Source organism: Polaribacter sp. (genome assembly GCF_036480315.1).
Taxonomy (GTDB): domain Bacteria; phylum Bacteroidota; class Bacteroidia; order Flavobacteriales; family Flavobacteriaceae; genus Polaribacter.
Map to the genome: position 1 here is coordinate 1 of NZ_JAZGGG010000012.1, position 43712 is coordinate 43712.

Sequence of the window (43712 nt, forward strand, 5' to 3'; positions counted from 1 at the left end):
ATACCTCTAAAATTTTCTCGTAATTTGCTCTAAAGCTGTTCATCTATTTAAATGTTTGAAATTCAATTAAATATACGATTCTCTTAATCAATGAACAGCTTTTTTATAATGCACAACAGGTTAATTATTAAATAAAAATAAAAAGCATCAAGAAAGCTAGTTCTTGATGCCGTTTAAATGTTTATGATAAAAATTAAGATAACCTAATAAGCTCTTTTATCATTTCCTTCAAAATAATTAATAAAAGCTTCGTTTACTACTCTATGACCACCATCGGTTGGATAATTTCCTGTAAAATACCAATCACCTAAATTATCTGGGCACGCAATGTGTAAATTATCTACGGTTTGATAAATAACCTCAACATCTGCTTTAATATCCTTTGTTTTTAGCATCTGTGCAATTTTAGCAGAAATGGCTTCATTAGTAAATGGAGCGTAAATTTCTTTTACAAAATTTATAATTTCTTCATCTTTATTACCTTGTTGTGCTTTCGATTTTTGATAAACACTTTCTATAACACCTTCTTGGTTTGTATCTTTTAACAACTCTATAGCGGCATTAAAAGCAATAAAACCATCAATTTTTGCCATATCAATTCCATAACAATCTGGATAACGAATTTGTGGTGCAGAAGAAACAACTACTATTTTTTTAGGACTTAATCTGTCTAAAATCTTAATAATACTTTTCTTTAAAGTAGTTCCACGTACAATACTATCATCAATAATTACTAAATTATCAGTAGGTTTTACAACTCCGTATGTAATATCATAAACGTGTTCTACTAAATCATCTCTACTACTGTCGTCAGCAATAAAAGTTCTTAATTTTGCATCTTTAATTGCAATTTTCTCAAAACGAGGTCTTTCAGATAAAATTTCTGTAACTCTTTTTGCTGACAATTTTGTTCCTCCAGCTAATATTTTTTCTGTTTTTTGTTTATTTAATACATCTTCGGCAGCTTCAGTCATCCCATAAAAAGAAGTTTCTGCTGTGTTAGGAATGTAAGAAAATACACTATTAGAAATATCACTATTGATTGATTTTAAAACCTGTGGAAAAACTAGCTTTCCAAGATTTTTTCTTTCTTCATAAATTGATGCGTCACTTCCTCTAGAAAAGTAAATTCTTTCAAAAGAACAAGATAATTTCTCTCTTGGTTTTAGAACTTGTTTAATTGAAGTTTTACCGCTTTTTTTAATAATTAATGCATGTCCTCTTTCTAATTCTTGAACATCTTCAATCTTTACATTAAATACTGTTTGAATAACTGGTCTTTCAGAAGCAACAACTACAACTTCTTCATCTTCATAAAAATAAGTTGGTCTAATTCCGTTTGGATCTCTTAAAACAAAAGCATCTCCATGACCAACTAAACCAGCCATTGCATAACCACCATCCCAATTTTTTGAAGATCTTTTTAATACTTTTTTTAGACTTAAATTTTCTTCTATATATGGTGATGCATCTTTTTTACTAAATCCTTTTTTCTTCGCTTTTTGATATAATTTTGCCACTTCATCTTCTAAAAAATGACCAATTTTTTCCATAACAGTTACTGTGTCTGTAAACTCTTTTGGATGCTGCCCTAATTCTATCAATTCTTCTAACAATTGTTTAGAATTCGTCATGTTAAAATTACCTGCAACTATTAAATTTTGATGTTTCCAGTTACTTTGACGTAAAAAAGGATGTACACTTTCTATACTATTCTTACCAAAAGTTCCATAACGAACATGGCCTAAAAATAAATTACCAACATAAGGCATGTTTTCTTCTTGCCACGTAACATCATCTTTTTTCTCTGGGTTTTCTTCTAAAACACCATTTAAACGATTATTAATTTGTGCAAAAATATCTTGTATTGGTTGAGATTGATTAGAACGAACTCTGCTAATATATCTTGTACCAGGCGCTACATTAAACTTTACACTTGCAAAACCTGCACCATCTTGACCACGATTGTGCTGCTTTTCCATTAATAAATACATTTTATTAATACCGTAAAAAGCTGTACCATATTTGTCTTTGTAAAACTGTAATGGTTTTTTTAATCTAACTAATGCAATACCGCATTCGTGTTTAATTGCGTCACTCATTTAATGGGTAGTTTTGTTGTGTTTTATGTATAAAAAAATCCGCGTTGTTAGACGCGGATTTTTATTTATTTTAACTCTATATCGAATTGTGTTAATTCTTTAAATGCTTGCAAGCGAGTTTTGACTTCATCGCTTGTTAGTTCTTGCATTCTTTCAGTTCCAAATTTCTCTACACAAAAGGAAGCTAAATTAGAACCGTATATAATTGCATTCTTCATGTTCTCAAAAGAAACATCTTCAGTTTTTGCTAAATATCCGCAGAAACCTCCTGCAAAAGTATCTCCTGCTCCTGTAGGATCAAAAACTTCTGCTAATGGTAAAGCAGGTGCGTAGAACATTTTTCCATCATTAAATAATAGAGCTCCATGTTCTCCTTTTTTAATAACCACATATTTAGGACCCATTGTATGAATCTTTTTTGCAGCATTAACCAAAGAGTATTCTCCACTTAACTGTCTTGCTTCTTCATCGTTAATAGTAATTACATCTACTCTTTTTAAAACAGTATGTAAATCTTCTAAAGCAATGTCCATCCAAAAATTCATAGTATCTAAAACTACTAATTTTGGTCTTTCTGTCATTTGATCTAAAACTGATGCTTGTGTTAATGGGTGTAAATTACCTAACATTACAATACCTGCATCTTTAAAAGCTTCTGGTACAACTGGTGTAAAAGTTTCTAAAACATTTAGCTCTGTAATTAAAGTATCACGAGAGTTCATATCGTTATGATATTTTCCACTCCAGAAAAATGTTTTACCATTTTCATCAATTTCAACTCCATCAGTATTAATTCCTTTAGAGTTCATCATATCTAAATATGATTGAGGGAAATCTCCTCCAACTACAGAAACAACGCCTGTTTGTACTCCAAATTGAGATGCTGACAAGCCAATATAACTTCCTGAACCTCCTAAAATTTTATCTGTTTTCCCAAAAGGTGTTTCAATTGCATCAAATGCAACGGTACCAACTGCTAATAATTTACTCATTTCTTATTTTTTATCAGTAATTTTGCACGGTAATTGCGCAAACGTTTTACAAAGTGCAAAAATAAGTTTTAAAAATGACTATCAAAGAAATACAAGAAGAAATTATTGACGAGTTTTCTATGTTCGATGATTGGATGGAACGGTATGAATACATTATTGATTTAGGGAAATCTCTACCAATCATTAATGAAAAGCATAAATTGGATGAAAATTTAATAAAAGGATGTCAATCTAAAGTTTGGTTATATTCAGAATTAGATGCAGATAAATTAAGGTTTACTGCAGATAGTGATGCTATTTTAACAAAAGGGATTGTGGCATTGTTATTGCGCGTTTATTCTGGGCAAAAACCAAGAGATATTTTAACTACTGAAACCACTTTTATTGATGAAATTGGTTTAAAAGAGCATTTATCACCAACAAGAGCAAACGGTTTAGTGTCTATGGTGAAACAAATAAAAATGTACGCTATAGCACAACAAACAAAATTATAAAAATAAGAAATTACACAATGACAGATAAAGAATTAGAAGAAATAGGAGACAAAATTGTAAATGTTTTAAAAACAATTTACGATCCAGAAATACCTGTAGACATTTACGAATTAGGTTTAATTTACGATGTTTTTGTTTCTGATGAAAACAATGCAAAAATATTAATGACCTTAACATCACCAAACTGCCCAGTAGCAGAAAGTTTACCAGTTGATATTGAAGAAAAAGTAAAATCTTTAAAGGAAATAAACAGTTGCGAAGTAGAAATTACATTCGACCCAACTTGGACTTCAGAAATGATGAGTGAAGAAGCTAAATTAGAATTAGGAATGTTGTAAAACAGTATTCAGTATTCAGTTTTCAAAACTAAAAAACTCTAACGACTGTCATTTCGACGAAAGGAGAAGTCTCAACTTTGAAACTTTGAAACTTTGAAACTTTGAAACTTTGAAACTAAATAGTAAAAAATGGAAAAAGAAATAATAAACAGAGTATCAAATAGTAAATTAAAAACCTTTGACCTAGAGGAAATTTATCCTGAAGGAAAAAGAATTTTGTTTGATATTAAAGATTGGCTTTTTGAGGAAATTATTCTAAAAGAAAAAGATTTTAGAAAATCTGTTAAAAACCATAATTGGTCTCAATACAAAGGCTCATTTGTAGCTGTTAACTGCTCTGTAGATGCAATTATTCCTTCTTGGGCATTTATGTTGGTTGCGGCAGAATTAATTCCGCATGCAAACAAAGTTGTTATTGGTAATTTAGAGCTTTTAGAAACTGTTATTTATCAAGAATTATTAAATTTTATAGACTTTAGAGATTTTACAGATAGCCCAGTTATTCTTAAAGGTTGTGCAGAAAAACCAATTCCGAATTCTGCCTATGCTTTTTTAATTACTAAATTACAACCAATTGCAAAGTCTATTATGTTTGGTGAAGCTTGTTCTACAGTTCCTTTATATAAATCTAAAAAATAATTTTATTTTTACTGCTTGTTTTTTTACTTCATGAAAAAAATATTATTCTTATTATTTTTACTTTCTTCAACATTTTTCTTTTCACAAGAGAAAAAAAAAGACAGTATTCCTAAATGGAAAGTTCATGGTAGGTTTAAGTTTCTTTTCAATCAAGCTAATTTTTCTAATTGGGTTTCAGGTGGACAAGATAATATTGCTGGAAATTTAAATATTAATTACGATTTTAATTACAAAAAAGGAAAATGGAACTGGGATAATAAACTTATTACAACATACGGTTTAAGCCATTTAAGTGGAAAAGGATATAGAAAAACAAACGATAGAATAGAATACAATTCACTTTTAGGCTTGAAATCAGAAGGTTTTTGGTTTTTTTCGTTTTTCACAAACTTTAAAACACAATATACACGTGGTTACGACTACAAACCAACACCTAAATTACCCGTCTCTGATTTCTTCTCACCAGCTTATTTAAGTTTTGGCCCAGGTTTTTTATGGAAAAAAACGGATGATTTCCGTTTCAATATTGCTCCAGCTACCGTAAGATATACTTTTGTAAGTAATGAATTTTCAGGTAAATTTGGTGTAGAAAACGGTCGTAATACTGCTTTTAGTTTAGGTTTTAACTTCTCTGGTTATTATAAGTTTGAAGCAATGGATAATATAGATATTGAAAATATTCTAGCAGTTTATTCAGATTATTTAAATAACCCGCAGAATGTAGACATAGAGTATCAAATGAACATGTTCTTTAAGGTGAATAAGTTTATTAATATGAATATTACACTACATACAATTATAGATTCAAATGCTTCAAAAAGAGTTCAGTTTAGAGAAGAGTTTGGTTTAGGAGTTCGTTATTCTTTTCACAATAAAGTGACTTATTAAAAAAATATTGTCTAATTAGAAAAAGTGTGTTTTTGCACGCTTAAAAATAAAAACAAAATGAAAAAATTATCAATCTTATTTTTATTTGCATTTATTGGCTTTACAACTAATGGTCAAACTGCAGATGAATTAAAAACTGCACAAGCTCCTAAAAAAGCAGAAATCACAAAATTACTAGGAGAAGTAGATGCTTTACAAGCAAAAATTGACGCACTACCAGGTTGGAGAAAAGGTGCTTTTGGTACTATTGGAGGAAGTCTTTCTGGTTTTAATAACTGGTATTCTAGAACTTCGCCAACAGCTTCTGCAGGAAACATTGGTATTACTGTAAATGGTTTCGCTAATTTAATTGAAAAAGATTTTTTCTGGAGAAACTCTGCAGCCGTAAACTTAGGTTGGGTAAAATTAAATGAAAAAGGGGTTTCTGGAGACGAAGGTTTTGACACTGCAACAGATGTTTTTACTATTAGTTCTTTATATGGTAAAAGATTAAATAAAAAATGGGCACTTTCTGCATTAGGTGAATACAGAACAACCATTATAGACAACTTTAACAACCCAGGTTTTTTAGATATCGGTATTGGTATGACTTGGACACCAACTGACAGACTGGTTGTTGTAATACACCCAGCCAATTACAATGTAGTTTTTAGTTCTGGTCAAAATATTTACAGCTCTTCTCCTGGAGCAAAAGTTGTAGCAGACTATAATGCGAAATACAAGAAGTTAAGCGTAAAATCTAATTTATCTATGTTTCAAAGTTATAAATCTTCTGATTTATCTAACTGGACTTGGACAAACTCTTTAGGTTATACTTTATGGAAAGGAATTGGAGTTGGTTTTGAACTAGGTTTACGTAAAAATAAACAAGAAGCTGCTAACTCACAAAATGTACTTTTAGCAAGTGCAGACAACAAATTACAATCTTACTTTTTATTTGGTATGAACTACTCTTTCTAAATAAAACCACAATATTACACTGAAACCTCAAAAAGAAATTTTTGAGGTTTTTTATTTTTGTAACTTTGCACTTCAAACTAAATTATTTATGACATTATTAATAATTTTCGCAACCATTTCTATCTTTTTTTCATTCTTGTGCTCTATACTAGAAGCAGTTTTATTAAGTATTACTCCTACTTTTATCAATTTAAAAAAGAGGGAAGGAAATGAATACGCCACAGAATTAGAAATCTTAAAAAAAGACGTAGACAAACCTTTAATTGCTATTTTAACAATTAATACCATTGCGCATACCGTTGGCGCAATTTTGGTTGGTGTACAAGCAAAAGTTGCTTATGCAGAAATATATGGTACAGAAGTTAAAACAATCTTTGGTATTAAAATTACTGAAGATGTAATGGTTGGTATTGTTTCTACAGTAATGACCATTTTAATATTAGTAGCTTCAGAAATTATACCAAAAACAATTGGCGCAACCTATTGGAAACAACTTGCAAACTTTACCACTAAAGCCTTAAAAATTATGATTTTTCCTTTGAAATGGACAGGGTTTTTATGGGTTTTACAATTAACAACAAAGTTAATTGGTGGAAAAGGACACGGAAGTGTTTTAAGTAGAGAAGGGTTTTTAGTGATGACAGAAATGGCTGAAAAAGATGGTGTTTTTAAAGAAAATGAAAGTAAAGTAATTAAAAACCTATTAGGTTTTAAAAATATAAAAGTAAATGATGTAATGACGCCAAGATCTGTTTTAGAAATTGCTGATGAAACACAAACAATTACTTCTTTTTACAGCGAACATAAAAAATTACGTTTTTCTAGAATCCCAGTATTTTCTGAAAATCCAGATAATATTACTGGTTATTTTCTAAAGGATAATTTATTAGAAGCGATGATTAACGGCAACGGAGAACAAACTTTAGCATCTATAAAAAGAGAGATTATTGTTACAGAGAGAGGTTTAACAATTCCTGATTTGTTTGATAAATTGATAAAAGAAAAAGAACATATTGCATTAGTTGTTGATGAATATGGTTCTGTTAGCGGAATTGTATCACAAGAAGATGTAATTGAAACTTTACTTGGTTTAGAAATTATGGATGAAAGTGATTCTGTTGCAGATTTACAAGCGCATGCAAGAAAGTCTTGGGAGAAGCGTGCAAAAAGAATGGGAACTATTGAAGGTAAAAAAAAATAGAGACAACCTTTTAAGTTATCTCTATTTAATTACCTTTTATTAAAAAAATATTTAGTTTTTTTTCTTCTGTTTTTTTAGTTCACCTTCATGATCTAAAATAATTTCTTCATCTCTGTATTTACAACAAGGATGTACAGAACTATAAGCTTCACTAGTTGCCTCTAGCTTCTTGTCATCAAAACTCATAACATCATGCCCAACTGCTAAGATGTTTTTTTGAATAGCAACAACATCTGTTTTACGTTCATCTAAAATTAGATTTAATTGATGTGATTTTACATTCCAAATTGCAAACTTTACACCTTTAGTTTTTAAAGCCGCAGTTTCTATTCGTTTTTTACACATACCACAAATACCATCTACTTGAAAAGCAATTTTGGCATTTTTTTTCTTTTTCACTTCTTGTGATTGTGCTGAAAAGCCAACCAAAAACAAGCTTAATATAAATACTATTTTCTTCATTTTTATTATTTTTTAATTAATTCTAAATCTTAATCCTGTATAAAATGCACGTCCAAAAATTGGCGAATACACAATTGTAGTATCAAAGTTTGAGCCAAAAGGATTATCGCTTGCTAAAATAGGGCTTTTTTGTTGAACATTTGTAATGTTCTCTGCACCCGCATAAATTTCAAAGCTATCTGAAAATACTTTAGTGACTTGAGAATTTAATAGTTGATAATTGTTAGAGTATTCTGGTAATTGATATTGAACAGGATTACTTGCTGTATTTGGCAAACGTTGTTTACCAATATTATTAAATGTTACATCAAACTTCCATTGCGCACCATTTTCCTGCAATACCGTTTCATAAGAAAGGTTTGCAAAAAATCTATTTTTAGGCTGAATTGGTTTCTGTAAATTTCCATTTTTATAATCTGTAGAAACATCAAAATATTTATAAGCTGTTCTTAAGTTTAAGTTTTCAAACAACTCATAACTTATTTCAACTTGAAAAATATTAGCAATACTTTTTCCATTTAAATTATAAAAAGAAATTTCTTGCGCATTCTCCCAATCTACTACAACTTGATTCTGAAAGTCTGTTCTATAAAAATCAAAAGTAATATCACCTTTTTTATCAAATAGATTAAATTTTTGAAGATAAGAAACACCATAATTCCATGCGATTTCTGGATTTAATCCATAAATATTTCCACCTACATCATCAATTTTAATTTGCCTAGAACTTGCAAATAATTGTTGGTTTTCTGCAAAAATGTTAGCACTTCTTTTTCCTCTACCAGCAGAAGCTCTAAAAACACCTTTCTCCCAAGGAACATATCTTAAATGCAATCTAGGCGTTAAAAACGTACCTAATAAATTATGTGTATCTACTCGTAAACCTGCAGTTAAACTAAAGTCTTCTAAATTAGAGAAAGCGTATTCAAAAAAAACACCGAAGGAATTTTCATTTCTTCCAAAATCGGTAGTATTTACCATTTCGTTATAATTGTCATAAGTATAGTTAACACCTGTTTTAAATTTGTTTCTAGTATCACCAATTATTGAATTAAATATTAGGTTAGAATACACACTTTCATGTTTTATATCATATTTGTTTAAACCAAAAAAAGAATCTTGCTGATGATTGCTGTATGCTAATTGAAAACCAATACTTTGAAAAGGTAGTTCTGGAAAAACATAGCCTAATTTTGCTGAAGTTTCAAAACGTTTTGTATCTATTTCACTTCCCCAAGCATTAGTTATTCCTTTATCTAAAGCTGGGTTAAAGTCAATTTCGCCTGTTTGTTTTTCGTCATTCAAATAACGAACATTAATAAAACTAACCCAACCCTTTTCGGCATCTGTATATTGCCAACGGTTCATTACATTAATCTGATTTGCTAACGGATTGTCTAAAAAATTATCGTCATTTTTATCGAATTTCTGACCTCTATAATTTCCATGAATATATAAACCTGTTTGCCACTTATCGGTCACTTTTTGGTTAAAATGCGTATTTAATTCTAATCTTCCGTTTAAAGAACTGTAAGCATTTAAGAAAAACTTATCATCAGAAAAAGGTTTTACCAATTCTGCGTTTATTTGTCCGGAAATACTTTCATAACCGTTTACAACAGAACCTGCACCTTTTGTAATCTGAATACTTTCTACCCAAGTTCCTGGTGTAAAAGTTAAACCAAAAGCTTGTGCTGCTCCTCTAACTGATGGAATATTTTCTTGTGTAATTAACAAATACGGACTGGTTAAACCTAACATTTGTATTTGTTTTGTACCTGTTAAAGCATCAGAAAAACTAACATCTATAGATGGGTTTGTTTCAAAACTTTCTGCCAAATTACAACATGCAGCTTTTAATAATTCGTCTGAGTTTACCGTAAAAACATTTGCCGTGGTTAAAAAGGACTTATAAGTTGACTGTTTTTTAGTTTTAATTGTAATTTCTTCTAAAACACTTTCTTCAGTTATAAAATGATGAATTGGTTTTTTAGTTTTAATAGTAATTGTGTCCGTTTTATAACCAATATAACTAATAACTAACTTTTTATATTCTGGTTTATATGGTATTGTAAACCAACCTTTTTTATTGGTTACTGCACCTACGTTTGTATTCAACCAATGAACACTTGCGCCTTCTACACCTAAATTATCTTTTGGATTGTTTTTATCCATAATCATTCCCTTAAAATTAGTTTGTGAGAAGATTATAAACGGAATAAGTAGTAAAACACTACTTATAATATATTTTTTCATGATATGATTTTTTAATAATTAACATTCTCTTCATTCTAAAAAATGAAGTTTCTATTGAATAATTATTAATAAATCAAATCAAGAAAGTCTGGTGTAAAACCTGATAATCGAGTGGAATATCTGGTGGAGAGAAGTCTTTATATAAATTTTGATTAGAAGTAATTTCTATAAATAAGTTTGAATAAGAAACAAAAAATGCAGCTAAAAATTGTTGTTTTTTAAAGTCTATTTTATCAATAGAAATTTGTTGCAATTCATCTTGGCCTTCAATTTTATGAATCTCGTCTTTGCAACAATTTTTCTTTTTGGTTACTGAAGTTTTGTCCATCTTCATGTCACAACCTTCCGCTTCACCAACATAAGAAACATCCACCAAAAATTCACCACAATAATGTTTTTCCACCGTAAAAGAAAAGGTAGAAAAAAGCACTAAAAAGGCTAATAAGGTTGACGTTATTTTGGTAAAAACATGTTGCATTCTGATTGCAAATCTACAACAAGAAACTTTAAAATTGTGTTAAAATATATAAATTGATAAAAATGCAAACTATATATTTAGATTCTCGTTTTCACGGGAATGACAATTTTATTTGAAACCCAAGAACTGCGTTCTAGAGAATTCTCTTTCGATTACCTATTGCTTAATTTTTGAGAATAAAATGCTGGTAATAACAACAATAAGAATAACGGTTGAATAATAAATCTTCTGATATAAAATGGTAGTAGATAACCAGATTCAAATTTATCTCTTAATAAAAGTACAAATACAACTATAAGAACCATAAACGCTAGCATTAGAAAAAAACCAGAGAATTTAAGATAATCTTTCCTTTCAAATAAAACCCAAATTATACCTAAAGAAACTAGAGCGTTTAAAGTGTATCTAAAAAGCATATCTATCATTAAGTGCCAAACATTAATTTCTGGCATTGTGGTATATAAATAATCATTTTTAAAGTAGCCAATTAATGGATCATAAAATAATTCATCTGAATAACCTCTTATTACAAACAGTAATAAAAAAAGTAATAACAACAGTATTATTTTAATTATTTTGTTCATTTCTTATATTTAGAAAACTTATTAACCCAAAGAACCCAGAGTAAAAAAACGGTTCCATAAATGAGTGCAGGAAAAACTAGATTATGTAAAAACTCTTGTTGATTTGGGTGTTTGTAAATCATAACAGTTAAAAAAGCAATTCTAAAAACATTAATTATGTAGATAAAAATACTTCCTAAAAAAGCAAATATTATTGTTGCCTTAATAGATCCAGCAAAAGCAACAATAAAAGAAATAAATAGAATTATAACACTAATAGAATTACAACCTTCAATAACTCTAGCCGTATATTGATTTTCTATTAAAAGTTTTACAGAAAGTTCTTCTTCGTGTTGTATATAATCTGCATAATAACCTGCAAACTCTAATAAACTTACAGTTTGTTCAGCTACTTTTGTTGTAATTGACGCCGTTTGAAAAAACCCATCTTTTTGTTGAGAATTTTGTAAGTAAGTAGCATAAATTGCGAACAATATAAAATACGTTGCAAAAAACCTAATTAAAAAAATGACAATGTTTTTATGTTTTTTCACAACATATTTTAATTTATTTTAGCAGCCTCTTTACATGGCGAATATACAAAAATGAAAATAGAAATTTTACAACAAAATATAGATAAAATTATTATTGCTGAAAATTCAGTAAATGATAAGTTACAAGAAATTTGTAATAAACTAAAGAACAGTATTCCATATTATAATTGGGTTGGTTTCTATTTTAATCATGAAGATAAAAAAGAATTAAAACTAGCGCAATATGCTGGTGAAGAAACAGAACACACAACTATCCCTTTTGGAAAAGGAATTTGCGGACAAGTTGCTATAAGTAATGAAAACTTTGTAGTACAAGATGTTTCTGAACAAAACAACTATATATCTTGTGGTTGGAAAGTAAAATCAGAAATTGTAATTCCAATTTTTATTGATGACAAAAATATTGGTCAGATAGATATAGACTCTCACATAGCAAATGTTTTCACCAAAGAAGACGAACAATTATTGGAATACGTTTGCAAAAAAGTAGCAACCATTTTAAGAAAAGTTGGTTAATTCAAAAAAAAAGTCTATGTTTGTTTTATATTACAAGTTTAAATTAACAATTCTATTAATCATTAAACCCCTAAATAATGAGAAATGAAGAATACACTTCGTCCTTTGCCTCTGGCAATCTCAACACAAATTACAACCGTAAACATCAATCATTTATAAGCCAAATTACAAATTGGTTTAGAAATTTTATTGAAAACGCAGAATAACTTTAACTTTAAATTCCCCTAAAATGAAAAAACAAACTACCAGCATTTTGCTGAAGGTATTTCCGTTTCTACGTAAAAGCCAAGAAAAAAAGAGCCCAAGAGATTATACAACTTTAGTTGAAAGCTTTAAAACAAGAGTACAGATAGAATAGTTGTTAATTACTTCTATTTTTTGTTACTATCTTTTATTGTCTTACTAGCTAGGTTTTACTATTTTTGTGTGCTTAACAACACAACACTAAATGAGCACTTCAAAAACAATTAAATCAGCATTAATTTCGGTATTTCACAAAGATGGCTTAGCGCCTATTGTGCAAAAATTAAACGAATTGAACGTAACTATTTACTCTACTGGAGGAACAGAAAAATTCATCAAGGAACTAGGTATAGATGTAGTTCCTGTAGATGAAGTTACTTCTTATCCTTCTATTTTAGGAGGAAGAGTTAAAACCTTGCACCCAAAAGTTTTTGGAGGGATTTTAAACAGACAAGACAACGAAAGTGATGTTGCTGAATTAGCAGAATACAACATTCCGCAAATAGATTTAGTAATTGTAGATTTATATCCTTTTGAAAAAACAGTTGCTTCTGGCGCTGATGAACAAGATATTGTAGAAAAAATTGATATTGGTGGTATTTCTTTAATTAGAGCTTCTGCAAAAAACTTTAAAGATACTTTTACAGTTTCTTCTATGGAGCAATATGATGATTTCTTATCTATCTTATCAGAAAACAACGGAACAACTTCAATAAAACAACGAAAGAAATTTGCAGCAAAATCTTTTAATATTTCTTCACATTATGATACTGCAATTTTTAATTACTTTAATGCTGGTGAAGAGCCTGCTTTAAAAGTGAGTGAAACAAATGCACAAATTTTACGTTACGGAGAAAACCCTCATCAAAAAGGATATTTCTTTGGTGATTTAGACACAATTTTCGACAAACTTCACGGTAAAGAATTAAGTTATAACAACTTATTAGATGTTGATGCTGCTGTAAATTTAATTGAAGAATTTAAGGGGGAATCGCCAACTTTTGCAATCTTAAAGCACAACAATGCTTGCGGTTTTGCACAAAGAAAAACAGTAAAACAAGCTTATGTAGATGCATTAGCAGGAGATCCTGTTTCTGCTTTTGGAGGTGTTTTAATTGCCAACACTGAAATTGACACTGCTACTGCAGAAGAAATTCATAAATTATTTTGTGAGGTTGTAATTGCACCTAGTTATTCAGACGAAGCTTTATCAACCTTAAAAGGAAAAAAAAATAGAATTATCTTAATAAAGAAAGAAGTTGAATTACCAACTACAACAATTAGAACATGTTTAAATGGTAATTTGGTTCAAGATAAAGATAGTATTACAGATCAATTAGAAGATTTAAAATACGTAACTAACAATAAACCTACAGAAAGTGAGTTAGATGATTTATTGTTTGCATCTAAATTGTGTAAAAACACAAAATCGAATACTATTATTTTAGTAAAAAACAAACAATTATTAGCCGGCGGAACAGGACAAACAAGTAGAGTTGATGCTTTAAACCAAGCAATTGAAAAAGCAACTTCTTTTAAATTCGATTTAAATGGTTGTGTTATGGCTAGTGATGCCTTTTTTCCTTTTCCTGATTGTGTAGAAATTGCAGACAATGCAGGTATAAAAAGTGTAATTCAACCAGGTGGTTCTATTAAAGATCAATTAAGCATAGATTACTGTAATTCAAATGGTTTATCTATGGTAATGACAGGAACAAGGCATTTTAAACATTAAAAATTTATAGGCGTTTACAATCAGAAATTTAGTAAGTTTGTAAGAGTATATTAAAAATAAATACAACAAAGATATTTTATGGGTTTTTTTGATTTTATGACGGAAGATATTGCGATCGATTTAGGAACCGCTAATACGTTAATAATCCACAACGGAAAAGTGGTTATTGACAGTCCTTCTATTGTTGCCAGAAACAGAATTACTGGGAAAATCATTGCTATTGGTAAAGAAGCCAATTTAATGCAAGGAAAAACCCATGAAAACATCAAAACAATTCGTCCGTTAAAAGATGGGGTAATTGCAGATTTTGAAGCTTCAGAAGAAATGATTAAAGAATTTGTAAAACAGATTCCATCAATTAAAAAGAAGTTATTTCCACCAGCATTAAGAATGGTTATTTGTATTCCTTCGGGAATTACAGAAGTTGAAAAACGTGCTGTTAGAGATTCTGCAAAACACATGAATGCCAAAGAAATCTATTTAATTTACGAACCAATGGCTGCTGCAATTGGTGTTGGAATAGATATTATGGAACCAAAAGGAAACATGATTATTGATATTGGTGGTGGTACTACAGAAATAGCGGTAATTGCTTTAGGCGGTATTGTTTGTGATCAATCTGTAAAAGTTGCAGGAGATTTATTTACCAATGATATTATGTATTACATGCGTACACAACATAATTTACATGTTGGAGAAGCTACTGCAGAAAAAATAAAAATAAACATTGGTGCTGCAACAGAAGATTTAGATTCTCCACCAGATGAAATGTTAGTTCAAGGAAGAGATTTATTAAGCGGAAAACCAAAACAAGTACAAGTTTCATACAGAGAAATTGCGAAAGCATTAGACAAGTCTATTTTAAGAATTGAAGATGCTGTTATGGAGACTTTATCTAAAACTCCACCAGAATTAGCTGCAGATATTTACAATACCGGAATTTATTTAGCCGGTGGTGGTTCTATGTTAAGAGGTTTAGACAAACGTTTATCTAGAAAAACAGACTTACCAGTTTATGTTGCAGAAGACCCTTTACGTGCAGTTGTGCGTGGAACCGGAATTGCTTTAAAAGAACTAAATAAATACAAAAACGTATTAATGAAATAATACGCTATAAGTTCTCTATACTACAATGCAACAAATTATTTACTTTTTTCAGAAGTTTAAATATTTTCTGTTTTTTTTAATGTTGCAATTTATTGCTATTGCTTTAACATTTAACAACCTTAACTTTCATAAAAGCAAGTATGTAAGTTCTGCGAATGCAGTTACTGGTGGTTTTTATTCTAAAGTTTCTAATATTTCTGAATACCTGAACTTAAAAAAAGAAAATGAAATTTTAGCTGAAGAGAATACGCAACTTAAAAATTTATTAGAAAAAAATACTTCCAATTTATTTCTTATTGATTCAACAGTTGTAGACTCTATAAAGCACCTACAAACATACACCTATACTAGTGCTAAAATCATTAAAAATGATTACGCAAAAGCATTTAATTTCTTAACAATTAATAAAGGTAAAAATCAAGGTATTTCGAAAGAAATGGCGGTAATTAACAGTAAAGGTATTATTGGTATTACAGATAACACCTCTAATAATTACACTAGAGTTCAATCTATTTTAAATAAAAATAGTAAAATAAATGCACGTTTAAAAAATGACAATTATTTTGGCTCTCTTGAATGGGATGGTAAAGATTATAACATTGTACAACTAAAAGACATTCCTAGACAAGCACCTTTAAAAATTGGTGACACTATAGAAACAGGAGGAAAGTCAACTATTTTTCCTGAAGGAATTTTAATTGGAACAGTATTAAAATTTAATCAAGGAAATACAGCTGACAATAAAATTGATGTAAAACTTTTTAACGACATGAGTAGTTTAGGATATATTTCTGTAGTTAAAAACCTTGATAAAAAAGAAATTCAATCAATAGAAACCACAACAAATGAATAAAACATTTCAATTTGTACTTTTGTTTTTTTTCTTACTTTTTTTACAAGTTTTTGTATTAAATAACATTCAATTTTTAGGATATGTAAATCCGTATTTATATATCGCTTTTATTTTCTTTTACCCTTTAAAAGAGAACAGATTTGCATTTTTATTTTTCAGTTTTTTACTTGGTATTTCTGTTGATTTCTTTTCAGACTCAGGAGGTATTCATGCTTTTTCAATACTAACCATTGCATACATAAGATTGTTTTTTATAAGAGTATTTTTCAGAAAATTGCCTACTGACTATCCTTTTTTTAATTTACATTCAGAGTCTTTTGGAAAAGTTTTCAACTACGTTATAACTTTAACAGTAATTCATCACCTCATTTTGTTTTCTTTTGCTAATTTTAGTTTCCAGAATATATCACACGTACTTTTAAACACTTTATTTTCAAGTATTTTTACACTGATTTTGTTCTTTTCGGGAACTTATATTTTTATTAAAAATAAATAATGCAAAGAAGTTTTTTACTCTATTTTTTAATTACAGTTGTTGGTATCATTTTTATTGGGCGTTTATTTCAACTTCAAGTAATTAAAAGTGATAACTACGACCCTATTCATAACGCTGCTGTAAAAGTTGAATATGATTACCCAGAACGTGGTTACATTTACGATAGAAATGATAAATTATTAGTGACTAACCAACTTTCTTATGATGTAATGGTGCAACCCAATCAAGTAAAACCTTTAGACACATTAGAGTTTTGTAAACTTTTAAAAATTGATAAAATTGATTTCTTAAAACGTTTTAAAAAAGCAGAAAAATATGCAAGCTACTTACCTTCTGTTTTCTTAAAACAACTCGCTAAAGAAGACTTTGCTTATCTTCAAGAGAAATTGCATAAATACAAAGGATTTCATATTCAAAAGAGAATTATTAGAGAATATCCTGTAAAAACAGCAGCTAATGTATTGGGTTATATTGGTGAAGTAAATGAAGCTTTAGCAAGAAAAAATAATTATTATCTACAAGGAGAATTAATTGGGAAAGATGGTGTAGAAGTTGAATACGAAGAATATTTAAGAGGAAGAAAAGGTAAAAAATATCTACATAGAAACAGGTTTAATAAAGTTACCGGCTCCTATAGAAATGGAGAAAAAGATACCTTACCAGTAAACGGACAAGATTTAACACTTACACTAGATATTGATTTACAAGAATATGCCCAGAAATTAATGGCAGGAAAAAGAGGCGGCATTGTTGCAATAGAACCTGCTACTGGCGAAATTTTAGCATTAGTAACTGCTCCTTCTTACGACCCAAATATGCTAGTCGGTAGAAAACGTTCTAAAAATTCTGTAATCCTTTTTAAAGACTCTATAAACAAACCTGCCTATGATAGAGGTTTATTGGCTGCTTATGCACCTGGTTCTCCATTTAAAATGATGAATGCTTTAATTGGCTTACAGGAAAATGTTATTAATGAGCAAACAACATTCAAATGTTACAATGGTTATAAATACGGAAACAGAACTAGTGAGTTTATGGGATGTCATTGCGGTATTTTTGGAAGGCCAATTAAACTAAAAACTGCCATTGCTAAATCTTGTAACAGCTATTTTTCTAATACTTACAAGAGAATTGTTGAGCAAAACAAGAATCCTACCGAAGGTGTAGATAATTGGCACAAACACGTTGCTAGTTTTGGAATGGGAAATTATCTTGGGTATGACTTACCTGCTGGAAGTCCAGGATTAATTCCAACCGGAAAATATTACGACGATCAATATAAATACACTTGGAATGGTTCTACTATAATTTCAAATGCAATTGGGCAAGGTGAAGTTTTAACAACACCTATTCAGCTTGCTAATTTTACCGCAGCAATTGCCAATAAAGGATACTTTTACACACCACATGTTTTAAAGAAAGTTGATAAAAAGTCTATTGAAAACCCTAAATACACTGTTCGTAAACAAACTTCTATTAATGAAAAGCATTTTACACCTATTATTGAAGCTATGCATGAAGTTTTTAAAACAGGTACAGGAAAATACAATCAAGTAAAAGGAATAGACATTTGTGGAAAAACTGGAACCGCAGAAAATTTTACAAGAATTGATGGCCAGAAAATACAACTACCAGATCATTCAATTTTAGTTGCTTTTGCACCTAAAGAAAATCCAAAAATTGCGTTGGCTATTTTTGTTGAAAACGGTGGTTACGGTTCTACAATTGCAGCACCAATTACAAGTTTACTTATAGAAAAGTATCTAAACGGAAAAATATCAAAAGCAAATAAGTATAGAGAACAAAACATGTTAAACTTAAGTTTACAAGATATTTATGCTAAACTAATTAAAAAGCCTAAAAAAATTGCGTCAGGAACAGAATAATATCTTTGCTAGAATCGATTGGATTCTAGTTTTCTTGTTTATTTCACTAGTCAGTTTTGGTTGGTTAAATATCTATGCAGCTTCTAAAACTGATGTAGATGTAGAGTTATTTACCTTTTCAACCAAATACGGAAAACAATTAATATTTATTTGTTTAACAGCTCCTTTGATTATTACTATTCTTTTTTTTAATTCTAAATTTTATGAACGCTACGCAAGTATTTTTTATATAATCTCTATTATTTCACTTTTACTTTTATTCCCATTTGGAAAAGAAATTAATGGAGCTAAATCTTGGTTTAACTTTGGGGTTTTAGGACTTCAACCTTCAGAATTTGTAAAAGCTTTTACAGCATTAGCTGTGGCAAAATTATTAAGTGATCGACAATATAATTTAAGTTTGGTAAAAAATCAAATTAAAGCATTCTTTATCATCTTTCTACCTGCTGTTTTAATAACGTTACAGCCAGATGCAGGTTCTGCATTAATTTATCTCTCTTTCTTTTTTGTTTTAAATAGAGAAGGTTTAACACTGAATTATATTTTATTAGGTTCGGCATTTATTCTGCTATTTATTTTAACTATTTTCTTTGGTGCAAATTGGATGCTTTTATCCTTATTCATTCTTATTTCTATACTAGTTGCTTATGTAGTTTACAAAGGTGGAAAACGTTTTCTGCGTTTCAATTGGCATAAGATTCTAGGAGTATATCTAATTGTAGGAGTTTTTGTCCTTGGAACTGGTTACACTTATAACAATGTTTTTAAACAACATCATCGAGATCGTTTCGAAGTTTTATTAGGCTTAAAAGTTGATAATAAAAATATTGGCTACAATTCTTATCAATCTGAACTTACTATTAGTTCTGGAGGGTGGTTTGGAAAAGGGTTTTTAGAAGGAGATATTACACAAGGAGATTTTGTACCAGAACAACATACAGATTACATTTTTAGTACAGTTGGCGAAGAATGGGGTTTTATAGGAAGCAGCATTGTAATTATTTTATTTATGTTAATGCTCTATAGAATTATCTATTTAGCGGAAACACATGCTAATAAATTTGGACGAATTTATGGCTATAGTTTGGCTTCTATTCTATTTTTTCATGTAATTGTAAACATAGGAATGGTAATTGGCTTATTACCAACTGTAGGAATTCCACTACCCTTTTTTAGTTATGGAGGATCTTCTCTTTGGGGATTTACAATACTACTTTTTATATTTATTAGACTAGACGCTCATAAAGACTATGACTGGTAGAGCTGTTAAAATATAAAACTTTTTTAACTTCTTGTGATTGGGATACGCGTCATAAAAAAAGAACAAGTAAAATCCTAGAAGTTTGATTTCTATTATAATTTCGGATACAGTCACAACCAATAATTGGTGCTACTTAAAGTTATAATAGTAATTGTTAAATTTTAAATATTGATAGTAGAATATAGAGATTAAGCTACTTTAGATTAAGTAACTTATATAAAAAAGTAACATAAATTCAAAAATAAATATTAAACTTTTATTTAAAATTGAAGCAATAAAAAAAGCTCTGAATTAAATTCAGAGCTTTTAAATACTTTAGAAAAGTAAAATCTTACAATGCAGCAACGTGCTTTGTTAATTTAGATTTTAAATTTGCAGCTTTGTTTTTGTGGATAATGTTATTTTTAGCTAACTTATCTAACAAAGAAATAACTTTTACTAACGCTCCTTCAGCTTCCTTCTTGTCTTCAACAATACGTAAATCTCTTACAGCATTACGTGTAGTTTTATGCTGGTATTTGTTACGTAACCTTTTAGCTTCGTTACTTCTAATTCTCTTTAATGCTGACTTATGATTTGCCATAATTCTTAATTTATTCGTTTTTTATATTAAAACTTTGTAGTCCGTACGGGAATCGAACCCGTGTTACATGGATGAAAACCATGCGTCCTAACCCCTAGACGAACGGACCATAACAATTAAAACATGCTTCAATTGCGGGTGCAAATATACAACGTTTTTTAAATTGTGCAATAGTTTTTGAAAAAAAAATACTTTTTTTTTCAAAATTAATATGCCTTAGCAAAAAGCACCCTTTTAGACGATGGTTTTCCTGTTAAAACACAAACCCCAACTTCTTCTTTTACGTCATTAGGAATACATCTAATTGTTGCTTTTGTATACTCTTTTATTTTGTCTTCAGTTTCTTCTGTACCATCCCAATGTGCAGAAACAAAACCTCCTTTATTCTTTATTGCTTTTTTAAATTCCTTAAAATCGTCTACTTCAGTTGTATGTTCTTTTCTATAGTCAATAGCTCTGTTAAATAAATTCTCTTGAATTTCTTCTAAAAGATTTTCTATAAATGAAACAGCATTATCTTGAGCAACAGTTTGTTTCTCTAAAGTATCTCTTCTAGCAATTTCTAACGTTCCACTTTCTAAATCTCTATTTCCAATAGCAATTCTTACAGGAACTCCTTTTAATTCGTATTCAGCAAACTTTGCGCCTGGCCTATAAGTATCTCTAGTATCAAACTTTACAGAAATCCCTTTTTCACGTAATTCTTTTACAATTACGATCATTTTCTCTGAAATAGCTTCTAATTGTTCTTCACCTTTATAAATTGGTACAATAACAACTTGAATTGGTGCTAATTTTGGAGGAAGAACCAAGCCTAAATCGTCTGAATGTGTCATTATAAGACCACCAATTAAACGCGTAGAAACTCCCCAAGAAGTTGCCCAAACATATTCTTGCTTTCCTTCTTTTGAGGTATATTTTACATCAAATGCTTTTGCAAAATTCTGACCTAAAAAATGACTTGTTCCAGCTTGTAACGCTTTTCCATCTTGCATTAATGCTTCAATAGTATACGTATCTTCAGCTCCAGCAAAACGTTCGCTATCAGATTTTATTCCTTTAACAACTGGCATTGCCATAAAGTTTTCTGCAAATTCTGCATATACCTCTTGCATTTGTTTAGCTTCTGCTACAGCTTCTACTTTTGTTGCATGTGCAGTGTGTCCTTCTTGCCATAAAAACTCTGCTGTTCTTAAGAATAAACGTGTTCTCATTTCCCAACGAACAACGTTTGCCCATTGATTAATTAATAATGGTAAATCTCTATAAGATTGAATCCAACCCTTATAGGTATTCCAAATAATTGCTTCAGAAGTTGGTCTTACAACCAATTCTTCTTCTAACTTCGCTTCTGGATCTACTCTTAATTTACCTGGATTATCGGGATCATTTTGTAAACGATAATGTGTTACTACAGCACATTCTTTTGCAAAACCTTCTGCATTTTTTTCTTCTGCTTCAAATAAACTTTTAGGTACAAAAAGCGGAAAATAAGCGTTTTCATGTCCAGTTTCTTTAAACATTCTATCTAATTCTGCTTGCATATTTTCCCAAATTGCATATCCGTAAGGTTTAATAACCATACAACCTCTTACTGCAGAGTTTTCTGCTAAATCGGCCTTAACAACCAATTCGTTATACCATTTAGAATAATCGTCTGCTCGTTTTGTTAAATGTTTGCTCATAATCAAAAGTTTGGCACAAATATTGTTACCTTTAAAGTGAAATTTTTGTTAAAAGAATATTATCTATTTCACAAAAACAGTACAAAATTACTATAATTTAGTGTTTTTTAAGCAAGAATTCATCAATAAAAAAGTATTCATCAAAATATATATCATTATGAAACCACGTTCTATAAATTTTAACCAACTTACCTTACTATTTCTAACAAGTTTACTGTTGGTTTCCTGTGGGACTTACCAAAGTGTTTATAATGACGATGGTATTTATGACGATGAAACATCTACTAAACAAAAACGAAAAGTTATTGTTGCAGATGAAGAAGAATATAGAGATTATGAAGATAATTATTTCCTAAAAAAATTAGAGAGTTTAGAAAAAATCGATGACAACGATGTATTTACAGATGTTGATGATTATAATTCTGATGAAAATGAATATGTAGATGATGAAACTATAGACAATACTTTAAATTATAATGCAAACGAACCTTGGGGATATAACGACAATAATGACGTTGTTGTTAATATTAATTTAGGAAACAACAATCCTTATTGGAATGATTATTACGGTTACGGTTATCGTTATAATAATTCTTGGGGTTATAGAAATTGGGGTTTTAGAGGTTATCCTTATTGGAATCAAAACCCATATTGGCATCCTTACCATAACAACTATGCATGGAATATAGGTTTCTACAACCCATATTTTTCTCATAGTTACTATAGTTATGCAAGACCTAACATAAATTATTATAATAACAGATACACCAATAATCGTTATTACAGAAATACAAGATACGGAAGAAGAACTGCTTCTAACAGTACTTACAGAAGATCGAGCACAACACGTTCTAGAAACAATAGCGTAACAAGTAGAAGAAGTTCTACAACAACTAGAAGACCATCGAGTTCAACTAGAAGAAGTTCTACAACAATACCAAGAAGAACTTCTACAACAAGACGTAGTTCTACTACCACAAGAAGAAGCACATCTCCAACTAGAAAAAGTAGTGGTAGCTCTACAAGAAGAAGTTCTGGAAGTAGAAGAAATAACAGTGCAAGTATCAATAGAAACAATAATTCTAATACTAGAAATAGTAGTACAACAAAAAGAACTACAACTACAAGAAGTTCTAGACCAACAACAACTAGACGATCTACAACTTCAACAAGAAATACAACCAGAGCTACAACACCAAGAAGTAGTTCTAATACTAGACGTTCTAGTTCAAGTACAAATTCTAGAAGAAGTTATACTCCTTCTAAAAGAGGTTCTTCTACAAGAAGAGCTACAAGAAACAGCAGAAGTAGCAGTTCAAGAAGCTCTGCATCTTCAAGCAGAAGTAGTTCTAGAAGTTCATCTAAAAGAAGCTCTTCATCATCTAGAAGAAAAAACTAAAACTACATTTTTAAACAAAAAAAAAACATTAAAATGAAAAGATTTTTTATAATTGCGACTTTGTTCGCAGTAACTTTTACATCCTATTCTCAATCTTTAGGATACCAAGATTTAGCTTTACTTTTCTCTCAAGATGACGGAAATGGTTCAGCACGTTTTACAGGAATGAGTGGCGCTTTTGGTGCTTTAGGTGGAGATATTTCTGCCATAAACATAAATCCTGCAGGAATTGCAGTTTTTAAGAATAGCTCTTTTTCTGGAACTTTTAATTCTAGAAATTCAGATATTATTTCTAGTTACTATGGCAAATCATTAACAAGCCAAAATCAATATTTTAATCTTTCTCATGCTGGTGCGGTTTTGGTTTTTGATAGCGCATATAATTCTGAATGGAGCAAATTTGCAATTGGTTTTAATTATAGACTTACAAAAGATTTTACAGATAGTTTTTTAACTCAAGGAAATAGCGGTGTTGCCACTTTTACAGAATTTCCTTTAGACAACAATAATCCTGCAATTAATTATAATATTGCAGATGAACAACGTTTTTCTAACAATTATGGCGGAGAAATTAGCGAGCTAAACTTTGCATTTTCTTCTGTACATCAAAATAAATTATATGTTGGTTTAGGGTTGAATTTTTACGACTTAAATTTTAGCCAAAGATCTAACTTAACAGAATTGAATAATGATGGAAGTGGAAACGATTTAGATGCCAATTTTTATCAAGAAAATATAACAACAGGTACAGGTTTTTCTGCAAATGCAGGTTTTATTTATAAGGCGCATCCTAATTTTAGATTCGGACTTTCATACCAAACACCAACTTGGTTTACAGAAGTTTTAGAAACTACAAACATTACTGATAATGATGGCTTTTTTGGTGATACGGAAATTGTGGTTAGTAATGACAATACTGTTTATAATAATACTTCTGGTGGAAATTTTCCAATACAAGAATTGTTATACCGATTAAAAACACCAAGTAAATTAACAGCAAGTGCTGCTTTTATCTTTGGTAAAAATGGTTTGTTAAGTTTTGATTACACTAATAAAAATTATCAAAATATAAAATTATCAAACGGGGGATTCACCAATGAAAATCAATTTTTTCAAAATGAATTAAGGAACACACATTCATTTAACGTAGGTACAGAATGGCGTTTAGACAGGTTTAGCGTTCGTGGTGGATACAAATTTGAGCAAAGTCCAGATAAATTAGCAATAGAAACAGACAATTTAGAAGGTTATTCTTTAGGTGCTGGTTATAATTTTGGGAACTTTAAATTAGATTTCTCATATAGTGATAATAACAGAACAGGATTATATAATTTTTACCCACAAAATAACACAGTAAATCCTGCAAATTTAACTCTAGACAACAGAACAATTACTGCTACAGTTACCCTAAATCTATAAAAATATTTATCTTTATAAAGAAAAAGCCTATTAAATGCTATTTAATAGGCTTTTTTTTATGTGGATAAAACAATACTAATTCCCTTTTTTCCCTTAATTTTGCAACTCAATTTTTAGACTATGTCAGATATTAAAGTTACTATACAAGAAACTACCAATAATACAATCATTAAATATAACAGTACCAAGGTTTTGATTAATGGTGGTAGTTATGAATTTAACAATATAGATGAAGCTAAAAACTCTCCTTTAGCGCAAGAATTATTTTATTTACCTTTTGTAAAAAAAGTATTTATAACAGCTAACTTTATAGCAATTCAACGTTTTGATATTTTAGAATGGATAGACGTTCAAGAAGAAGTAAAAGAGCAAATTGAAGCGTATTTAAATGATGGAAACGTTGTTGTTAATGAACAAAGAACATCAAAAAAAGAAGCTATTGAAGTCTATGCAGAAGTTACACCAAACCCAGCAGTAATGAAGTTTGGTTCTAATAAAGCATTAACGCAAACAGATGTTGAATTCAAAAATATAGATGAAGCTAGCAAATCATCTCCACTAGCTCTTGCACTTTTCAATTTTCCTTTTGTAAAGGAAGTTTTTATTTCTGATAATTACATTTCTGTAACCAAATACGATATGGTAGAATGGAACGAAGTTTATGGCGAAATAAGAACTTTTATTCGTGAATATTTAGCGGATGGAAAAACAATTATTAAGGAATTACCGAAAGGAGAGCCTACTTCATCAGAAAATAAAATTGAAGCAGTAAATGAAGTTTTAGAAGGAACAACAGCAGCGAAAATTGTAGATATTTTAGAAGAATATATAAAACCCGCAGTTGCCGGTGATGGTGGTAATATTGCTTTTAGATCTTATGATGAAGAAAATAAAATAGTAAGCGTAGTTTTACAAGGCGCTTGTAGTGGTTGCCCATCTTCTACTGCTACACTAAAAAACGGAATAGAGAATTTATTAAAAGAAATGTTACCAAATCAAATTAATGAGGTGGTTGCAATAAATGGATAAACAATGTCAGCAGAAAAAATAAATCCATACAAAAATTCCAATTTAGGAAAGAAAGAACAAGTTGCACAAATGTTCGACAATATTTCTGGGAATTATGATGGTTTAAACCGTGTAATTTCTTTAGGAATAGATGTAAAATGGCGTAAGAAAGTTGTTGAAATTGTTGGAAAAAACAATCCGAAACAAATTTTAGATATTGCTACAGGAACTGGTGATTTAGTTTTAATGATGTCTACATTAAACCCAGACAGAATTGTAGGTTTAGATATTTCTGCAGGAATGTTAGAAGTTGGTAAACAAAAAATTGCCAAAGCAAATCTTTCTGATAAAATAGAAATGATTGTTGGCGATTCTGAAGAAATGCCTTTTGATGACAACACTTTTGATGCAATTACAGTTTCATTTGGAGTACGAAATTTTGCCAATTTAGCTAAAGGGATTAAAGAAATTGCTAGAGTTTTAAAGCCTTATGGAGTATTAGTTATTTTAGAAACCTCTAACCCAACAAAATTCCCTTTTAAACAAGGTTATAAATTATACACCAATTTATTTTTACCTGTTGTTGGTAAACTATTTTCTAAAGATAAAGTTGCCTATTCTTACTTATCAGAATCTGCAAATTCTTTTCCTTTTGGAGAAGCTTTCAACAATATTTTACAGAAAAATGGGTTTACAAATACAGAACATACAACTGTAACTTTTGGAGTTGCAACAATTTATACTGCAAGTAAATAATTATGAGTAAAAGGTTTTTAATTTTTGGATTTTTCTTATTAACTTCTATCGCCTTTTTTGCTCAAAGCGAAAAAGTTGAATATTTACCAAGCTTCGATAAAAAGAGATTGCATTATGGTTTTTATTTAGGGATAAATAAAAACGATTTTAAATTAAATCTAAAAGAAAGTAACATACCCAATGCAAATATTAGCGTTGAAGCAACATCTGGTTTTAACGTTGGTTTAATTGCAGATTTACGTTTACATAAAAATTTAAACTTACGTTTAGAGCCAGGTTTAGTTAGTAATTCTAAAAGAATTTTATTCAATCATTTAAAAACTAGTGCCACTCCACAAAACAGTATTAGAGAAATTGGCTCTACCTATTTACACCTTCCTTTAGTTTTTAAATTTAGTGCAGATAGATATAAAAATATTCGTCCGTATGTTTTAGGTGGAGTTTCTTACGATTATAACTTTTCTAGTAATCAAGACAATCAAGATGATAATTCTGCAGGACAATTTAGAATGAAATCACACAACTTTATGTATGAAGTTGGTATTGGTGTTGATATTTACTTATATTATTTTAAATTCTCTCCATCTATTAGAGGTGTTTTTGCGATGAATAATGAGATAAAATATGATGATGACACTAATAGTAAATGGACAGCTCCTGTAAACTACATGGGAACTCGTGGTGTTTTTCTGACTTTTGCTTTTGAGTAATTTTTAGTCAACCTATTTCAGGAAAGTACATTCTTTAAAAAAGCATTCTGAATGTTTTTTTTTTACAAACTTTACAATCAGTTTTTTTAAACTTAAAATAAAACTACCGCCTAACCTATCTACTTTTTTTGAGTTAATTAGTAAAGATAAACAGTTAAATTATTTTAAAGAAAGGTAAGTCTGACCTGTAAAAACTATCTTTTATAAACACTTCTCTAGCTATGTTTTTAATTTCATCTACCTGAAAGGTTATACTACCATAATAATCCATCATAATCCATCATAACAGTAAATGAAATTTCTTGTACTCCTGCAATTAAATAACTTAAATCATCTGTAGAGAATTTCCAATATACATCTGTTAATCCTAAATCATAAATCTCACTATCATATCCTTTATCATATGCAAATGAATTGTTTTGGTTAAAAGAAATTCCTAATTGTCTATGAATACTATTATCCTCTCCGCTTATAAAATCCATACCTAGTTTAATAATAGGTAAACCATTTGATGAACTTTGGGTTTCATTACTAGCACTTTTTTGTAAACTGTTTTCTCTAAAGAATAGAGCGCCTTCATTTTATTTTTCGAATTATCCTTTGACTATTGTTAAATAGAATAGGTCCTCAATCTGAATCTCCTTCTACAAAGAACCTTTGTCCTATAGCAATATAATCTCCCAAAACGGTAGATGCACTAGAACCCCACTTGTTGGAGAACAACTAGTATTACCATCTGCATCTTTTAATTGTAAATGATTTATGCACCCAATGATTTGCTAATGAAATAAGGTCAGTTGTACCTCCATCAAAGCCATTAATAAAAGTGATTTTTTTTGCAATATTAGTAGTACCTGCAAGATTACCAATAGGTTTTGTAGCATCAAGTGGAATAGTACCATCTTTTAAAACAGTTTCTAAACTATAAGTATAAACCAATTGTGATTACTGGTGAACTCATATAATTATACCTATATATACTAGGCACCGTAGAGTTTTGATCTACTAATAATTTACCTACACCAGAAACTTGAGTAGCTCCTGTATGAGTTTGTACTAATTGAGAAGTACCTACCAAACGAACTTTATCATCTACTGCTGTTATGGTGATATCATTAGTAACTACCAATAAACTATTTGTTATTGCTAATTTTCTGTTATTATTTACAGATAATTTTCTTGCACTTAACCTTGCACTTGAAAAATCATGATCATAATCTCCAATAGAACTAATCTTTTTTAAACGAATTATTTCTCCAAATAATTTCGTTTCGTTAGTATAATTATTCAAAATGTAGAAACATTTTAAGAGTACAAAAATAGTGATTTTTTAAATATGTGTATTTACAAATATAATATGACACCTTTTATTCTTAAAAATCACAGTAAATAATTAATTTTATTTTCGATTAAACGTATTGTTTTATAAGTGAATCGTTTAGAAAATTACATTCTCCTAAAAGAACGGTTGATCTTCTTCTTAACCTCTTTTAAACTCACTCAATAAAACTGCAGTTGCAGTTGCCACATTTAAACTTTCTGTTTCATGAGTTTCTCCAAATCTTGGAATAGAAATTTTGTTTTTTACCAACGTTTTAATTTCATTAGAAATACCATTAGCTTCATTTCCCATTATGAGAATTCCGTCTTTAGGTAATTTAGCTTTATATACATTTTCGCCATCCATGTCTGCAATAAAAGTAGGTAACTCAGTTTTTGATAAATAAGCTGCTAAATCTAGATAATGAATTGCAATTCTAGTTAAAGAACCCATACTTGCTTGTACAACTTTTTGATTATAACAATCTACTGTTTTTGTTGAACAAATTAATTCAGAAACCCCAAACCAATCACATAAACGAATGATTGTTCCTAAATTTCCAGGATCATTAATATCATCTAAAGCAATAATTAATTCGTTATTTCGAAGTTTGTTTTCTTCAGGAATCTGAAATAATCCTAAAACTTTATTCGGGTTTTTAAGGCTACTTATTTTCTTTAAATCATTTTCAGAAATTCTAACTACTTTATCATCAGAAATAGTACAAGAAAAATCATCAACACAAAAAAGTGCTTCAACTTTAAAAGTAGAATTTAATAATTCGTTTACAACCTTTATACCTTCAGCAATAAATAATTTATGCTTTTGTCTATACTTTTTTTGTGATAAACTTGTTATTAATTTTAGTTGATTTTTTGAAATACCCATTAATTAAATCTTATTGATAATAAACCGCTGAAAAATACTATTTTTGAACTTAATATCACAGTTAAGGTAATGAAAAAACTTTTTTTTTATTTTTTTCTGATTTCCATTCTAATCTCATGTAACTCCACAAAACATGTAGCTGAAGAAGAACACATGCTTACACAAATTTATATTTTTGTAGATAGTGTTAAAAATAAAAGTAGCGAATTGCAAAAATACGTTTTACAAAAACCAAATCCTCGTTTATTAGATTTACCAATTGCATTGTATTTTCATAACATAGGAAATCATGATAAACCAGAAACACCTTCTGATTGGGGCAAGAAAAACCTTCGTTCTTATAATTTTATAAAAAAAATCTTTTCAGAAAAACAAAGTATTGCTTATGCTAAATCATTTATCAATTTAAATAAATGGTTTTTAAAATATGAAGGACCTGTTATTGTTAGTGATAAAAAAGTAAAAAACACTGAAAATAATTTGTGGGCTTACTATAAAACTCAAGGATATTTTAAATCTAAAGTTGTTTCTAAAATTAATAGATTTAATGATAAAAAAGCAACTGTAAATTATCATATTACAAAAGGGGAACCTACTCTTTTAGATACTATAAAACTTAAAATAGAATCGCATATTCTAGACTCAATTTATAAAAATTCTGGCATTACTTCATTACTTAAAACTGGCGACCAGTATAATGACAAAACTTTTAGAGATGAAGCTAGCAAGGTTTTAAAACTATATAGAAATAACGGAATTTATTATTTTACAGAATCTGCTTTAGGTTTTTATGTAGACTCTACAAGAGCAGATTATAAAACAAATGTAGATTTTTTAATTAATAAAGATCGGTTAATTTCAGAAAACGGAAACTATGTAAAAAAACCTTTTAAAATTCATACAATTAAAGAAGTAAATGTTATAACAGATTATTCTTACACTAAAAAAAATGAAGTTCATAAAGATTCTACGTCTTATAACGGAATTAACTTTTTAGCACATAACAAATTAAAATACAACCCAAAGTATTTAGCACAATCTATTTTTTTAAAACCAGGCGAAATTTATAAAGACACTTTAAGAAACTTAACTAGAAGTCATTTAAAATCTCTTAAAAACTTTAAATCTAGCAACATTACTTTTACACCTATTGGCAATGCTGGAAATGAACTAAAAATGGATGTCTTTTTAGCACCAATAGAAAAATACACACTTGGCTTCGAAACTGAACTAACACACTCAAATATTAGAGAAATTGGTACTTCAGCAAAATTCTCTATTACAAATAGAAATGCATTTAGGGGTGCAGAATTATTAAAATTATCTTTTTTGGGTTCTTATTTTACATCAAACAATGGCCCTGGTTGGGAAATTGGTGTAGATGCTTCTTTAGAAATACCAAGATTTGTTGCACCTTTTGGTTTGTCTAAATTGGTTCCTAAAGAAATGTCACCAAGAACATTGTTTTCAATAGGTTCTAGTTTTCAGAAAAACATAGGTTTAGACAGGCAAACGTTTACGTTTTTATCGGATTATAGATGGCAATACAATAGTAAGAAAACGATTCAATTAGAAGTTTTTAACACGCAGTATATTCAGAATTTGAATATCGATCGGTTTTTTAATATTTACAGTTCAGAATTTAAAAATCTAGATGATATTGCAAAAATTTATGATGCAGTAAATAATATTACTGTTAATTCAAACTACCCGCTTAAAACAGATGCAACACAATCATCTAATGCACTAAATTTTATGAATATAGTTGCAAACAAATCTAGTTTTAAAACTACAAATCCGGTTGAATACAATACAAATTTAAATATATTAAACAGGTATAATATTGTAACATCAGATTTTTTAATACCGGTTTTAGCATACTCTTATACATACAACAGTCAAACTAATTTTAAAGACAATAACTTTAAATTTTTTAAAGCTAGAATTGCTAATTCAGGAAATGTTTTAGGGCTGTTTTCTAAAAACTATAATAGTAAAGGCAAAAAAACGTTTTCTAAAATTCCTTTAGCGCAATATTTTAAAACAGATTTAGAGTATAAACAATTTTGGGATGTTGGTAATAATTCTGTCTTTGGATTTAGAACTTTTTTAGGTACAATTTTAACCTATGACAATTCAGACATACCATTTACAAAAAGTTACTTTGCTGGTGGTTCTAATGATATTAGAGCCTGGCAGACTTATGAATTAGGTCCAGGAAGTAGAAATACTGGTTTAGAATACAATGTAGGTAGTTTAAAATTTCTAACAAGTGCAGAATATAGATTTAATGTTGTTAGTAAATTAAAAGGAGCATTATTTATGGATGCTGGAAATATTTGGGACATTACTGGTTCTACTTTTGTAGATGATGATGCAAAATTTAAAGGCATTTCTTCTTTAAAAGACATTGCTATTGGTTCTGGTTTTGGTGCAAGATTAGATTTTAGTTTTCTAATTCTTCGAGTTGATGTTGGTTTTAAAACCTACGAACCATACCTAAAAGATAGTAAATGGTTTAAAAACTACAACTTTGCAAATGCCGTTTATAACATTGGTATTAACTATCCTTTCTAAAAAAATTTACTTTAAACCCTATAACGTTTTCGTTATTTTATAACTTCAACCACTATAGAAGATGCTAATTTTTAGTACTTTTGAGGGTAAATAGTATCAACGTATTTAAAATAATAATTATGAGTCATAATATAAAACCTGGTGTTGCAACAGGAAAAGAAGTTCAAGAAATTTTTAATTTTGCAAAAGAAAAAGGGTTTGCTTTACCAGCTGTAAATGTTATTGGTTCAAATACCATTAACGCAGTTTTAGAAACAGCAAAAGAATTAAACGCTCCTGTAATTATTCAGTTTTCAAACGGTGGTGCTCAATTTAATGCAGGAAAAGGACTTTCTAATGAAAACGAAAAAGCTGCCATTGCTGGTGGTGTTGCTGGTGCAAAACATATTCATGAACTAGCGGTTGCTTATGGTGTACCTGTAATTTTACATACAGATCATGCTGCAAAAAAATTACTTCCATGGATCGATGGTTTATTAGATGCTTCAGAAAAACATTTTGCAGAAACTGGTAAATCTTTATATAGTTCTCACATGATAGATTTATCTGAAGAGCCTTTAGAAGAAAATATAGAAATCTGTAAAACTTATTTAGCACGTATGAGTAAAATGGGTATGACTTTAGAAATTGAATTAGGTATTACTGGTGGTGAAGAAGACGGTGTAGATAATTCTGATGTTGATGTTTCTAAATTATATACACAACCAGAAGAAGTTGCTTATGCATATGAAGAGTTATTAAAAGTTTCTCCTCAATTTACAATTGCTGCAGCATTTGGTAACGTACATGGTGTTTACAAACCAGGAAACGTAAAATTAACTCCAAAAATTTTAAAGAATTCTCAAGAGTTTATCACAAAAAAATATGGTGTTGAAGAAAATCATATCGATTTTGTTTTTCACGGAGGTTCTGGTTCTACATTAGAAGAAATTAGAGAAGCAATTGGTTACGGAGTCATTAAAATGAATATCGACACTGACATGCAATTTGCTTTTACAGAAGGAGTTAGAGATTATATGCAAGAAAAAGCAGCTTATTTAGCTACTCAAATTGGTAATCCTGATGGAGCAGAGCAACCAAATAAAAAATATTACGACCCAAGAAAATGGTTACGTGAAGGTGAAGGAACTTTTAAAACTCGTTTAAAACAAGCATTTGCAGACTTAAATAATGTAGATACATTATAAAAGTTTTACAATACATATTTTAAAAAGCATTTTGATACTTTCAAAATGCTTTTTTTGTATTTTAGTAAATCTTTAAAGATTCGTTTCAAAGAAAATTTATAGTTCACAAAAATCTTTTACATTTGTATTTAAGATTTCACTTGAAAAAAGTAACAACTATTATAAAAATATTAATTTATGACTGCTTGGTTTAAACGTAAAGATAAAGGAATACAGACTGCAACAGAAGATAAAAAAGACACTCCAAAAGGTCTTTGGTATAAAACTCCTAGTGGAAAAATTATTGATACAGAAGAATTAAAAAAGAACTTATATGTAAGTCCAGAAGATGGTTACCATGTAAGAATAGGAAGTAAAGAATATTTCGAATTATTTTTTGATGACAATAAGTTCGAAGAATTAAATGAAACTTTAACTTCTAAAGACCCTTTAAAATTCGAAGACACAAAAAAATACACAGACCGTGTAAAAGCTGCTCAAGAAAAAACCAAATTAAAAGATGCTGTTAGAACTGCAGTTGGTAAGTCTTTAGGTAAAGATTTAGTAATTGCTGCTATGGACTTTGCTTTTATTGGTGGTTCTATGGGTTCTGTTGTTGGAGAAAAAATTGCACGAGCAATCGATTACTCTATAAAAAATAAGATTCCGTTTTTAATGGTTTCTAAATCTGGTGGCGCAAGAATGATGGAAGCATCACTTTCTTTAATGCAATTGGTAAAAACGTCTTCTAAATTAGCGCAATTAGCAGAAGTTAAAATTCCATATATATCATTATGTACAGACCCAACAACTGGTGGTACAACTGCGTCTTATGCAATGTTAGGCGATATTAATATTGCAGAACCAAACGCATTAATTGCATTTGCAGGACCAAGAGTTGTAAAAGATACTACTGGTAAAGAATTACCAGTAGGATTTCAAAAATCTGAATTTGTTCTAGAACACGGATTTTTAGACGCAATTTACGAACGTAAAAACCTTAAAAAACAAGTAAACTTATATATCGATTTAATACAGAATATACCTTTAAGAGCGTAATAAAAAAGCCAGCAGATGCTGGCTTTTTTTATTATTTTTTTTTCACTAAAGAATCTAATACTTTTTCATAATTCCTTAAATCAGTTTTTAGTCTTTTTTCTTCTGAATTATCAATCGGTAACATCCAAAATTTAGCACCACTAAAAGTTTTTACAACATTAAATTTACCATCAAGGATAAAAGAAAGAGGCACCAAATTAATATCACTTAATTTCTTTAACAACTCTTTATTATGGTCAAAATAAAACTGAAAAGGCCAATTATGTTTTTCTATAATTTTTAAAGCTTGTTTTCTCTTACTTTTCTTATCAATAGAAATTACAATTATTTGTAAGCCATATCTATCTTGCCACTCTTTATAAACGTCTTTTAAATCGTCTAGTTTTTGTATACAAGGTTTACAGTATGTTGCCCAGTAATCTATAATTATAGGTTTCTCAAAATTATAAAATATTTTTGATGTTACATTCTTGTTCTTTTTATCTTTTAAAATTACATTGTGAGGAAATGTCATTCTATTTTGAGAACTAATTTCCGTAATATATAAAAAGAATACTGTAAAAATAACTATGTTTTTCATCTTTAATCTAAAATATACTTAATTTCTAGCTTTCCTTTTGTTGCTTTATAAGGATAAAGATAACAGTATAATCTCCATAATAGTCAGTATATAATCTTGTATCAATTATATCTTTAAAATAAAAACATAAACTATCATTATTACTACCTTTATTAAAATTTACTTTAATACTATCGTTTACATAACCTGTTATAAAATATTCTTCATAGCATGTCCAAGCATTTTACTAAACTAAACCTTTTTTTTCTAATTTTATAAAAATTAGCAGAAAAGCACAAATTTTATAGTTTGTACTTAACCGCTATTTTTTATTTAGTTTGGTATGTATTTATATTCAGAAAAATGTTTGTATTTTTTTACTTTAAGTTTATAGGTCGTTTTTGCCATAGAATCTAAAAATTTACTATTATAACCTTTTAAACATTTACTAAAAACACGTTTTCCTCTAGTTTCATCATAATTAACTGCTATAGAATCTAGTTTAATTTCTTTTGCTGTAAGTTTAGCTAAACTATCTATAATTCTATAATTCCTTCTACCTTGTAGATATTCTGAACTAATACTATTATCTTGTTGGAGAATTTCAATAATTGCTTTAGAACGATTAAAACCATAGCCTAAACAACTCCCAAAATATACTTTTTTATAATCTTCGACTAAAAATAGGCGCTCTCTCAGGTTTTTCTGTGTTTTACAAGAAGCAAAGATGCTTACTAAAACAATTGCGATAAAATAAGTTCTTTTTTTCATGGTTTATATACTTAATCTAGCACCCAAATATCTATAGATTCTAAGCTTGGTTCACTATAATAACATTTTTTAACAGAACAGATATTTTCAAAAAATATATCTGCATGTCCAGAAGCCCAAGTAGTACTTGAAGAAGTTAAAGAATAAATACCTTTTTTAGTTCCTATAAGGCTAGGGAAATTTTTACCACCAACACCTCCTTGTGCTTTTGTATAATTAAAATGTTTAGGGTTTGAAGGACTTACTCCAAAAGTTAATCTCATCCATTTATTTAACGATTTTGCATTTAAGAAATAATTTTTTCCATCTGCTCCTTTTACAGTTCCATAACTTATTACTCCACTGGTTGTACTTGTAATAATTTCTGGAATAATAATTCCTGATCCATTTAAAGCAATAGAAACCTTTAAAGCACAAGTATTATTTGTATATCTTTCATCAACGTCATCTTCTCTAACTTGTAAAACATCACCCCCAACTAAATTATAAATATTATTTGCACCATATAACCAACCGCCACCTGCTTTTCTAGGAAAATTAGCATAATAATCGGCCCAAGAAGGTAAATCTTGTGGAGTAAAAGTTAAATTTGGGTCTTCCCAATAATCTGCATCATATTCATAATCGATACCATCATGTTCTGTTCCAAACCAATTTTCATATTGAACAAAATTATATTGAGGATTGTCTTTTAAAAATTGAAGTGCTTCTATTATAAAACTACTATTTTCAGAAGAACAACCGCCACTATTATCCATATAATTTTTAATACTAATTGCTAGTGAATTATAACCTCTTGTATCTGTTTGACTTGCAAAATAACCGCCTAAAACTGGGTTTAAATCTAAACAATCGTAAATCTCACTTAAAGCAACTGCTGTTGGAGACAATACTACACCAGCTGATGTGCTGCTATCTGTGTTACCATTTCCTGTAGAATTATTACCTGTAGAACCTCCTCCAGCATTACTATTGTTGCTGTCAGTGTTATCATCATTATTAGTAGCGTCACTACTACTATTATTGTTACTTGGATCGCCTCCATTGTTATCTTCATCTACATTGTCACAGAATATTACAGTAACAAATGAGCAGCCACAACCATTATCCCACGCAACATCTACCAAACAATCTCCTGCAATTGCAAGTGTTTCCACTTGAAATAAACTTTGAAATTCTTCAATATCTATTTGATCTTCACTCACAGCTTGTGTTTCTAAAGAATATTTAAAATCTATATTATCAGGGTTAAATTTATATTTATAAATGTAGAATTCAAACGTGTCATTTACCTTTTTAATAATAAAATTCTCAAAAGAGGAATCACTATTGGTAGGTTCCTTTATCATAAAAGATAAAGTAACAACACTATCTTTTACAACTTCAATTATTTCATCTGTTAAAATAACAAAATTACCATCATTACTATCAATACTTCTTTCACTATAAGTATTATCACTAAATTTATTGAAAAACTTATCAGTTGATTCTAAAAAACCACTTACTTCTTTTACTTCTTCAAAAGAAATTTTTCTAGCTTTGATTTCGCTCAAGGGGGTAAGTTGTTTTTCAGTAAAGTTGTTTTCTTTCTCACAATTTTGTAACAATACTGAAATCCCTAAAAACAAGATTCCGAATTTTAAATAATTAGTAATTTTTCTTCTTTTCATAACATTAAATTTAAGATTTATAATTCTGTAAAAACTAACCTTAAAAAAAACGGTTGTCAATCACGGAAAACAGTGAAATTTTCTACTCACTGAAAACCGTGAGATAACTCACGGTTTTCAGTGAGTAGAAAATTTAAAATGCTGTTTTTTAGCAATTTAATAAAAAACAAATTTTAACCTAACAAAAAAAAGTATAGATTAATTTTAATGAGTAAAATATTATTAATTCTAATGTTAGCTATTAAAAGCTAGAATGACTTAATTCTATTCAAAAAAATAAAACTATATTTGCAGCTTCAATGAAAACATCATTGATATACATAATAATCATTTAAATAATATTGGAATGTATTTAACTAAAGAAGTAAAAGAAAGCATTTTCGAAAAACACGGTAAAGGTAAAAACGATACTGGTTCTTCAGAAGGACAAATTGCTTTATTCACACACAGAATTAACCATTTAACTGGGCACTTAAAAAATAATCGTAAGGATTATAATACAGAGCGTTCTTTAGTTATGTTGGTAGGTAAGCGTAAAAGTTTATTAGATTATCTTAAGAAATCTGAAATTAACAGATATCGTGCAATTATCAAAGAATTAGGAATTAGAAAATAATTCTTACAAAAAGAGGGGCTATAAACGTTCCTCTTTTTTTATGCAAAATATTTTGCAGGTTTCTGCAAATATTTAACGTGTCTTTCCTACGAAGGCAGGAATCAAAAAAAAATAGAGTATTTTTGAAGTAACAAATCAAAAAAAAATATAAAGTCTGATTTTAACAACATCAGCAATAATATAAAAGATCAGAATTACCAACAACAATTCTGTATTTCCATTGCAACAACAGGTAACAACACAACAACAAACAGTAATTAAAAATTTAGAATTAAAATTTATGATTCCAAAAGTATTTAGAGAGGTTATAGACCTTGGCGATGGTAGAGAAATTTCTATCGAAACAGGGAAATTAGCAAAACAAGCTCATGGTAGTGTTGTTGTGCAATCAGGCAAATGTATGATGTTGTGTACAGTTGTTTCCAATTACGAACAAAAAGATCTTGGTTTTTTACCACTAACGGTAGATTATAGAGAAAAATTTGCAGCTGCAGGTCGTTATCCTGGTGGTTTCTTCAAAAGAGAAGCAAGACCAAGTGATGGTGAAGTATTAACAATGCGTTTAGTAGATAGAGTTTTACGTCCATTATTCCCAAAAGATTATACTGCAGAAACGCAAGTAATGATTCAATTAATGTCTCATGATGAAGATGTTATGCCAGATGCAATGGCAGGTTTAGCAGCATCAGCAGCTATTCAATTATCAGATTTCCCATTTGAATGTGCAATCTCTGAAGCAAGAGTTGGTAGAATCAATGGTGAATTTATTATCAACCCAAATAGAGCTCAATTAGCAGAGTCTGACATCGATATGATGATTGGAGCTTCTGCCGATTCCGTAATGATGGTTGAAGGTGAAATGGATGAAATTTCTGAAGAAGAAATGGCAGACGCTATTAAATTTGCACACGAAGCTATTAAAGTACAATGTGCTGCTCAATTAAGATTAGCGGAAGCATTTGGAAAAAAAGAAGTTCGTGAATATGAAGGTGCAAGAGAAGATAAAGATTTAGAGAAAAAAGTTCATGACATGGCATACGATAAAGTATATGCTATCGCAGAAGCTGGATCTGCTAAACATGAAAGAACTGCTGCATTTAAAGAAATAAAAGCAGACATTAAAGCTACTTTTTCTGAAGAAGAATTAGCAGATTATGGTGGTTTAGTTTCTGATTATTATCGTAAAGCAGAAAAAGCTGCTATTAGAGATTTAACTTTAAATGTAGGGTTACGTTTAGACGGACGTAAAACGGATGAAATTAGACCAATTTGGTCAGAAATAGATTATTTACCATCAGTACATGGTTCTTCTATCTTTACTCGTGGAGAAACGCAAGCTTTAGCTACCGTTACTTTAGGAACCTCTAGAGACGCAAATAAAATAGACATGCCATCTTACGAAGGTGAAGAGAATTTCTATTTACATTATAACTTCCCTCCTTTTTGTACAGGTGAAGCGAGACCAATCCGTGGAACTTCTCGTAGAGAAGTTGGTCATGGTAATTTAGCACAACGTGGTTTAAAAGGAATGATTCCTGATAGTTGTCCTTATACTGTAAGAGTAGTTTCTGAAGTTTTAGAATCTAACGGTTCTTCTTCTATGGCAACTGTTTGTGCTGGTACAATGGCATTAATGGATGCAGGTGTACAAATGATAAGACCAGTTTCTGGTATTGCAATGGGATTAATTTCTGATGCAGAATCTGGAAATTATGCTGTATTATCTGATATTTTAGGTGATGAAGATCACTTAGGAGATATGGATTTTAAAGTAACTGGTACTTCGGAAGGAATTACTGCTTGCCAAATGGATATTAAAGTAAAAGGATTATCATATGAGATTTTAGTAAATGCTTTACAACAAGCACGTGCTGGTCGTTTACATATTTTAGGGAAAATAACTGAAACCATTTCTACTGCAAATGAAGAAGTTAAAGAACATGCTCCTAAAATGATTAACAGACGTATCCCTAATGATATGATTGGTGCATTTATTGGACCAGGAGGTAAACATATTCAAGAATTACAGAAAGAAACAGGAACTACAATTGTAATTACTGAAGACGCTGTAACTGAAGAAGGAATTATCGAAATTTTAGGAACTGATCCTGCAGGAATTGAACAAGTTATTACTCGTATTGAGTCTATGCTTTTTAAACCAACAGTTGGTGAATCTTACCAAGTGAAAGTAATTAAAATGTTAGATTTTGGTGCGGTAGTAGAATATATAGATGCGCCAGGAAACGAAGTTTTATTACATGTTTCTGAATTAGCTTGGGAACGTACAGATAATGTTACCGATGTTGTAAACATGGGCGATTTATTAGATGTAAAATACTTTGGTTTAGACCCAAGAACTCGTAAAGAAAAAGTTTCAAGAAAAGCATTGTTACCAAAACCAGAAGGTTATGTAGCAAGACCACCAAGAGATGATAAACGTTCTGGTGGACGTGATAACAGAGGTAGAGATAATCGTCGTGACGATAGAAAACCAAGAGCACCAAGAAAAGAAGATTAATTTTTAATTTCTTTTTTTAATAAATACCAAACCTGTCTAGTTTAAAAACTAGACAGGTTTTTTTATATAATTAATAGAACCCGTTGCACATAATACAAATAAAAGCTAAAGGAATGATTACTCTTTGCAGTAGCGAAAACTAAAAAAAGTGATCTTCTATTTATGCAGTTAACAAAATACATTCAAAGTAACTAATAAAGTTTTTTATATACCAAGAATAATTGACAACAATTATAAAAGATGATTATTAAATAAAAAGCATTAAATTTATGTGCTATGAAAAAAATCGTCTTAACCATTTCTCAACTTCGCAATAAAAATGTCTTAGTAATTAGGTTCATTTATGATAATGAAATAAAAGAGCATCTTAAAAAACTTAAAAATGTTGTTTGGAGTAAAACTTTAAGGTCTTTTTATACTGAACTTTCGTTAGAAAATTTAAGAATAGTTTTCAATCATTTAAAAAAAAGTAATTGGACTGTTGAATATTTAGAATTACAACCTTTTATCGACAAAAGTAAAATAGAAGCAAAAAGAAACTCACATTTAATAAATCAACTTCCAGAAATATATGAGTTTGAATTACAAAAATTTAAAAAATGGTTATTTCAAAAACGTTTGAGTAAAAATACAGTGAACACTTATGTGGATGTAACTTCAATTTATATTAAATATTCTCTTTTGAAAAACACTGAGCTATTTTCTTCAAAAATAGTAGAAGCTTTTAGTTATGATTATATTTTTGTTCCCAATAAATCCGTTTCATATCAGAATCAATTTATAAGCGGAATTAAAAAATTTTTTGAATACAAAGGGTATTCCTATGAAGAAATACATATTGAAAGGCCTAGAAAAGAAAAAAAACTACCAATTATATTAAGTGGCACTGAAATAAAAGCACTCTTTAACACCGTTACAAATCTTAAACATAAGGCGCTTTTAAGTTTATTGTATTCTGCTGGCTTAAGAATTGGTGAAGCTATCAATTTAGAAATAAACGATATTGATAGTCAAAGAATGTTAATTCATATTAAACAAGCTAAAGGAAAAAAAGACCGATACACTCTTTTATCTCCTGCATTTGTAAAAATTTTAAGAGCATATTATATTGCTTACAAACCAGAAAAATATTTATTTGAAGGACAAAAAGGAGGTAAATACAGTAACACAAGCGCTCAAAAAGTATTAAAAAACGCATTATTTAGATCTGGTATTACTAAAAAAGCTACGTTACATTCTCTAAGGCATAGTTTTGCAACGCATTTATTAGAAAAAGGAACAGATATTAGATATATACAAGAACTTTTAGGGCATAGTAGCCCAAAAACGACTATGATTTATACTCATGTAACAGCGCCAAGTTTAAAAAAGATTAAAAATCCCTTTGATGATTTATTTTAATCAGTTATTTTTATAAAACAAAACGGATATAAAGACACTAAACCTCTGCATATTCTACCATTAAGGAACGATATGAATATAAAAGTTCCGTATATAAACAAGTTGTGTGTAATTCGAAAAAAAAAATTAATATGGCAACATTTATAGAAATAGCAAATAGACTTGGAAAACAGTTTGTTTCATCAAAGAACAAAACTGAAACAGCAAATCTGATTATTCAAGAAATAAAAGGATTAATTTATACTGAAAGTAAAAAACCGTTAACTCAAACTGACAGGGAATTAATTGTAAAATACATTGGAGAATTTATTTCAGGTACAAGACCTTTTCAGTATAAAGAAGGCGGACAAATAATACTTACTGAACAAAGGGATAATAGTGATTATTTAGATTTAGTAGATTATATATTAGACGGATTAAAAAAATAAAAAATGACTGATATTGAAAAAATCTCATTAACGATTGCTGGTATTTCAGCATTATTTGCACTTGGTTCTTTAATAGTTTCAATTATTTCAATTGTAAAATCTAACAGTATTGCAAAATTATCATTGAATAAATCTGAAATTCAGAATATGATTTCAATGGGAAACCTTGAATTATCCGTAAGTGAGCGAATATCAAATTCAAGAGATAAAGTTGGAGACATAACTATGATAATATCACCTCTTTTGGGTAAAAAAGGAAACGATAAACTTTCCGATAGTGAAAAAACAACATTGGATGCTCAAGAAAAAGTATTGCAATCTGCTATTGAAAACAACATTAACAGTTATGAAGATGCTTGTAGTAAATATTTGGATGGAAAGATTGACAAGGTTCGATTTAAAAAAACATACAATTCGGAAATAAGACAATTAGTAGAAAGAAAAAATTTAGAAAAGTATTTTAAGCCATTGACTTCTAAATTTAAGGCACTACTTAAAGTATATGAGGAATGGAACAATTTGGAAAAATAACTACACACAACAATGGCTATAGTTAATACGGGTTTTGGTGCTAAACCCTAAGTGAAGTGCATTGTACAAAGTCCGCAAAATTTTCAATTTTGCGTGTCTATTAAAAATAAAGAAAAAATTAAAAATTTGGCTAAGTGCTTAATCGAAAGTTCAGTCCTTCGAAATCCCGCACTAACCATAGCCTAAACGTTGTAATTCATTGTTCAGGAAAATGAAAACGACGGAAAAATAAAATGGAATTTGAGTTTTTAAAGTAAAAAAATCACTCAAATTCTGAATTGAAAATCTTTATGGAATTCACTCAAGTTTGGAAAACTGAATTTTGTGGAACATTCTCTCGCGAATTATCAAACAAACGGAATTTTGAGAGCGGAATTTTTTCGATTTTTTTTATACAGAGTGTTTTAAAGTAAAAATTGGAAAAATCACTCAAATGCTGAAAAATTAAAAACGGAATCAAAACGTGTTTACTCAAATGTTTCACAACAAAATTACAACACCGTATAAAAAAAATTGCTTAAATTAGTGCTTAACTTAAAAATAGTTGCATTTTTGCGTACTTCTGAATTTCCGTTGGAAATTCCTCGCACACAAAAACACAACTTTCCTTATACAAAAACGTT

Annotated in this window: 42 protein-coding genes and 1 tRNA gene; 26 read left to right on the forward strand and 17 right to left on the reverse strand. The window is 29.4% G+C overall.

Features of this window, described 5'->3' with window-relative positions; genetic code table 11:
• Positions 1-203: 203 nt before the first annotated feature.
• Entirely contained in the window at positions 204-2102 is a 1899-nt protein-coding gene (locus V3V28_RS02090) for an amidophosphoribosyltransferase (protein WP_331363364.1), read from the reverse strand.
• A 65-nt stretch (positions 2103-2167) separates the two neighbouring features.
• A complete protein-coding gene (locus V3V28_RS02095) occupies positions 2168-3094 on the reverse strand; it encodes a PfkB family carbohydrate kinase (protein ID WP_331363365.1) in 927 nt (308 codons plus the stop codon).
• A gap of 74 nt (positions 3095-3168) precedes the next feature.
• Between V3V28_RS02095 and V3V28_RS02100 the strand changes: the two genes are divergently transcribed.
• The 6 genes from V3V28_RS02100 (at position 3169) to V3V28_RS02125 (ending at position 7614) form a co-directional block, all read left to right on the forward strand.
• Positions 3169-3588 (forward strand): SufE family protein, encoded by a 420-nt coding sequence (locus V3V28_RS02100; protein WP_331363366.1) that lies wholly within the window; start codon positions 3169-3171, stop codon positions 3586-3588.
• A gap of 17 nt (positions 3589-3605) precedes the next feature.
• Positions 3606-3926: a DUF59 domain-containing protein gene (locus tag V3V28_RS02105; RefSeq protein ID WP_331363367.1), complete on the forward strand. Its 321-nt coding sequence runs from the start codon at positions 3606-3608 to the stop codon at positions 3924-3926.
• Positions 3927-4055: 129 nt separating this feature from the next.
• Positions 4056-4565, forward strand: coding sequence for a DUF2480 family protein (locus tag V3V28_RS02110; protein ID WP_331363368.1), 510 nt, complete (start codon positions 4056-4058; stop codon positions 4563-4565).
• Positions 4566-4595: 30 nt separating this feature from the next.
• On the forward strand, positions 4596-5453 hold the full coding sequence (locus V3V28_RS02115) for a DUF3078 domain-containing protein (protein WP_331363369.1): 858 nt from the start codon (positions 4596-4598) through the stop codon (positions 5451-5453).
• Positions 5454-5510: 57 nt separating this feature from the next.
• Positions 5511-6413 (forward strand): DUF3078 domain-containing protein, encoded by a 903-nt coding sequence (locus V3V28_RS02120; protein WP_331363370.1) that lies wholly within the window; start codon positions 5511-5513, stop codon positions 6411-6413.
• A gap of 88 nt (positions 6414-6501) precedes the next feature.
• Positions 6502-7614: a CNNM domain-containing protein gene (locus V3V28_RS02125; RefSeq protein WP_331363371.1), complete on the forward strand. Its 1113-nt coding sequence runs from the start codon at positions 6502-6504 to the stop codon at positions 7612-7614.
• 51 nt (positions 7615-7665) lie between these two features.
• Here V3V28_RS02125 and V3V28_RS02130 read toward each other — a convergent pair whose 3' ends face one another.
• From V3V28_RS02130 to xrtF, 5 genes are all read right to left on the reverse strand, one after another.
• On the reverse strand, positions 7666-8076 hold the full coding sequence (locus V3V28_RS02130; protein WP_331363372.1) for a heavy-metal-associated domain-containing protein: 411 nt from the start codon (positions 8074-8076) through the stop codon (positions 7666-7668).
• 12 nt (positions 8077-8088) lie between these two features.
• Positions 8089-10332 carry a TonB-dependent receptor gene (locus V3V28_RS02135; RefSeq protein WP_331363373.1) on the reverse strand — a complete coding sequence of 748 codons (2244 nt, stop codon included), beginning with the start codon at positions 10330-10332 and terminating at the stop codon, positions 8089-8091.
• A gap of 73 nt (positions 10333-10405) precedes the next feature.
• Positions 10406-10810, reverse strand: a complete 405-nt coding sequence (locus tag V3V28_RS02140; protein WP_331363374.1) for an HYC_CC_PP family protein — start codon at positions 10808-10810, stop codon at positions 10406-10408.
• Between the two features lie 152 nt (positions 10811-10962).
• Positions 10963-11394, reverse strand: coding sequence for an exosortase F system-associated membrane protein (locus V3V28_RS02145; RefSeq protein WP_331363375.1), 432 nt, complete (start codon positions 11392-11394; stop codon positions 10963-10965).
• Positions 11391-11927: an exosortase family protein XrtF gene (gene xrtF, locus V3V28_RS02150; RefSeq protein ID WP_331363376.1), complete on the reverse strand. Its 537-nt coding sequence runs from the start codon at positions 11925-11927 to the stop codon at positions 11391-11393. The genes V3V28_RS02145 and xrtF overlap by 4 nt, the downstream gene beginning before the upstream one ends.
• A gap of 51 nt (positions 11928-11978) precedes the next feature.
• Between xrtF and V3V28_RS02155 the strand changes: the two genes are divergently transcribed.
• From V3V28_RS02155 to rodA, 7 genes are all read left to right on the forward strand, one after another.
• A complete protein-coding gene (locus V3V28_RS02155; RefSeq protein ID WP_331363377.1) occupies positions 11979-12443 on the forward strand; it encodes a GAF domain-containing protein in 465 nt (154 codons plus the stop codon).
• Between the two features lie 448 nt (positions 12444-12891).
• Positions 12892-14421, forward strand: coding sequence for a bifunctional phosphoribosylaminoimidazolecarboxamide formyltransferase/IMP cyclohydrolase (gene purH / locus V3V28_RS02160; RefSeq protein WP_331363378.1), 1530 nt, complete (start codon positions 12892-12894; stop codon positions 14419-14421).
• Positions 14422-14499: 78 nt separating this feature from the next.
• Entirely contained in the window at positions 14500-15528 is a 1029-nt protein-coding gene (locus tag V3V28_RS02165) for a rod shape-determining protein (RefSeq protein ID WP_331363379.1), read from the forward strand.
• 79 nt (positions 15529-15607) lie between these two features.
• Positions 15608-16381 (forward strand): rod shape-determining protein MreC, encoded by a 774-nt coding sequence (mreC, locus tag V3V28_RS02170; RefSeq protein WP_331363380.1) that lies wholly within the window; start codon positions 15608-15610, stop codon positions 16379-16381.
• Complete coding sequence (gene mreD, locus V3V28_RS02175; protein ID WP_331363381.1) at positions 16374-16877, forward strand: rod shape-determining protein MreD; 504 nt, start codon at positions 16374-16376, stop codon at positions 16875-16877. The genes mreC and mreD overlap by 8 nt, the downstream gene beginning before the upstream one ends.
• Complete coding sequence (gene mrdA / locus V3V28_RS02180; RefSeq protein WP_331363382.1) at positions 16877-18763, forward strand: penicillin-binding protein 2; 1887 nt, start codon at positions 16877-16879, stop codon at positions 18761-18763. The genes mreD and mrdA overlap by 1 nt, the downstream gene beginning before the upstream one ends.
• Entirely contained in the window at positions 18744-20024 is a 1281-nt protein-coding gene (gene rodA / locus V3V28_RS02185) for a rod shape-determining protein RodA (RefSeq protein WP_331363383.1), read from the forward strand. The genes mrdA and rodA overlap by 20 nt, the downstream gene beginning before the upstream one ends.
• A gap of 331 nt (positions 20025-20355) precedes the next feature.
• On the opposite strand, the gene rpsT is transcribed toward rodA, so the two are convergent.
• The 3 genes from rpsT to proS all read right to left on the reverse strand — a co-directional run bounded on the left by rpsT (position 20356) and on the right by proS (position 22292).
• Positions 20356-20607 carry a 30S ribosomal protein S20 gene (gene rpsT / locus V3V28_RS02190; RefSeq protein ID WP_331363384.1) on the reverse strand — a complete coding sequence of 84 codons (252 nt, stop codon included), beginning with the start codon at positions 20605-20607 and terminating at the stop codon, positions 20356-20358.
• 37 nt (positions 20608-20644) lie between these two features.
• Positions 20645-20716, reverse strand: a tRNA-Glu gene (locus tag V3V28_RS02195).
• Between the two features lie 97 nt (positions 20717-20813).
• A complete protein-coding gene (gene proS / locus V3V28_RS02200) occupies positions 20814-22292 on the reverse strand; it encodes a proline--tRNA ligase (RefSeq protein WP_331363385.1) in 1479 nt (492 codons plus the stop codon).
• A 157-nt stretch (positions 22293-22449) separates the two neighbouring features.
• On the opposite strand from proS, the gene V3V28_RS02205 reads away from it, so the two are divergent.
• The 5 genes from V3V28_RS02205 to porT all read left to right on the forward strand — a co-directional run bounded on the left by V3V28_RS02205 (position 22450) and on the right by porT (position 27584).
• Positions 22450-23691 carry a hypothetical protein gene (locus V3V28_RS02205; RefSeq protein ID WP_331363386.1) on the forward strand — a complete coding sequence of 414 codons (1242 nt, stop codon included), beginning with the start codon at positions 22450-22452 and terminating at the stop codon, positions 23689-23691.
• 33 nt (positions 23692-23724) lie between these two features.
• Positions 23725-25110: an OmpP1/FadL family transporter gene (locus tag V3V28_RS02210; RefSeq protein ID WP_331363387.1), complete on the forward strand. Its 1386-nt coding sequence runs from the start codon at positions 23725-23727 to the stop codon at positions 25108-25110.
• A 120-nt stretch (positions 25111-25230) separates the two neighbouring features.
• The gene (locus V3V28_RS02215; protein WP_331363388.1) at positions 25231-26139 is read left to right on the forward strand and encodes a NifU family protein; all 909 of its coding nucleotides are present in this window, start codon (positions 25231-25233) and stop codon (positions 26137-26139) included.
• A 3-nt stretch (positions 26140-26142) separates the two neighbouring features.
• Positions 26143-26874, forward strand: coding sequence for a bifunctional demethylmenaquinone methyltransferase/2-methoxy-6-polyprenyl-1,4-benzoquinol methylase UbiE (ubiE, locus tag V3V28_RS02220; RefSeq protein ID WP_331363389.1), 732 nt, complete (start codon positions 26143-26145; stop codon positions 26872-26874).
• A 2-nt stretch (positions 26875-26876) separates the two neighbouring features.
• The gene (gene porT, locus V3V28_RS02225; RefSeq protein ID WP_331363390.1) at positions 26877-27584 is read left to right on the forward strand and encodes a type IX secretion/gliding motility protein PorT/SprT; all 708 of its coding nucleotides are present in this window, start codon (positions 26877-26879) and stop codon (positions 27582-27584) included.
• A gap of 254 nt (positions 27585-27838) precedes the next feature.
• Here the strand turns inward: porT and V3V28_RS02230 are convergent, their stop codons facing one another.
• The 4 genes from V3V28_RS02230 to V3V28_RS02245 all read right to left on the reverse strand — a co-directional run bounded on the left by V3V28_RS02230 (position 27839) and on the right by V3V28_RS02245 (position 29793).
• Positions 27839-28066 carry a hypothetical protein gene (locus tag V3V28_RS02230; RefSeq protein WP_331363391.1) on the reverse strand — a complete coding sequence of 76 codons (228 nt, stop codon included), beginning with the start codon at positions 28064-28066 and terminating at the stop codon, positions 27839-27841.
• 247 nt (positions 28067-28313) lie between these two features.
• On the reverse strand, positions 28314-28523 hold the full coding sequence (locus V3V28_RS02235) for a hypothetical protein (RefSeq protein ID WP_331363392.1): 210 nt from the start codon (positions 28521-28523) through the stop codon (positions 28314-28316).
• The gene (locus V3V28_RS02240) at positions 28507-28875 is read right to left on the reverse strand and encodes a hypothetical protein (protein WP_331363393.1); all 369 of its coding nucleotides are present in this window, start codon (positions 28873-28875) and stop codon (positions 28507-28509) included. Before V3V28_RS02240 ends, V3V28_RS02235 begins: the two co-directional genes overlap by 17 nt.
• Before the next feature lie 189 nt (positions 28876-29064).
• Entirely contained in the window at positions 29065-29793 is a 729-nt protein-coding gene (locus tag V3V28_RS02245; RefSeq protein ID WP_331363394.1) for a TrmH family RNA methyltransferase, read from the reverse strand.
• 69 nt (positions 29794-29862) lie between these two features.
• On the opposite strand from V3V28_RS02245, the gene tamL reads away from it, so the two are divergent.
• The 3 genes from tamL to accD all read left to right on the forward strand — a co-directional run bounded on the left by tamL (position 29863) and on the right by accD (position 34595).
• Positions 29863-32370 carry a translocation and assembly module lipoprotein TamL gene (tamL, locus tag V3V28_RS02250; protein ID WP_442957514.1) on the forward strand — a complete coding sequence of 836 codons (2508 nt, stop codon included), beginning with the start codon at positions 29863-29865 and terminating at the stop codon, positions 32368-32370.
• Between the two features lie 119 nt (positions 32371-32489).
• Positions 32490-33557 (forward strand): class II fructose-bisphosphate aldolase, encoded by a 1068-nt coding sequence (fbaA, locus tag V3V28_RS02255; protein ID WP_331363396.1) that lies wholly within the window; start codon positions 32490-32492, stop codon positions 33555-33557.
• Positions 33558-33734: 177 nt separating this feature from the next.
• A complete protein-coding gene (gene accD, locus V3V28_RS02260; RefSeq protein WP_331363397.1) occupies positions 33735-34595 on the forward strand; it encodes an acetyl-CoA carboxylase, carboxyltransferase subunit beta in 861 nt (286 codons plus the stop codon).
• A gap of 31 nt (positions 34596-34626) precedes the next feature.
• On the opposite strand, the gene V3V28_RS02265 is transcribed toward accD, so the two are convergent.
• The 3 genes from V3V28_RS02265 to V3V28_RS02275 form a co-directional block, all read right to left on the reverse strand.
• Positions 34627-35175: a peroxiredoxin family protein gene (locus tag V3V28_RS02265; RefSeq protein ID WP_331363398.1), complete on the reverse strand. Its 549-nt coding sequence runs from the start codon at positions 35173-35175 to the stop codon at positions 34627-34629.
• Between the two features lie 312 nt (positions 35176-35487).
• Positions 35488-35925, reverse strand: coding sequence for a hypothetical protein (locus V3V28_RS02270; RefSeq protein WP_331363399.1), 438 nt, complete (start codon positions 35923-35925; stop codon positions 35488-35490).
• Between the two features lie 11 nt (positions 35926-35936).
• Positions 35937-37595 carry a T6SS effector amidase Tae4 family protein gene (locus tag V3V28_RS02275; RefSeq protein WP_331363400.1) on the reverse strand — a complete coding sequence of 553 codons (1659 nt, stop codon included), beginning with the start codon at positions 37593-37595 and terminating at the stop codon, positions 35937-35939.
• Between the two features lie 346 nt (positions 37596-37941).
• On the opposite strand from V3V28_RS02275, the gene rpsO reads away from it, so the two are divergent.
• From rpsO to V3V28_RS02300, 5 genes are all read left to right on the forward strand, one after another.
• A complete protein-coding gene (rpsO, locus tag V3V28_RS02280; protein ID WP_331363401.1) occupies positions 37942-38211 on the forward strand; it encodes a 30S ribosomal protein S15 in 270 nt (89 codons plus the stop codon).
• 280 nt (positions 38212-38491) lie between these two features.
• Positions 38492-40729, forward strand: coding sequence for a polyribonucleotide nucleotidyltransferase (locus tag V3V28_RS02285; RefSeq protein WP_331363402.1), 2238 nt, complete (start codon positions 38492-38494; stop codon positions 40727-40729).
• Between the two features lie 276 nt (positions 40730-41005).
• Positions 41006-42130: a tyrosine-type recombinase/integrase gene (locus tag V3V28_RS02290; protein ID WP_331363403.1), complete on the forward strand. Its 1125-nt coding sequence runs from the start codon at positions 41006-41008 to the stop codon at positions 42128-42130.
• A 131-nt stretch (positions 42131-42261) separates the two neighbouring features.
• Positions 42262-42558 carry a hypothetical protein gene (locus tag V3V28_RS02295; protein WP_331363404.1) on the forward strand — a complete coding sequence of 99 codons (297 nt, stop codon included), beginning with the start codon at positions 42262-42264 and terminating at the stop codon, positions 42556-42558.
• Positions 42559-42561: 3 nt separating this feature from the next.
• Complete coding sequence (locus tag V3V28_RS02300; RefSeq protein ID WP_331363405.1) at positions 42562-43089, forward strand: hypothetical protein; 528 nt, start codon at positions 42562-42564, stop codon at positions 43087-43089.
• Positions 43090-43712 lie beyond the last annotated feature (623 nt).

Excerpts from the sequence above, each read along its gene's own strand:
- V3V28_RS02090 (WP_331363364.1), bottom strand. The coding sequence starts at position 2,102 with ATGAGTGACGCAATTAAACACGAATGCGGTATTGCATTAGTTAGATTA.
- V3V28_RS02095 (WP_331363365.1), bottom strand. The coding sequence starts at position 3,094 with ATGAGTAAATTATTAGCAGTTGGTACCGTTGCATTTGATGCAATTGAA.
- V3V28_RS02100 (WP_331363366.1), top strand. The coding sequence starts at position 3,169 with ATGACTATCAAAGAAATACAAGAAGAAATTATTGACGAGTTTTCTATG.
- V3V28_RS02105 (WP_331363367.1), top strand. The coding sequence starts at position 3,606 with ATGACAGATAAAGAATTAGAAGAAATAGGAGACAAAATTGTAAATGTT.
- V3V28_RS02110 (WP_331363368.1), top strand. The coding sequence starts at position 4,056 with ATGGAAAAAGAAATAATAAACAGAGTATCAAATAGTAAATTAAAAACC.
- V3V28_RS02115 (WP_331363369.1), top strand. The coding sequence starts at position 4,596 with ATGAAAAAAATATTATTCTTATTATTTTTACTTTCTTCAACATTTTTC.
- V3V28_RS02120 (WP_331363370.1), top strand. The coding sequence starts at position 5,511 with ATGAAAAAATTATCAATCTTATTTTTATTTGCATTTATTGGCTTTACA.
- V3V28_RS02125 (WP_331363371.1), top strand. The coding sequence starts at position 6,502 with ATGACATTATTAATAATTTTCGCAACCATTTCTATCTTTTTTTCATTC.
- V3V28_RS02130 (WP_331363372.1), bottom strand. The coding sequence starts at position 8,076 with ATGAAGAAAATAGTATTTATATTAAGCTTGTTTTTGGTTGGCTTTTCA.
- V3V28_RS02135 (WP_331363373.1), bottom strand. The coding sequence starts at position 10,332 with ATGAAAAAATATATTATAAGTAGTGTTTTACTACTTATTCCGTTTATA.
- V3V28_RS02140 (WP_331363374.1), bottom strand. The coding sequence starts at position 10,810 with ATGCAACATGTTTTTACCAAAATAACGTCAACCTTATTAGCCTTTTTA.
- V3V28_RS02145 (WP_331363375.1), bottom strand. The coding sequence starts at position 11,394 with ATGAACAAAATAATTAAAATAATACTGTTGTTATTACTTTTTTTATTA.
- V3V28_RS02155 (WP_331363377.1), top strand. The coding sequence starts at position 11,979 with ATGAAAATAGAAATTTTACAACAAAATATAGATAAAATTATTATTGCT.
- purH (WP_331363378.1), top strand. The coding sequence starts at position 12,892 with ATGAGCACTTCAAAAACAATTAAATCAGCATTAATTTCGGTATTTCAC.
- V3V28_RS02165 (WP_331363379.1), top strand. The coding sequence starts at position 14,500 with ATGGGTTTTTTTGATTTTATGACGGAAGATATTGCGATCGATTTAGGA.
- mreC (WP_331363380.1), top strand. The coding sequence starts at position 15,608 with ATGTTGCAATTTATTGCTATTGCTTTAACATTTAACAACCTTAACTTT.
- mreD (WP_331363381.1), top strand. The coding sequence starts at position 16,374 with ATGAATAAAACATTTCAATTTGTACTTTTGTTTTTTTTCTTACTTTTT.
- mrdA (WP_331363382.1), top strand. The coding sequence starts at position 16,877 with ATGCAAAGAAGTTTTTTACTCTATTTTTTAATTACAGTTGTTGGTATC.
- rpsT (WP_331363384.1), bottom strand. The coding sequence starts at position 20,607 with ATGGCAAATCATAAGTCAGCATTAAAGAGAATTAGAAGTAACGAAGCT.
- proS (WP_331363385.1), bottom strand. The coding sequence starts at position 22,292 with ATGAGCAAACATTTAACAAAACGAGCAGACGATTATTCTAAATGGTAT.
- V3V28_RS02205 (WP_331363386.1), top strand. The coding sequence starts at position 22,450 with ATGAAACCACGTTCTATAAATTTTAACCAACTTACCTTACTATTTCTA.
- V3V28_RS02210 (WP_331363387.1), top strand. The coding sequence starts at position 23,725 with ATGAAAAGATTTTTTATAATTGCGACTTTGTTCGCAGTAACTTTTACA.
- V3V28_RS02215 (WP_331363388.1), top strand. The coding sequence starts at position 25,231 with ATGTCAGATATTAAAGTTACTATACAAGAAACTACCAATAATACAATC.
- ubiE (WP_331363389.1), top strand. The coding sequence starts at position 26,143 with ATGTCAGCAGAAAAAATAAATCCATACAAAAATTCCAATTTAGGAAAG.
- porT (WP_331363390.1), top strand. The coding sequence starts at position 26,877 with ATGAGTAAAAGGTTTTTAATTTTTGGATTTTTCTTATTAACTTCTATC.
- V3V28_RS02230 (WP_331363391.1), bottom strand. The coding sequence starts at position 28,066 with ATGGATTTTATAAGCGGAGAGGATAATAGTATTCATAGACAATTAGGA.
- V3V28_RS02245 (WP_331363394.1), bottom strand. The coding sequence starts at position 29,793 with ATGGGTATTTCAAAAAATCAACTAAAATTAATAACAAGTTTATCACAA.
- tamL (WP_442957514.1), top strand. The coding sequence starts at position 29,863 with ATGAAAAAACTTTTTTTTTATTTTTTTCTGATTTCCATTCTAATCTCA.
- fbaA (WP_331363396.1), top strand. The coding sequence starts at position 32,490 with ATGAGTCATAATATAAAACCTGGTGTTGCAACAGGAAAAGAAGTTCAA.
- accD (WP_331363397.1), top strand. The coding sequence starts at position 33,735 with ATGACTGCTTGGTTTAAACGTAAAGATAAAGGAATACAGACTGCAACA.
- V3V28_RS02265 (WP_331363398.1), bottom strand. The coding sequence starts at position 35,175 with ATGAAAAACATAGTTATTTTTACAGTATTCTTTTTATATATTACGGAA.
- V3V28_RS02270 (WP_331363399.1), bottom strand. The coding sequence starts at position 35,925 with ATGAAAAAAAGAACTTATTTTATCGCAATTGTTTTAGTAAGCATCTTT.
- V3V28_RS02275 (WP_331363400.1), bottom strand. The coding sequence starts at position 37,595 with ATGAAAAGAAGAAAAATTACTAATTATTTAAAATTCGGAATCTTGTTT.
- rpsO (WP_331363401.1), top strand. The coding sequence starts at position 37,942 with ATGTATTTAACTAAAGAAGTAAAAGAAAGCATTTTCGAAAAACACGGT.
- V3V28_RS02285 (WP_331363402.1), top strand. The coding sequence starts at position 38,492 with ATGATTCCAAAAGTATTTAGAGAGGTTATAGACCTTGGCGATGGTAGA.
- V3V28_RS02290 (WP_331363403.1), top strand. The coding sequence starts at position 41,006 with ATGAAAAAAATCGTCTTAACCATTTCTCAACTTCGCAATAAAAATGTC.
- V3V28_RS02295 (WP_331363404.1), top strand. The coding sequence starts at position 42,262 with ATGGCAACATTTATAGAAATAGCAAATAGACTTGGAAAACAGTTTGTT.
- V3V28_RS02300 (WP_331363405.1), top strand. The coding sequence starts at position 42,562 with ATGACTGATATTGAAAAAATCTCATTAACGATTGCTGGTATTTCAGCA.